The organism is Streptomyces sennicomposti (genome assembly GCF_019890635.1).
GTDB lineage: Bacteria > Actinomycetota > Actinomycetes > Streptomycetales > Streptomycetaceae > Streptomyces > Streptomyces sennicomposti.
On record NZ_JAIOAB010000058.1, the window covers coordinates 1 to 48,049 of the forward strand.

The 48,049-nt window shown below is 71.6% G+C and carries 44 protein-coding genes and 1 pseudogene; 26 read left to right on the forward strand and 19 right to left on the reverse strand.

Annotated features, from left to right (window positions below):
* Nucleotides 1-278: 278 nt before the first annotated feature.
* From K7787_RS25365 to K7787_RS25375, 3 genes are read right to left on the reverse strand one after another with little or no spacing between them, the layout of a single operon-like run.
* Nucleotides 279-1,091, reverse strand: a complete 813-nt coding sequence (locus tag K7787_RS25365) for an HAD family hydrolase (RefSeq protein ID WP_043260772.1) — start codon at nucleotides 1,089-1,091, stop codon at nucleotides 279-281.
* Nucleotides 1,091-3,532 (reverse strand): phosphoribosyltransferase, encoded by a 2,442-nt coding sequence (locus tag K7787_RS25370; RefSeq protein ID WP_169435865.1) that lies wholly within the window; start codon nucleotides 3,530-3,532, stop codon nucleotides 1,091-1,093. The genes K7787_RS25365 and K7787_RS25370 overlap by 1 nt, the downstream gene beginning before the upstream one ends.
* Before the next feature lie 55 nt (nucleotides 3,533-3,587).
* Nucleotides 3,588-4,754: an HpcH/HpaI aldolase/citrate lyase family protein gene (locus K7787_RS25375; protein ID WP_009188382.1), complete on the reverse strand. Its 1,167-nt coding sequence runs from the start codon at nucleotides 4,752-4,754 to the stop codon at nucleotides 3,588-3,590.
* A gap of 171 nt (nucleotides 4,755-4,925) precedes the next feature.
* Here K7787_RS25375 and K7787_RS25380 point away from each other — a divergent pair, with 171 nt between their 5' ends.
* A complete protein-coding gene (locus K7787_RS25380; protein WP_169435867.1) occupies nucleotides 4,926-5,771 on the forward strand; it encodes a TerD family protein in 846 nt (281 codons plus the stop codon).
* A 120-nt stretch (nucleotides 5,772-5,891) separates the two neighbouring features.
* Here the strand turns inward: K7787_RS25380 and K7787_RS25385 are convergent, their stop codons facing one another.
* From K7787_RS25385 to K7787_RS25410, 6 genes are all read right to left on the reverse strand, one after another.
* Entirely contained in the window at nucleotides 5,892-6,626 is a 735-nt protein-coding gene (locus tag K7787_RS25385) for a TerD family protein (protein WP_009188384.1), read from the reverse strand.
* A gap of 134 nt (nucleotides 6,627-6,760) precedes the next feature.
* A complete protein-coding gene (locus K7787_RS25390) occupies nucleotides 6,761-7,906 on the reverse strand; it encodes a DUF475 domain-containing protein (protein WP_019982189.1) in 1,146 nt (381 codons plus the stop codon).
* 76 nt (nucleotides 7,907-7,982) lie between these two features.
* The gene (locus tag K7787_RS25395) at nucleotides 7,983-8,561 is read right to left on the reverse strand and encodes a TerD family protein (RefSeq protein ID WP_009188386.1); all 579 of its coding nucleotides are present in this window, start codon (nucleotides 8,559-8,561) and stop codon (nucleotides 7,983-7,985) included.
* A gap of 154 nt (nucleotides 8,562-8,715) precedes the next feature.
* Nucleotides 8,716-9,291 carry a TerD family protein gene (locus tag K7787_RS25400; protein ID WP_009188387.1) on the reverse strand — a complete coding sequence of 192 codons (576 nt, stop codon included), beginning with the start codon at nucleotides 9,289-9,291 and terminating at the stop codon, nucleotides 8,716-8,718.
* A 127-nt stretch (nucleotides 9,292-9,418) separates the two neighbouring features.
* Nucleotides 9,419-9,877 (reverse strand): peroxiredoxin, encoded by a 459-nt coding sequence (locus tag K7787_RS25405; RefSeq protein WP_009188388.1) that lies wholly within the window; start codon nucleotides 9,875-9,877, stop codon nucleotides 9,419-9,421.
* A gap of 127 nt (nucleotides 9,878-10,004) precedes the next feature.
* Entirely contained in the window at nucleotides 10,005-10,442 is a 438-nt protein-coding gene (locus K7787_RS25410; RefSeq protein ID WP_019982191.1) for a DUF3052 domain-containing protein, read from the reverse strand.
* 386 nt (nucleotides 10,443-10,828) lie between these two features.
* Between K7787_RS25410 and aceE the strand changes: the two genes are divergently transcribed.
* Nucleotides 10,829-13,576 (forward strand): pyruvate dehydrogenase (acetyl-transferring), homodimeric type, encoded by a 2,748-nt coding sequence (gene aceE, locus K7787_RS25415; RefSeq protein WP_223003068.1) that lies wholly within the window; start codon nucleotides 10,829-10,831, stop codon nucleotides 13,574-13,576.
* Nucleotides 13,577-13,699: 123 nt separating this feature from the next.
* Here the strand turns inward: aceE and K7787_RS25420 are convergent, their stop codons facing one another.
* Both K7787_RS25420 and K7787_RS25425 read right to left on the reverse strand, forming a co-directional pair.
* Nucleotides 13,700-14,050, reverse strand: a complete 351-nt coding sequence (locus K7787_RS25420) for a small hydrophobic protein (RefSeq protein WP_078624883.1) — start codon at nucleotides 14,048-14,050, stop codon at nucleotides 13,700-13,702.
* Between the two features lie 288 nt (nucleotides 14,051-14,338).
* Nucleotides 14,339-15,958 (reverse strand): MFS transporter, encoded by a 1,620-nt coding sequence (locus K7787_RS25425; protein WP_164392404.1) that lies wholly within the window; start codon nucleotides 15,956-15,958, stop codon nucleotides 14,339-14,341.
* Between the two features lie 131 nt (nucleotides 15,959-16,089).
* Here K7787_RS25425 and K7787_RS25430 point away from each other — a divergent pair, with 131 nt between their 5' ends.
* The 3 genes from K7787_RS25430 to K7787_RS25440 all read left to right on the forward strand — a co-directional run bounded on the left by K7787_RS25430 (nucleotide 16,090) and on the right by K7787_RS25440 (nucleotide 19,181).
* A complete protein-coding gene (locus tag K7787_RS25430; RefSeq protein WP_223003069.1) occupies nucleotides 16,090-16,896 on the forward strand; it encodes a TetR/AcrR family transcriptional regulator in 807 nt (268 codons plus the stop codon).
* A 137-nt stretch (nucleotides 16,897-17,033) separates the two neighbouring features.
* Entirely contained in the window at nucleotides 17,034-18,251 is a 1,218-nt protein-coding gene (locus K7787_RS25435) for an alpha/beta hydrolase (RefSeq protein ID WP_164392407.1), read from the forward strand.
* A gap of 66 nt (nucleotides 18,252-18,317) precedes the next feature.
* Entirely contained in the window at nucleotides 18,318-19,181 is an 864-nt protein-coding gene (locus K7787_RS25440; RefSeq protein ID WP_223003070.1) for a DUF4429 domain-containing protein, read from the forward strand.
* A gap of 4 nt (nucleotides 19,182-19,185) precedes the next feature.
* Here the strand turns inward: K7787_RS25440 and K7787_RS25445 are convergent, their stop codons facing one another.
* A complete protein-coding gene (locus K7787_RS25445; protein WP_043261709.1) occupies nucleotides 19,186-19,683 on the reverse strand; it encodes a MerR family transcriptional regulator in 498 nt (165 codons plus the stop codon).
* Nucleotides 19,684-19,901: 218 nt separating this feature from the next.
* Here K7787_RS25445 and K7787_RS25450 point away from each other — a divergent pair, with 218 nt between their 5' ends.
* Complete coding sequence (locus K7787_RS25450; RefSeq protein ID WP_223003071.1) at nucleotides 19,902-20,372, forward strand: GNAT family N-acetyltransferase; 471 nt, start codon at nucleotides 19,902-19,904, stop codon at nucleotides 20,370-20,372.
* A gap of 18 nt (nucleotides 20,373-20,390) precedes the next feature.
* Nucleotides 20,391-21,218: a serine hydrolase domain-containing protein gene (locus K7787_RS25455; RefSeq protein WP_223003072.1), complete on the forward strand. Its 828-nt coding sequence runs from the start codon at nucleotides 20,391-20,393 to the stop codon at nucleotides 21,216-21,218.
* A 338-nt stretch (nucleotides 21,219-21,556) separates the two neighbouring features.
* Here K7787_RS25455 and K7787_RS25460 read toward each other — a convergent pair whose 3' ends face one another.
* On the reverse strand, nucleotides 21,557-22,213 hold the full coding sequence (locus K7787_RS25460; RefSeq protein WP_223003083.1) for a pirin family protein: 657 nt from the start codon (nucleotides 22,211-22,213) through the stop codon (nucleotides 21,557-21,559).
* Nucleotides 22,214-22,345: 132 nt separating this feature from the next.
* Between K7787_RS25460 and fasR the strand changes: the two genes are divergently transcribed.
* From fasR to K7787_RS25485, 5 genes are all read left to right on the forward strand, one after another.
* Complete coding sequence (gene fasR, locus K7787_RS25465; RefSeq protein ID WP_169435377.1) at nucleotides 22,346-23,551, forward strand: fatty acid biosynthesis transcriptional regulator FasR; 1,206 nt, start codon at nucleotides 22,346-22,348, stop codon at nucleotides 23,549-23,551.
* 89 nt (nucleotides 23,552-23,640) lie between these two features.
* Complete coding sequence (locus K7787_RS25470; protein WP_169435378.1) at nucleotides 23,641-24,558, forward strand: ACP S-malonyltransferase; 918 nt, start codon at nucleotides 23,641-23,643, stop codon at nucleotides 24,556-24,558.
* 22 nt (nucleotides 24,559-24,580) lie between these two features.
* Nucleotides 24,581-25,612 (forward strand): ketoacyl-ACP synthase III, encoded by a 1,032-nt coding sequence (locus K7787_RS25475; RefSeq protein ID WP_009188408.1) that lies wholly within the window; start codon nucleotides 24,581-24,583, stop codon nucleotides 25,610-25,612.
* A 78-nt stretch (nucleotides 25,613-25,690) separates the two neighbouring features.
* Complete coding sequence (locus K7787_RS25480; protein WP_003989952.1) at nucleotides 25,691-25,939, forward strand: acyl carrier protein; 249 nt, start codon at nucleotides 25,691-25,693, stop codon at nucleotides 25,937-25,939.
* An 87-nt stretch (nucleotides 25,940-26,026) separates the two neighbouring features.
* Complete coding sequence (locus tag K7787_RS25485; protein WP_223003073.1) at nucleotides 26,027-27,298, forward strand: beta-ketoacyl-[acyl-carrier-protein] synthase family protein; 1,272 nt, start codon at nucleotides 26,027-26,029, stop codon at nucleotides 27,296-27,298.
* 193 nt (nucleotides 27,299-27,491) lie between these two features.
* On the opposite strand, the gene K7787_RS25490 is transcribed toward K7787_RS25485, so the two are convergent.
* A complete protein-coding gene (locus tag K7787_RS25490; protein ID WP_009188410.1) occupies nucleotides 27,492-27,986 on the reverse strand; it encodes a DUF3145 domain-containing protein in 495 nt (164 codons plus the stop codon).
* Nucleotides 27,987-28,241: 255 nt separating this feature from the next.
* Here K7787_RS25490 and K7787_RS25495 point away from each other — a divergent pair, with 255 nt between their 5' ends.
* Together K7787_RS25495 and K7787_RS25500 are read left to right on the forward strand one after the other, a co-directional pair.
* A complete protein-coding gene (locus tag K7787_RS25495) occupies nucleotides 28,242-29,138 on the forward strand; it encodes an SGNH/GDSL hydrolase family protein (protein WP_019982208.1) in 897 nt (298 codons plus the stop codon).
* 22 nt (nucleotides 29,139-29,160) lie between these two features.
* Entirely contained in the window at nucleotides 29,161-30,138 is a 978-nt protein-coding gene (locus K7787_RS25500) for an aldose epimerase family protein (protein WP_223003084.1), read from the forward strand.
* A 338-nt stretch (nucleotides 30,139-30,476) separates the two neighbouring features.
* On the opposite strand, the gene K7787_RS25505 is transcribed toward K7787_RS25500, so the two are convergent.
* The 3 genes from K7787_RS25505 to K7787_RS25515 form a co-directional block, all read right to left on the reverse strand.
* On the reverse strand, nucleotides 30,477-31,328 hold the full coding sequence (locus K7787_RS25505) for an EI24 domain-containing protein (protein WP_223003074.1): 852 nt from the start codon (nucleotides 31,326-31,328) through the stop codon (nucleotides 30,477-30,479).
* 98 nt (nucleotides 31,329-31,426) lie between these two features.
* A complete protein-coding gene (locus K7787_RS25510) occupies nucleotides 31,427-31,846 on the reverse strand; it encodes an organic hydroperoxide resistance protein (RefSeq protein WP_009188413.1) in 420 nt (139 codons plus the stop codon).
* Between the two features lie 130 nt (nucleotides 31,847-31,976).
* The gene (locus K7787_RS25515) at nucleotides 31,977-32,999 is read right to left on the reverse strand and encodes an NADP-dependent oxidoreductase (protein WP_169435381.1); all 1,023 of its coding nucleotides are present in this window, start codon (nucleotides 32,997-32,999) and stop codon (nucleotides 31,977-31,979) included.
* 146 nt (nucleotides 33,000-33,145) lie between these two features.
* Between K7787_RS25515 and K7787_RS25520 the strand changes: the two genes are divergently transcribed.
* Nucleotides 33,146-33,580 (forward strand): MarR family winged helix-turn-helix transcriptional regulator, encoded by a 435-nt coding sequence (locus K7787_RS25520; RefSeq protein ID WP_223003075.1) that lies wholly within the window; start codon nucleotides 33,146-33,148, stop codon nucleotides 33,578-33,580.
* Nucleotides 33,581-33,859: 279 nt separating this feature from the next.
* On the opposite strand, the gene K7787_RS25525 is transcribed toward K7787_RS25520, so the two are convergent.
* Entirely contained in the window at nucleotides 33,860-34,759 is a 900-nt protein-coding gene (locus K7787_RS25525; protein WP_223003076.1) for an SCO2400 family protein, read from the reverse strand.
* 201 nt (nucleotides 34,760-34,960) lie between these two features.
* Here K7787_RS25525 and K7787_RS25530 point away from each other — a divergent pair, with 201 nt between their 5' ends.
* The 9 genes from K7787_RS25530 (at nucleotide 34,961) to K7787_RS25570 (ending at nucleotide 45,764) form a co-directional block, all read left to right on the forward strand.
* Nucleotides 34,961-36,124: a mandelate racemase/muconate lactonizing enzyme family protein gene (locus K7787_RS25530; protein ID WP_223003077.1), complete on the forward strand. Its 1,164-nt coding sequence runs from the start codon at nucleotides 34,961-34,963 to the stop codon at nucleotides 36,122-36,124.
* A 122-nt stretch (nucleotides 36,125-36,246) separates the two neighbouring features.
* Nucleotides 36,247-37,233 carry a zinc-dependent alcohol dehydrogenase gene (locus K7787_RS25535; RefSeq protein ID WP_223003085.1) on the forward strand — a complete coding sequence of 329 codons (987 nt, stop codon included), beginning with the start codon at nucleotides 36,247-36,249 and terminating at the stop codon, nucleotides 37,231-37,233.
* 182 nt (nucleotides 37,234-37,415) lie between these two features.
* Nucleotides 37,416-38,384: a hypothetical protein gene (locus K7787_RS25540; protein WP_223003078.1), complete on the forward strand. Its 969-nt coding sequence runs from the start codon at nucleotides 37,416-37,418 to the stop codon at nucleotides 38,382-38,384.
* Between the two features lie 228 nt (nucleotides 38,385-38,612).
* The gene (gene chvE / locus K7787_RS25545) at nucleotides 38,613-39,719 is read left to right on the forward strand and encodes a multiple monosaccharide ABC transporter substrate-binding protein (RefSeq protein WP_164388352.1); all 1,107 of its coding nucleotides are present in this window, start codon (nucleotides 38,613-38,615) and stop codon (nucleotides 39,717-39,719) included.
* A 42-nt stretch (nucleotides 39,720-39,761) separates the two neighbouring features.
* Nucleotides 39,762-41,321 (forward strand): multiple monosaccharide ABC transporter ATP-binding protein, encoded by a 1,560-nt coding sequence (mmsA, locus tag K7787_RS25550; protein ID WP_009188420.1) that lies wholly within the window; start codon nucleotides 39,762-39,764, stop codon nucleotides 41,319-41,321.
* On the forward strand, nucleotides 41,318-42,562 hold the full coding sequence (gene mmsB / locus K7787_RS25555; protein ID WP_169435318.1) for a multiple monosaccharide ABC transporter permease: 1,245 nt from the start codon (nucleotides 41,318-41,320) through the stop codon (nucleotides 42,560-42,562). Before mmsA ends, mmsB begins: the two co-directional genes overlap by 4 nt.
* Before the next feature lie 165 nt (nucleotides 42,563-42,727).
* Nucleotides 42,728-44,524 (forward strand): pyridoxal phosphate-dependent aminotransferase, encoded by a 1,797-nt coding sequence (locus tag K7787_RS25560; protein ID WP_223003079.1) that lies wholly within the window; start codon nucleotides 42,728-42,730, stop codon nucleotides 44,522-44,524.
* Between the two features lie 225 nt (nucleotides 44,525-44,749).
* A complete protein-coding gene (locus K7787_RS25565) occupies nucleotides 44,750-45,298 on the forward strand; it encodes a hypothetical protein (RefSeq protein WP_009188423.1) in 549 nt (182 codons plus the stop codon).
* Nucleotides 45,299-45,368: 70 nt separating this feature from the next.
* Nucleotides 45,369-45,764, forward strand: a complete 396-nt coding sequence (locus tag K7787_RS25570) for a hypothetical protein (protein ID WP_223003080.1) — start codon at nucleotides 45,369-45,371, stop codon at nucleotides 45,762-45,764.
* Between the two features lie 61 nt (nucleotides 45,765-45,825).
* On the opposite strand, the pseudogene K7787_RS25575 reads toward K7787_RS25570, so the two are convergent.
* Nucleotides 45,826-46,324: pseudogene (locus K7787_RS25575) on the reverse strand (ATP-binding protein).
* Between the two features lie 130 nt (nucleotides 46,325-46,454).
* On the opposite strand from K7787_RS25575, the gene K7787_RS25580 reads away from it, so the two are divergent.
* Together K7787_RS25580 and K7787_RS25585 are read left to right on the forward strand one after the other, a co-directional pair.
* Entirely contained in the window at nucleotides 46,455-47,306 is an 852-nt protein-coding gene (locus K7787_RS25580) for a helix-turn-helix domain-containing protein (RefSeq protein ID WP_223003081.1), read from the forward strand.
* Nucleotides 47,303-47,548: a DUF397 domain-containing protein gene (locus K7787_RS25585; protein ID WP_223003082.1), complete on the forward strand. Its 246-nt coding sequence runs from the start codon at nucleotides 47,303-47,305 to the stop codon at nucleotides 47,546-47,548. The genes K7787_RS25580 and K7787_RS25585 overlap by 4 nt, the downstream gene beginning before the upstream one ends.
* Nucleotides 47,549-48,049 lie beyond the last annotated feature (501 nt).

Here is a 48,049-nt window from a genome sequence, read left to right on the forward strand (position 1 = left end):
GCGCGACCGAGATCAGCTCCTTCCTCGCGGAACGCCAGCTGGAGCCACCACCGCCCCGCCCGACGGCAACGACACCCCCCCCCCCCCCCCCCCCCCCCCCCCCCCCCCCCCCCCCCCCCCCCCCCCCCCCCCCCCCCCCCCCCCCCCCCGCGCCCCCCCCCCCCCCCCCCCCACCGGGGCGACCGCCCCCTCACCGAGGACGAACGGCCGCCCCGCCGGGGTTCCCCACGGAGGCGATCACCTGATCCCCGCGGCCGTCCCGCCCAGGGCCCCGGCGCTCAGCGCGGGGCGCGGGCCGTGCGGAGGAACTCCCGGACGATCCGCTCCCCGGCCAGTACGCCCCGCTCTGGCAGGGCCGTGACACCGGGGGCCGTCCAGGCGGTCTCGGCGAGTTCGCCGTGGCCCGGGCGCCAGCCGCGGTCCACGGCGAGCAGCAGGTCCGCGTCCAGCAGCGAGTCCCCCGCGCCCAGCACCAGGTCCGCGCCGGTGCGGCGGGCCACCTCGCGCACGGCGGCGCTCTTGGTGAGCGGGGCCGGGACGGCGTAGATCTTGCGGCCCTGGAGCGAGACCGTCCAGCCGCGGGCCGCCGCCCACGCGGCCAGCTCCTTCACCCACTCCTCGGGCAGCAGTTCGCGCTCCACGACGAGATAGGCGAACAGGTCGTCGGCGACCCGCTGCTTGCGCGCCCACACCGGGTCGGCGCTGCGCAGCAGATGCTCGCGCACCTCGGCCAGCGGCGCGCACTCCCCCGCCAGCCGCTCGGTCACGCCCCGGTGCCAGTCGGCGTCCGAGACGCCGTCCACCAGCAGATGCCCGCCGTTGGCGCACACCGCGTACTTCGGCGGCGGGCCCGGCAGGTTGATGCGCAGGTACTGCTTGCGGGTGCGGGTCGTGGTGGGCACGAACACCGCCTCGTCGCCCAGGTCGCACAGCAACTGCGCCGCAGTCTCCGTCATGTACGACAGCGGACGGCTCTCGTGCACCTCCACGCACAGCAGCCTCGGCGCCCGGGCGTCCGGCATGGTCAGCGCGAGGGCGGCGGCCGAGTAGATGAGCGTACGGTCGAGGTCGCTGGCCACCAGCACCGGCATCACGCACCCACCGCCCGGCCGTCGGCGCCGGTCGCCCCGCGCGTGTAGCGGGGGTGGATGAGCCCCACGCAGGTGTACGCCAGGCCGTCCACCTCCTCCACGGGCACCCCTCTCTGCTCGGCGAGCAGGCGCACGTGGTCCAGGTCGGCGCCCGCCCCGGTGCGCGCGAGGATCTTCCACGGCACCCGGCGCAGCAGCACCCGCGTGGTCTCGCCGACGCCGGGCTTGACCAGGTTCACGTCGTGGATGCCGTACTCCTCGCTGATCCGCTCCACGGCCGCCCAGCCCGCCCAGGTCGGGGCGCGGTCGGCGGACAGCAGCTCCTTGGCGGCGGTGTCGACGGCGTCCGCGACCTCCGGGAAGCGGGCGGCGACGGCGTCCAGGAAGGCGTTCGAGACGTCGGCGCCGGCCAGCTCGCGGTAGAACTTCGCGCCGTGGTAGTCGTCCGGGCCGACCAGGTCGGCGCGCAGCACGGTGCGCGAGACCAGCCCGGAGACGGTGGAGTTGAGGCAGGCGGAGGGTATGAGGAAGTCCTCCCGGGTGCCGTACGTCCGCACGCACGCGCCCGGGTCGGCCAGCACCGCGATCTCCGCGTCGAAGCCCCGGGCGCCGCCCTTCGCCTCGAACTCCTCGATGGCCTCGGCGAGTTCGCGGGTGATGGCGCCCTTGCCGGTCCAGCCGTCCACGAAGACCACGTCGGCGGGGTCGTGGTGGGCGGCCAGCCAGCGCAGCGCGTTGGCGTCGATGCCCCGCCCGCGCACGATGGAGACGGCGTAGTGCGGCAGTTCGAGGCCGTGCCGGAAGGCGGCCCAGCGGCGCATCAGCACGCCCACGGGGGTGCCGGCGCGGGCCAGCGAGACCAGCACCGGCCGCGGGGACCGCTCGGCGAGGACGAGTTCGGTGACCGCGCCGACGGCCCGGGCGATCCGGGCGGCGGAGGTCTCGAGGGCGGCGTGGAACAGCTCCTGGTAGCGCGCGCTCGGCTGGTACTCCACCGGCAGCGACTCGGCGTAGTGCGCGCCGCCGCTCTGGATCGCCTCCTCGCGCTCCTCCGTGGGCGCCTCCAGCGTCACGTCCGAGAGGTCTTGGAGCAGCCAGCCGACCTCCTCGGGCGCGTACGAGGAGAAGGCGGGGCCGCGCAGGGGCTCGGGCAGCATGACGGGACGCTCCAGGGTGCGGGCGGGTACGTGGGAGGGCACGACCGCGAGCAGGACGTGCGGGCTGTGCGCGGCGAGGCGGGCGAGCAGGCCCTCGGGCGCGTGCAGGGCGGGCGTGTCGGCGGCCGAGTCGACGACGGCGACGACCGCGTCGAAGCCGGCGCCGGCGACGTTGTAGGCGTAGCGCTCGCCGGGGCCGTCGGCCGGGTCGTCGTGCGCGGGGAAGACCAGCCGGGTGCGGATGGCGTAGCCGGGGTCGTCCACGGCGAGGACCGGCGAGCGGGTGGTGGTGGAGTAGCGCACCTCGGCGTCGGTGGCCGCCTCCAGCGCGTGCGCCAGCCTGAGCGGCGCGTACATCAGCTCCTCGCAGCCGAGCACCAGGACCCGGCGGGCGCCGGCGGGCAGCGCCCCGGCGAGGCGGCCGGCCAGGGCGGGCAGCGCGCGCTCCAGCCGCTGCCGGTGGGCGGGCGTGAAGCCGTGCCGGCCGCCGTCGGGCAGGCCCGCCGGCCAGTCGAGGGCGACGCGCGCGATCCGGCCCGCCGCGCCGGTCTGCGGGGCGGGGGGCTGTTCGTGGCGGGCGACCAGTTCCCGGCCCCGGCGCAGAACGTCCTCGGGGAGGCGGACCGTGCCCGAGGCGGTGGCGACCAGGTCGATACGGGCGCCGATCCGCTCGGCGAAGTCGGTGAGGCGGGCCGTGTCGGCCGGGGAGCGCATGTCGACCAGGGCGACCACCACGTACCGCTCACGGGGGTGGCGGGCGTGCAGGTCGCGGATGGTGTTGAGGACGGTGTTGCCGGTGGAGAACTCGTCGTCCACGAGGACCAGCGGGCCGTCCCCCGCCAGCAGCGCCGGGTCCTCGGGCAGCAGCAGATGGGAGGTGGCGTGCGAGTGGGACTCCTCGAAGCCGCCCGCCGGGGCGACGCCGGGGACCGGGCGGCGCGTGGAGTGCAGGTAGGGGGCCGTGCCCAGGCCGTCGGCGACCGAGTGGCCGAGGCCCGTGGCGGTCTCCGCGTAGCCGAGGACGACCGCCCGGGCGGCCTCCCGCTCGCCCAGCAGTTCCCGCACCCGGCGGCCCAGGTCGAGCCCGTGGCCGTAGACCACCGCCGGGGACTGCGGTACGTGCTTGCCGAGGACGTGGGAGACGAGCAGGTGGGCCCGCTTGGGGTTGCGGCGCAGCGCCAGCCCGAGCAGGCCGGTCAGCTCCGCGCCGCCCACGAGTTCGACGCCGAGCCGCTCGGCGACCCAGGCGCCGGACCAGACCCCGTCGTTCACTGCCTTGTTCATGCGTTCCTTGTGGTCGGTGGGCACGGTGCGCGGCGGGGCCGGGCACGGTGCGGGATCAGCCGGGTATGCCGGCGGCGAGCAGGTCCACGAAGCCGACGTCCTCCCTGGCGACGCCGAACACCTCGGCGCGCAGCAGGGTCCGCTCCGCCCAGGCGCGGTGCGGCTTCACCTCGTTCATCTTGTTCGTGTACGCCGACCTCATGACGCCCCCGCCGCCGCGCTCGGGCCGCAGGATGTCCGCCGCGTCGCTGTACTCCTCGTGGCTGACCACGGACAGCGCGTGCACCGGAAGGACGTGGGAGGGGTGGATGCAGGTCTTGCCCAGCAGCCCGTTCGCCTGGTCCAGGGAGATCTCCCGCAGCAGCCCGTCCATCGCGTGTTCGATGAGTCTCTCGCGCAGCTCGACCGCCTGCACCTCAAGGAAGGGACTCTGCCGCAACTGCGGCTTGAACATGCGCTCCGGTGCCCGGAAGTACTCCCATACCGGCCCGGTGACCGTGAACCCGGTGCCGTCGGCGCGGCCCAGCATGTTCACCACGTCGGCGATCACGGAGGCGACGACCTGGACGTCGTAGGCCGTCATGTCGGGGGCCCGGCGCAGTCCGTAGGAGGAGCAGAAGTCGGTGACGCCGAGGCGCAGCGCGAGGACCCGGTCGCGGTACTTGTCGACCGCGCGGAAGATGCCCTCCAGCGTCTCCACCCGCGACTCCCGGTACAGCAGCTCGGGCGACTCCAGCACCGGCATGGCGAACAGGCGCCGCCCGCCGGCGCTCTCGGCGCTCTCCAGGGCCTCCAGGAACGGCAGGCCGCGCTCGCCGGTGAACTTGGGCAGCACGAAGCCGGACAGCAGCCGCACGGCCGGGCCCAGGCGGCGCACCAGGTCGGGGATCTGGCCGGGGGTGCGGACGCGGATGAACAGCAGCGGCAGGTCGGCGCCGGGGCGGGCGGCCAGGTCGGCGAAGTGGCGGACGAGGTTCTCCTCGCCGTGCTCCACATCCGCGTCGTCGATGGAGTCCTCCAGGCACAGCACCATCGAGATCACGCCGTGGGCGGCCTGTTTGAGGATGTCGTCGGCCAGGCGCGGCCGGGTGGCCGGGCTGTAGAGCGTGGCGCCCAGGGCCGCGGCGAGCAGCCGGGCCTCGGAGTCGGCCGTGAACGCGCAGGGCTCCTGGTGGAAGAGGCGCTGCCGCACCTCAGGAGCGAGGTGCCCGAAATGCCGCATATAGCTCCCCCGTAGTGACCGAAAGTGAGAAAAGGTGGCCGGTAATAGTACGTACGAATCCCCGGTTCAGTTCCCATCGGGCGTGAATTTCTGGTAACGGGGGCGCACATCGAGATGTCCGCTGCGCTACCCGCATTGTCGTGAGCGCGACCGAGCAGGCAGGATGACCGTATGACGCACGCGATGACGAAAGGGTCGAACATCCCGCTGGACGCCACCACGGTACGGGCGGTGGTGCGGTGGACTCCGGGGCAGGGGGCGCCGGACGTCGACGCCTCGGCCCTGCTCCTCGGGCCGGCCGGTCGTGTGCGCTCCGACGAGGACTTCGTCTTCTACAACCAGCCCCGGCATCCCTCCGGGAAGGTGTGGCGGCTGGGGAAGCGGCGGGGTGCGGACGGGCTGACGGACACGGTCCAGGCCGATCTCGCCGGGGTCGAGGCCGCGGTGGGGCGGATTCTGCTGGTCGCCTCGGCGGACGGGGTCACGTTCGACCAGGTGCGGGGGCTGAGCGTCCGGGTGTACGACGCGGCCGTGCCGGACGGGGAGCCGCTGGCGGTCTTCGACATCAAGCCCGAGACGGGGCGGGAGACCGCGCTGATCTGCGGCGAGCTGTACCGGCGCGGTGAGGGCTGGAAGTTCCGGGCGCTGGGCGAGGGGTATTCCAACGGGCTGAAGGGGCTGGCCACGGACTTCGGGATATCCGTGGACGAGTCGGAGGAGGCCGGGGAGGACGAGGGGGCGGCTGCCCCTGCCTCCGCCTCGGCCGCCGCGGCTGCTTCCGCTGTCGCCCAGCCGCTGCCTCCGGAGGCGCCCACGTACGGGTATCCGCAGGCCGTGGGGGCCACGGCGGGGGCCGCGGCCACGGCCGCGGTGCCGGCCACCGCGGGGGCCGGGCCCGCGTACGGGTATCCGCAGTCGGGGTACGGGTATCCGCCCGCGGCGGCGGCCTCGCCCGCGGTGGCGCCCGACCCTGATTTCCGGCTGCCGCCGCAGGGGCCTCAGTTCATCGGGCGGTAACCGGCACCCCGGGGTGCCGCTCGGGGCGGGGACGCCGGACCGCGCCGGCGGGGCGCCGCTGCGCCCACCCGTGCCGCCCTGCGGCACGATGGCCCGCAGCCGCGGAGGGCGTCGGGGCGCTCAGCGGTCCGCGTGTTTGTAGCCTCTGCCCCATTGGAGGCCCCAGCCGTAGAGGCGGTCCAGTTCGGACTGGAAGCCGTAGACGAACTTGACCTCGCGGCGCACCACCAGCTCCCCCTTGACGTTCTCGATCAGGACGACCGCGCAGGAGCGGGCCTGCGGCTGGCGTTCGTCGAGGCCGATCTCGATGCGGGGGCCGTTGCTCGGGTAGAGCGTGACGACCGCGTGGGTGCGGTCGAAGGCCGGCGTCTGGTCGTAGATGTAGACGAAGACCAGCAGCCGTTTGAAGTCGTCCCGGTGGTCGAGGTTGACGTAGATCGTCTCGCCGGAGCCCGAGCCGAACCGGTCGTCGCCGCTCAGCTTGATGTACGGCGGCGCGTTCACGTCGCCGAGGAAGCCGCCCAGCGGCTGCACCACGCCCTTGGTGCCGTCGGCCAGCTCGTACATGCAGCCGAGGTCGAGGTCGACGTTGACCATGGACTGGCTGTGCCCCATGACCTCCGGCGGCTTGAGCGCCCGCAGCGGATGGCGCAGCAGGCTCTCGCGGGTGGAGCCGCCGAAGTCGGAGGTGCGCATCCGCCAGGTCAGGTTGATGCGCAGGTTGCCGGTGGCCGCGCCCTGCTTGGTCAGCGACACCTGGTGGTGCCGTTTGGTCAGTTCGATCGCGTTGGACGCGGCGTTGCCCGAGTCGAACTCGGCCGCGCGTCCGCCCAGCAGACCGTCCAGGAAACCCATCGTCCTCCCCCACCTTCGTCACGCTCGCCGCCCCGCGCACATGCCTGCGGGGCGGCCGAAGGACGCGGTCCGCACCGCTCGCCGTCGTCCTCGCCGGCCGCCCCGCTCGAAGCGTTCCCCCGCGGGGTGGTCCGTCACACCCGCGTATGGGCCTCGGTGTGCTCGCCCGCGCCCGCGGCGCCCTCCTCGGCCGCCAGCGCCCGGTTGCGGCGCACGGAGGACCAGAAGGACCAGGCGATGAGGACGACGCCGACCAGCCCGGTGATCACCTCGTTGATCTGGTACTGGATGGTGACCATGAGGATCACGGCCAGCGCGCCGATGGCGTAGTGGGCGCCGTGCTCCAGGTAGACGTAGTCGTCGAGGGTGCCCTGGCGGACCAGGTAGACGGTCAGCGACCGGACGTACATGGCGCCGATGCCGAGGCCGAGGGCCATCATCACGATGTCGTTGGTGATGGCGAAGGCGCCGATCACGCCGTCGAAGGAGAACGACGCGTCCAGGACCTCCAGGTAGAGGAACATGAAGAACGCGGCCTGGCCGGCCAGCACGATCGCCGGCTTCTGCTTGCCGCTGCGGGCGGCGGCCTCCTCCTCCTCGTGCTCGCGCTCCTCCTCGTCTTCGAGGCGGTCCTCGAAGAACCCGGACAGTCCGCCGACGACCATGTACGTGATCAGACCGGCGATGCCGGCGATCAGGACCGTCTGCGCCTTGTCGACGTGGCCGCCGCCGTGCTGGTGGGCGTGGGTGGCGAAGGTGAAGGAGGTGATCAGCAGGACGATCAGGGCGATGCAGACCGACAGCATGTCGACCTTGCCGAGCTTGGCCAGCGGCCGCTCGATCCAGCGCAGCCACTGGATGTCCCGGTCCTCGAAGATGAAGTCGAGGAAGATCATCAGCAGGAACATGCCGCCGAAGGCGGCGATCGCCGGATGGGCGTCGGTCACCAGTTGCTGGTAGCGGTCCTTGTCGCTGAAGGCCAGGTGGACGGCCTCGATGGGGCCCATCTTCGCGGTGATGGCGACGATGACGACGGGGAAGACCAGCCGCATGCCGAAGACCGCGATGAGCACGCCGACCGTGAGGAAGATCTTCTGCCAGAAGGCGTTCATCTTCTTCAGGATCCCGGCGTTGACCACCGCGTTGTCGAACGACAGCGAGATCTCCAGGACGGCGAGGATCGCCACCACGCCGAAGGCGGTCCATCCCCCGTAGAACACCGCGGCGATCAAGCCGAGCACGGTGATCGCGAACGACCAGCCGAAGGTTTTCAGAAGCACTGGCTACCCAATCCGTATGTGTACGGGTTCCCCCGTCGCCTGCGTACGGGTCTCCCCCGTCGCCGTACCCGGCTTTTTACGAAACGTTGACTCCGAAGTCTAGAGCGATACCGCGAAGTCCGGACGCGTACCCCTGTCCCACGGCACGGAACTTCCATTCGCCCTGGTAGCGGTAGAGCTCGCCGAAGATCATGGCCGTTTCGGTGGAGGCGTCCTCACTGAGGTCGTAGCGGGCGAGTTCCTGGCCGTCGGCCTGGTTGACGACGCGGATGAAGGCGTTGGAGACCTGGCCGAAGGTCTGGCCGCGCTCGTCGGCCATGTGGATCGAGACCGGGAAGACGATCTTCTCGCACTGCGGCGGCACCTTGCCGAGGTCCACCAGGATCGACTCGTCGTCGCCCTCGCCCTCACCGGTGAGGTTGTCGCCGGTGTGCTCGACCGAGCCGTCCGGGCTCTTGAGCTGGTTGTAGAAGACGAACCACTCGTCGCCCATGACCCGGTTGCCGGCGGAGCACAGCAGCGCGCTGGCGTCGAGGTCGAAGGGTGCTCCGGTGGTGGAGCGCGCGTCCCAGCCCAGACCGATCATCACGTTGGTCAGATTGGGTGCGGCCTTGGACAGGGAGACGTTGCCCCCCTTGGCGAGTGTGACGCCCATGATGCTGGTCCTCCCCGGGGATGGTGCTTCTCTGGGTGTCCTGCGCGTCCGGCGCCGCGCGGAAACGCGCGGCGCCGGACGGTCAGGCGTTCAGTCGCTCGGGAGTTCCCGCGAGCGCTGCCGCGGGCGTCCCCGAACGGGATGGGGCTGCGGCTCAGACGTTGACGCCGAAGTCCTGCGCGATGCCGCGCAGGCCCGAGGCGTAGCCCTGGCCGATGGCGCGGAACTTCCACTCCGCGCCGTGCCGGTACAGCTCGCCGAAGACCATCGCCGTCTCGGTGGAGGCGTCCTCGGACAGGTCGTAGCGGGCGATCTCCGCGCCGCCGGCCTGGTTGACCACGCGGATGTAGGCGTTGCGCACCTGGCCGAAGGACTGCTGGCGGTTCTCGGCGTCGTAGATCGAGACCGGGAAGACGATCTTCTCCACGTCGGCCGGGACCGCGGCGAGGTTGACCTTGATGACCTCGTCGTCGCCCTCGCCCTCACCGGTGAGGTTGTCGCCGGTGTGCTCGACCGAGCCGTCGGGGCTCTTGAGGTTGTTGAAGAAGACGAAGTTCTGGTCGCTGCCGACCTTGCCCGCCGCGTTCAGCAGGAGCGCGCTGGCGTCCAGGTCGAAGTCGGTGCCGGTGGTCGTGCGGGCGTCCCAGCCCAGGCCGACGAGGACCGCGGTCAGGCCCGGCGCCTCCTTCGTCAGCGATACGTTGCCGCCCTTGCTGAGGCTGACTCCCACGAGTCCTCCATTGGTGTCCGGGGGCGGGGAGCCCCGTCGTGCATCGGATATGGGATCAACGTCTCGATCCTAGTGACGGGTTCCCGCCCCCGGCAGGCGGTGCGGCCGAACGCGTCGGCGGGCCCGGTCAGAGGGTGTCGAGGGCCTTCACGTACTCGTTCAGGTCACGGGCGTCGGGCAGGCCGTTGACGACCGTCCAGCGCACCACGCCGTCCTTGTCGACGATGAAGGTGCCGCGCACCGCGCAGCCCTTGTCCTCGTCGAAGACGCCGTAGTCGCGCGAGGTGGCGCCGTGCGGCCAGAAGTCGCTGAGCAGCGGGTACTCCAGGCCCTCCTGCTCGGCGAAGACGCGCAGGGTGTGGATGGAGTCGTTGGAGACGGCGAGCAGCTGGGTGTCGTCGTTGACGAACTTCGGCAGGTTGTCGCGCAGGGCGCACAGCTCGCCGGTGCACACGCCGGTGAAGGCGAACGGGTAGAAGAGCAGCACGACGTTCTTCTCGCCGCGGAAGTCGGACAGCCGTACGGTGCGGCCGTGGTTGTCCTTCAGCTCGAAATCGGGCGCCTTGTCGCCGACCTGGATCGCCATCGTCCTGCTTCCCTCCGGTGGGGCTGTTCGGGTGGGACCACCCTACGCAGCGATCACCACGGGGTCGGCGGGCGGGCCGACGAATCGGCCCGCCCGCCGGGCTGCGGACGCCACTGGCGCCCGGCGACTACTTCTTGGACTTGGCCGCCTTCGGCGTGAGCAGCCTGGTGCCGTTCCAGTCCTTGCCCACGCTGACGCTCTTGGTCTGCGACAGACCGGCGGTGGTCGCCGCGTCTCCGATGTCGCTGGGCTCGACGTATCCGTCCCGGCCGGTCTTCGGCGTCAGGAGCAGGATCACTCCGCCCTCGTCGAGGAAGCTCAGCGTGTCGACCAGCGCGTCCGTCAGGTCGCCGTCCTCGTCGCGGAACCACAGCACCACGGCGTCGGCAACGTCGTCGTAGTCCTCGTCGACGAGCTCACTGCCGATGACTTCCTCGATGGACTCGCGGAGCTCCTGGTCGACGTCGTCGTCGTAGCCGATCTCCTGGACCACCTGTCCGGGCTGGAAACCCAGCCTGCCGGCCGGGTTGGTCCGCTCCTCCGCGTGGTCCGCGGTCGCGCTCACGGGTTGCCTCCTGATGGTGTTGCGATTGGGTCTTCGGCCTCGCGCGTGCGCGAAGCGTTGGCCGTAGTCCACACGGGCGGACCGGATCGCGCAAGTACCCGGCGGTTCGGACCGCCGAAACGGTGACGTTCCCGACTGTGTCGCCGCAACTCCTGACACCGTATCCCGGCCCTCGGTGACGTACACCACACCATTGTGTCCGTTTCGCCCGGTCGGCAACCCCGTCGGGGAGGGCCGATGGTCCCGAGTGCGTCCTTCTGTCCCCCGGCAGAGATGACTTTGCCCTGCGCGAGGTACACGATGGGGAATGGTCCAGGCACAGGATGACAACCCGACAACCCGAGCACAAACCCAGAAATGTCGCCCTCTGACAGGTAAGGAACAGCGTGGCTTCCGGATCCGATCGAAACCCGATCATCATTGGCGGCCTTCCGAGTCAGGTTCCTGACTTCGATCCCGAGGAGACCCAGGAGTGGCTCGACTCGCTCGACGCCGCCGTCGACGAGCGCGGCCGGGAACGGGCCCGCTACCTCATGCTCCGGCTGATCGAGCGCGCCCGGGAGAAGCGCGTGGCCGTCCCGGAGATGCGCTCCACGGACTACGTCAACACCATCCCCACCAAGAGCGAGCCGTTCTTCCCGGGCAACGAGGAGATCGAGCGCAAGATCCTCAACGCCACCCGCTGGAACGCCGCGGTGATGGTCTCCCGCGCCCAGCGCCCCGGCATCGGCGTCGGCGGCCACATCGCCACCTTCGCCTCCTCCGCCTCGCTCTACGACGTCGGCTTCAACCACTTCTTCCGCGGCAAGGACGACGGCCGCGGCGGCGACCAGGTCTTCTTCCAGGGGCACGCCTCGCCGGGCATCTACGCGCGCGCGTACCTGCTGGACCGGCTCACCGAACGGCACCTGGACGGCTTCCGCCAGGAGAAGTCGAAGGCGCCCTACGGCCTGTCCAGCTACCCGCACCCGCGCTCCATGCCGGACTTCTGGGAGTTCCCCACCGTCTCCATGGGCCTCGGCCCGATCGGGGCGATCTACCAGGCCCGGATGAACCGCTACATGCAGGCGCGCGGGATCGCCGACACCTCCGACTCGCACGTGTGGGCGTTCCTCGGCGACGGCGAGATGGACGAGCCAGAGTCGCTCGGCCAGCTGTCCATCGCCGCCCGTGAGGGCCTGGACAACCTGACCTTCGTGGTCAACTGCAACCTCCAGCGCCTGGACGGCCCGGTGCGCGGCAACGGCAAGATCATCCAGGAGCTGGAGTCGGTCTTCCGGGGCGCCGGCTGGAACGTGATCAAGCTGATCTGGGACCGCACCTGGGACCCGCTGCTGGCGCAGGACCGCGACGGCATCCTCGTCAACAAGATGAACACGACCCCGGACGGCCAGTTCCAGACCTACGCCACGGAGTCGGGCGCCTACATCCGCGACCACTTCTTCGGCGACGACCAGCGGCTGCGCGCCATGGTCGAGAACATGACCGACGACCAGATCCTGCACCTGGGCCGCGGCGGCCACGACCACCGCAAGATCTACGCGGCCTTCAAGGCGGCCAAGGAGCACAAGGGCCAGCCCACCGTCATCCTGGCCAAGACGATCAAGGGCTGGACGCTGGGCCCCAACTTCGAGGGCCGCAACGCCACGCACCAGATGAAGAAGCTGACGGTCGACGACCTCAAGCGCTTCCGGGACCGGCTGCACCTGCCGATCTCCGACCGGGAGCTGGAGTCCGGCGCGCCACCGTACTACCACCCGGGCCGCGACACCGACGAGATCCAGTACATGCACGACATGCGCAAGCAGCTCGGCGGGTACGTCCCGACCCGCGTCGTGCGCGCCAAGCCGCTGGCGCTGCCGGACGACAAGACGTACGCGTCCGTGAAGAAGGGTTCCGGTCAGCAGGCCATCGCCACCACCATGGCGTTCGTACGGCTGCTGAAGGACCTCATGCGGGACAAGGAGCTGGGGCGCCGGTTCGTCCTGATCGCGCCGGACGAGTACCGCACCTTCGGCATGGACTCGTTCTTCCCGAGTGCGAAGATCTACAACCCGCTCGGACAGCAGTACGAGTCGGTGGACCGCGATCTGCTGCTCGCGTACAAGGAGTCGCCGACCGGGCAGATGCTGCACGACGGCATCTCGGAGGCGGGCTGCACGGCCTCCGCGATCGCGGCGGGCTCGGCCTACGCCACCCACGGCGAGCCGCTGATCCCGGTCTACGTCTTCTACTCGATGTTCGGTTTCCAGCGCACCGGCGACCAGTTCTGGCAGATGGCCGACCAGCTGGCGCGCGGTTTCGTCCTGGGCGCGACCGCCGGCCGTACGACCCTGACCGGTGAGGGGCTCCAGCACGCCGACGGCCACTCGCAGCTGCTGGCCTCCACCAACCCGGGGTGCGTGGCCTACGACCCGGCGTACGCCTACGAGATCGCGCACATCGTGCAGGACGGCCTGCGCCGGATGTACGGCGCCGACGAGCAGCATCCGCACGGCGAGGACGTCTTCTACTACCTCACCGTCTACAACGAGCCGATCCAGCAGCCGGCCGAGCCGGCGGACGTGGACGTGGAGGGCATCCTCAAGGGCGTCCACCGGATCTCCGCCGGCACGGCGGGGCAGATCCCGGCGCAGATCATGGCGTCGGGCGTGGCGGTGCCGTGGGCCCTGGAGGCGCAGCGGATGCTCGCCGCGGACTGGAACGTCAAGGCCGACGTGTGGTCGGCGACGTCCTGGAACGAGCTGCGGCGCGAGGCCGTGGCGTGCGAGGAGCACAACCTGCTGCACCCGGAGGAGGAGCAGCGGGTGCCGTGGGTGACGCGGAAGCTGAGCGGGGCCGAGGGGCCGTTCGTGGCCGTCTCCGACTGGATGCGCTCGGTGCCGGACCAGATCGCGCGCTGGGTGCCGGGGACGTACCAGTCGCTGGGGGCGGACGGCTTCGGCTTCGCCGACACCCGCGGGGCGGCCCGGCGGTTCTTCCACATCGACGCCCCGTCGATCGTGGTGGGCGTGCTGACCGAGCTGGCGCGCGAGGGCAAGGTGGACCGCTCGGTGCTCAAGCAGGCGATCGACCGCTACCGGCTGCTGGACGTGTCGGCGGCCGATCCGGGCGCGGCGGGCGGGGACGCGTAGTCCTCACAGGTCCCGGGGCGGCCCGCCCCGGGCCCCCGGGCAGGGTCCGGAGCCCCGGACACGGCATCGGGCCCCCGCCTCGTCAAGAGGCGGGGGCCCGGTCCCGTTCTTCGGGCGCCCGGGTCACAGCATGCCGTTGCCCCAGGTCGCCGCTCCGGCCAGTGCGATGACGGCCAGGAGCGTGTCGATGGCGCCCAGGACGAGGGCGATCAGGGCCGGCACCGAGCGGTTGGCCCCCGCCCAGCTGCGGCCCATCGCCAGCCAGCCGCAGACGACCGCCACCGGGCCCAGGACGATGCCCAGCACGAAGAATCCGGCGATCGCGCAGATGGTTCCGATGATTCCGAGCGTCGCGCTGTCCGGCCCTCCCCCAAGCTCTCGGCTTCGCTCGACCAGGGGGGACCCCCATCGTGACCACGTCCGGCTACGTGACCGGGGGTGTGCGCGCGTTCCGTGTCCGAAGCCCGCCATCATCAACTCCTCGAACCCCGGGTCGAGTTGGCGTTCTTGGGGTTCGAGGTGCGGGTACCCCGGTTCCGTGTGTCAATCCTCCGTGTGTCAATCCCCTTTTCCGCCGCCCGGCGCGCTGCCCCCTCTCACAGCGCGCCGCGGCGGACCCTCCCCGTCCCGTGCCCTGCGCAGGACCTGACCCACTGTCACCTGCGGCCCGGGTCCGGGGCGAGCGGACCCGGGCAGCATCACCCTGATGGGCGAACCGGACAGGGGCGTACGGAACGGCGCACGCGACGCGGTGCGAGGCCGTCAGATGTGGCCCACGCCCGCGCCCGCCTCCGCGTTCACCCCGCGCTTGGTGAGCAGGGCGACCAGGACGGCCACGGCCGCGACGCCGGCGGCGACCAGCGAGGCGAGGCTCATGCCGGAGATGAACGTCTCGTGGGCGACACCCGCGATCTTCGCGGCGACCGGCTCCGGGGTGCCCTGGGCCACCGGCGGGACGCCGACCCGGACCGCCTCGGAGGCCTGGTGCAGTTGCTCCGGCGTCAGCTTGGGCAGTCCCGCGTCCGCCCAGTTGCCGGCCAGGTCGTTGTCGACCTTGGAGGCCATGACGGCGCCCAGCACCGCGGTGCCGAGGCTGCCGCCGATCTGCATGGCGGCCTGCTGGAGACCGCCGGCCACGCCGGACAGCTCCATCGGCGCGTTGCCGACGATGACCTCGGTGGCGCCGACCATGACGGGCGCGAGGCCCAGGCCGAGCAGGGCGAACCAGAGGGACATCACACCGCTGCCGGTGTCCGTCTCCAGGGTGGAGATGCCGTACATGGCCACAGCGGTGCACGCCATGCCGCCCGCGAGCGGGATGCGCGGACCGACCTTGGTGATCATCGCGCCGGCCAGGGGCGAGCCGACGATCATCATGCCGGTGAGCGGCAGCAGGTGCAGACCGGCGTCGACCGGGCTCATGCCGTGCACGTTCTGGAGGTAGAAGGTGACGAAGAACAGGCCGCCCATGAAGGCGATCGCCATGAGGACCATCAGGACGACACCCGCCGACAGCGGCACCGAGCGGAACATCGCCAGCGGGAGCAGCGGCTCCTTGACCCTGGTCTCCCAGAAGGAGAACGCGGCGAAGCCCACGGCGGACGCCCCGATGAACAGCCAGGTCTTGCCGTCGCCCCAGCCCCACTCCGGGGCCTTGATGAGCGCCCAGACGAGGCAGAACATCGACCCCGACAGCAGGACGATGCCGCCGATGTCGAAGGAGCGCGGCGCGTTCTCGGCCCGGTGGTCGAGCAGGATCACCAGGCCGAGGATCAGGGCGAGGGCGCCGACCGGCACGTTGATGAAGAACACCGACTGCCAGTTGACGTGCTCGACGAGGACGCCGCCGAGGATCGGGCCGCCGGCGGTGGAGGCGCCGATGACCATGCCCCAGATGCCGATGGCCATGTTCAGCTTCTCGGCCGGGAAGGTGGCCCGCAGCAGACCGAGCGCGGCCGGCATCAGCAGCGCGCCGAACAGGCCCTGGAAGACACGGAAGGCGACGACGACACCGATGCTGCCGGACAGGCCGATGGCGCCCGAGGCGGCGGCGAAGCCGGTCACCCCGATCAGGAAGGTCTGCCGGTGCCCGAAGCGGTCGCCGAGCTTGCCCGCGGTGATCAGCGAGACGGCGAGGGCCAGGAAGTAGGCATTGGTGATCCACTGGACGTCGGCGAGGCTGGCGTGGAGGTCGTCCTGGATGGCCGGGTTGGCGATGGCCACGATGGTGCCGTCCAGGGCCACCATCATGACCCCTACGGCGACGGTGATCAGGGTGAACCAGGGGTGGCCGCGCAGGCCCCCGGCCGCCGCGGGGTGCGACGGGTCCCCGGACGCACCGCCCCCCTTCCCCGTTGCGTCGATGGTGGTCTGACTAGTCATACAGTGAGGCTAGTGTCAGTCGCTGACAAGTGACAAACCGATTCACGAGTCGGTAACTGACACGTCACCCTCCTATAGGCTGAACTGGGGAAACAGTTGGTCTGAGGGCCGCGGGAAGCACGGAGAAGTACATGGAGACGGCGGGGACCGCCGAGGCGGCGCCACAGCCGGCGCCGCGGCCGGGACTGCGCGAGCGCAAGAAGCGGCGCACCCGCGACGCACTGCTGCGGGCCTCGCTCGAACTGTTCACCACCAAGGGGTACGAGCAGACGACGGTCGACGACATCGCCGAGGCCGTCGACGTCTCGCAGCGCACCTTCTTCCGCCACTTCCCCGGCAAGGAGGAGGCCGCCTTCGCGGTGCAGGACACGGTGGAGGCGCACTTCGTCCAGGCGCTGCGCGCCCGCCCGCGACACGAGACCCCGCTGGAGGCGCTGCGCCGGGCGGTGCTCGACAGCTGGGACACGATCAGCGACGCCGTCGAGAGCGTGGTGCCCGTCGAGCTGTATCTGCGGATGTTCTGGGTGATCGAGTCCACCCCCGCGCTGCTGGCCGCGTATCTGCGCCGTTCGGTGGAGACGGAGGAGGAGATCGCCCGGCTGCTCGCCGCGCGCGAGGGACTGGACGTGGACGCCGATCCGCGCCCGCGTCTGGCGGTGGCGGTCTTCGGCGGCGTGATGCGGGTGACGGGCCGTCAGTGGAGCACGGGCGAGGACTTCAGCCTGGCCGCGATACGCGCGCTCACCGCCGCCCATCTGGACCAGATCGGCCCGGCCCTGGCGGGCAACTGGCGTACGGACGACGGGGTGGACGCGAACCCGTGCGCGGACCCGTGCGCGGACCCGGACCCGGACGCGGACCCGGGAGCGGATCCGGACGCGGACCCGTGCGCGGACCCGGACGCCGGCGAGGGCGCCACCCCGGGCGCGGACGTCTGAGCGAAGCCTCGAACTGCCGTACGGACAGGCGATCTTGAACGGGCGTGCGAACTGAGATTCCGGTCACGCGACTTGAAACGTGATCCGTGTCACTCGGTTAACGCGAGACCGTCCCGTTCTCCTAGTGTGTCCTCCCAGTGACTTCCTTCGACGCCTCCCCACCGCTCAACGTCTGGCGCGCCCTGCTCGCGCTGGCCGTCGTCTTCGTGATGCTGACGACCACCGGCTGGACCGCCTCGCGCGGCCACCGCGGGTCCACCGCCCTCCAGGCCTCCCTGGCCGCCTGGCAGCACGGCAGCCTGCACGGCCACCGGCTGCCGGACCCCGACGCGGCCCCCGGCCGGATCGCCCGCTTCTTCGCCTCGCTCGGCGCGCACGACCGCGATCTGCTCGCCCACCGCTACCCGCTCGCCGTCGGCAACATGAACGGCGCGCCCGTCCCGCTGCGCTACGAGGCCAACCGCATCGCGCTCGGCCAGGCCCGCGCGGCCGAGCTGAAGCGCACCCACGACAGCCGGCTCACCCCCGCCGGCCAGCAGGACGCCGGGCGCCGCGAGCACCACTTCGCCGCGCTCATGGGCAAGGACCGCCAGATCCTCGCCTTCGACCCCGAGGGCTCCGGCCGCGTCGCCGAGGTCTTCGGCGACCTGACCCGGGCGCAGCGGGTCTCCGTCGTCGTCCCCGGCGTCGACACCGACCTGTTCACCTTCCGCAAGACCTACCGCCCCTACACGGCGGCGTACGGCATGGCGAAGTCGCTGTGGACCGCCGAGCGGACCGCGAGCCCCGGCACCCGCACCGCCGTCATCGCCTGGGCCGACTACACCGCACCCAGCGGCATCGGCGTGGACGCGGCCACCGCGATGCGCGCCGAGGACGGCGCCGTACGGCTGAACGGACTGCTGCGCGGGCTGCCCGGCGCCGCCCCCGTCGCCCTGTTCTGCCACAGCTACGGCTCGGTGGTGTGCGGCCTCGCGGCACACTCGCTGCCCGGCCGGGTCTTCGACATCGCGGTCGCGGCCAGCCCCGGCATGCACGCGCAGACCGTCGCCCGGCTCGGCACCTCCGCACGGGTGTGGGCCATGCGCAACGCCACCGACTGGATCCGCGACGTGCCCTATCTGGAGCTGGGCGGATTCGGCCACGGCGCCGACCCGGTCTCCCGGGCCTTCGGGGCGCGGGTGCTGTCCGCCGACGGCGCCAAGGGGCACGCCGGCTACTTCGACCCGGGCACCGACAGCCTCACCAACTTCGCCGAGATCGGCGTCGGCGCGTACGGCTCGGTGCGGTGCGCCCATGACAACGACGGGTGCCGGGCGGGTTTGCCCGGCACGACGACGGCCGGACGCGCGTAGAGACAGCAGGAAGTGCGGTCCGCGCGGGGAGGGACGCAGAAGCTGGTGCCGCCTACGATGAGCCGCATGGGTGACGTACTGACCGGATTTCATGCTGCCTGGGAGTTCGAGTCCGATTCCGTGCTCATCCGATACGAACGGGGGATACGGACACCGAAGCTCTTCCAGGCGCTCGGCGAGCGCCGGATCCCGCTGGCCGCGCTGGCCGGCGTGACGCTGACTCCCGGCCGCCGCGGGACCGTGGTCCTGCGCGCCGACCCGCGCCCCGGCGCCGACCCGCTGATGGAGGCGGCCGACGGGCAGCTGAAGGAGGGCTGCGACCCCTACCGGCTGGTGCTGCCCGCCGAGCGGGCGACCCTCGCCGAGTACTACGCCGACGAGCTGCGCGGGCGCCTCACCGAGACCGGCCCGGCCGACCGCCATCTGGTGGCCGCGCCCGAGCCGCCGCTCCGGTTCAAGGCCTACGACGGCAAGGCGTCCTTCGACGGCACGACGGTGCGCTTCCGCTGGTCGTGGACGGGCGCGTCCTCGGAGAAGTGGAAGGCCGGCGACCAGAGCTTCCCGGTCGGCGACCTCGGCGGGGTGGAGTGGCGCTCGCCCGAGGTCTTCGAGGGGCATCTGCGGCTGCTGCCGCGCGAGGCGGGCACGGCGTCGGGCGCCGCCGCGCCGCCGCAGCCGGACCAGGACCCCGCCGCGGTGGTGTTCGGGCTCGGCTACGGTCCGGTCCACGAGTCGCTGCCGTTCGCCGCCGCCGTGCTGGCCGCGGTGCGGGCCGCCGCGCCCGCCCCCGTGGCCGCGGTCGCCGCCGCCCGCCGCGACCCGGCCGTCGTCGCCGAGCGCATCCGGCACCTCGGGGAACTGCACCGGGCGGGACTGGTCACGGACGACGAGTTCTCCGTGAAGAAGGCCGAACTGCTCGCGGAGCTGTGACCGGTCAGCGCGTCCTGTCCGGCTCCCCCTCGGGACGCCGCCCGGCGTCCGCGTAGAAACCGATCTTGAAGTCCAGCACCGCGAGGGTGTCCTGCAGCTGGGCCATCCGCTCCAGCACGTCCCGGCGGGTCGCCGCCAGCAGCTCGAAGCGCTCGCCGTAGGTCTCCTCGCCGCCGCGCACCAGCTCCGCGTACCGCACCATGCCGGCGACCGGCATGCCGGTCAGCCGCAGCTTGCCGACGAGGTCGAGCCACTCCAGGTCGCGGTTGGTGTAGCGGCGCTGACCGGTGTGCGAACGGTCCACATGCGGCATCAGGCCGATCCGCTCGTACCAGCGCAGCGTGTGCGCCGTCAGCCCGGTGAAGGCGACCACCTCGCTGATCGTGTAGCGGTCCTGCCCGTCGGGGCGCGGGGGCCGCCGGGGATCGGCGGAGCAGACGTCGGGGCGGGCGGAGTCGTCCGCGGTCTCGATGGCCACGGCCGTGTTCTGCGTCACCGTCATGACCTCCACGCTAGAACCTTCGAGTGCACTCCAAGCAAGCGCGGGGTGTGCTCGAAGCAAGCGCGGGTGCGCTCCGGGCGAGCGCGGGTGCGCTCCGGGCGAGCGCCAGTGCGCTTCGAGCGAGCGCGGGTGCGGCACTTCAGGCGGGTGCGGGCCGGGGGACGTCCGCCGGAAAAACGACAGGACGCGGCCGGGCCGTGCTGGCTAGCGTGCGGGGCATGAGTCCCGTACGCCGTGCCGAGCCCGCCGACGCCCCCGAAGTGCTGCGTCTGCGCCAGGTGATGATCGACTCGATGGCCGGGGCGGACAGCTCCACCGACTGGCACGCCGACTCGCTGCCCGTGCTGCGGGCGCGGCTGGCCGAGCCGGACGGCGGCTTCGCCGCGTTCGTCGTGGACCACCCGGAGCGGCCCGGGGAACTGGCCGCGCTGGTGGCGGGCACGCTGGAGTACCGCATCGGCCGGGCCGGCAACCCGCTCGGCACGGTCGGCTACGTCTTCAGCGTCGCCACCGACCCCGGCGCCCGCCGCCGGGGGTACGCGCGGGCGTGCATGGACCGGCTGCTGGAGTGGTTCCGCGAGCGGGGCGCCGACCGGGTGCAGCTCACCACCTCCGCCGAGGCCGCGTCGCTGTACGCCTCCCTGGGGTTCCGGCCCAAGCCCGACCCGTTGCTGGAGCTGTGGCTGTGAGCGCTTAGGCTCGACGTCATGTCGTTGAAGAGCCTGGCGTCGATCGAGAACTGGCCGGTTTCCACCGCCGCGGCGGGCGTGGTGCGCGCCGACGGCACGGTCGCCGGCGTCCACGGCCCGACCGGTCACCGCTTCCCGCTGGCCTCGGTCACCAAGCCGCTGGCCGCCTACGCTGTGCTGGTGGCGTACGAGGAGGGCGCGATCGAGCTGGACGAGCCGGCCGGCCCGCCCGGCGCGACCGTCCGCCATCTGCTCGCCCACACCTCGGGCCTGGCCTTCGACGAACATCGGGTGACGGCCCCGCCCGGCGAGCGGCGGCTGTACTCCAACGCCGGTTTCGAACAGCTCGGCGACCATGTGGCGAAGGCGACGGACATCCCGTTCCCGGAGTATCTGCGCCAGGCGGTCCTGGAACCGCTGGGCATGACGGCGACGACGCTGGACGGCTCCCCCGCCAAGGACGGCGTCTCCACCGTGGACGACCTGCTCCGCTTCGCCGCCGAACTCCAGGCGCCGCGGCTGCTGGACGTGCGCACGGTCGCCGAGGCGATGACGGTGCAGTACCCGGGCACCAAGGGCGTCCTGCCGGGCTACGGCCACCAGAACCCCAACGACTGGGGCCTCGGCTTCGAGATCCGCGACGGCAAGTCCCCGCACTGGACGGGCGCTTCGTCCTCGCCGCGCACCTTCGGCCACTTCGGCCAGTCCGGCACGTTCCTGTGGACCGACCCCGACGCGGGCGCGTCCTGCGTGGCCCTGACCGACCGCCCCTTCGGCCCCTGGGCGATCGAGGTGTGGCCGGCTTTCACGGACGGGGTGTTGGCGGAACTGCGCGGGACCGCCTGACCGGCGGGCGGCCCGGACCACCCGAACGGAGAGAGCCCGTCGGCACCGATCCCGACGGGCTTGCCGGTCTGCGTTCCTGCTCAGGGAGCCATTCGATCTCCCACTGGGAGGACTCCACGAACGACTCGAGTTCCCCCCTGTCCGCCACCCAGTAGTCACCCCCGTCCGTCGGCTCGGCCAGGTCGTCCACCAGGTAGATGTAGTACCCGCCGGTGACCTCGGAATCATCGTGGAGCTTCACGAAGTACCCCTCGTAGCACCCCGCCAGAATGCGCCCGTACCGCTCCATCTCGGCCTTCGTCGTCACGGCGTCACGGCTCCGGGCGGGCCGGGTTCGCTCATCGTGCGTCCATCTCCCACACCAGCAGCTCCGCGTCCGTCACGGCCTCCGCCTGCAGGGGGCCGGCGTCGGTGATCCGCGCCGCGTCGCCCGGGGACAACTCCTCGCCGGACAGGCGCACTTCGCCGCGTACGACATGGACGTACAGGTGCGCGGCGGACGGCAGCGGTGTGCGCTCCCCGGCCGCCGGGCGCCGTACGTGGAGGGTCGCGGCGGCCTCCGGGACGGCGTACGGGGTCGGGTCGGGCAGGGCGCGTACGGCCGTGTAGCGGGGCTCGCCGCCGGGCTCCAGCGGGGTCAGCCACATCTGGACGAAGACGAGCGGGACGTCGCCGTCGTTGCGCTCCACGTGGCGCACGCCCGCCGCCGCGCTCAGATGCTGCACGTCGCCGGGGCGGACCACGCTCTCGTGGCCCGTGGAGTCGCGGTGGGTCAGCTCGCCCTCGACGACCCAGGTGACGATCTCGGTGTGGCTGTGCGGATGCTCGGCGAACCCGGCGCCGGGGGCCAGCCGCTCCTCGTTGCAGGCGATCAGCGCGCCGAAGCGGAGGTTGTCCGGGTCGTAGTGCGGGCCGAAGGAGAAGGCGTGCCGGGTGCTGATCCCGGCCGCCTCCTCGCCGCCCTCGTAGCGCTGTGCCGCGCGCCGCACGTCCATGGTCACGGGGACACCGTAGCCCCGGCCCCCGGGGCCCCGGGAGGCCGGCCGGGAGCAGGTCGGCGGGGTGCGGAGCGTTCGGTTCGGACCCGGCGGCACGTACGTGCGTCCGGATAAGGCAGTCTTGTCCCCGTGCCCGAACCCGAATCCCGCGACGCCGAAGCCGCCCCGCGCCCCGCCCATCCGCACACCGCGACCCTGAGACGACTGGAGAAGTCCTCCGGGTCGCTGGCCGCGCAGGCCATCGCGCGGATGGACGAGACGCTGCCGTGGTACCGGGCCATGCCCCCGGAGAACCGTTCCTGGATCGGGCTGGTGGCCCAGGCGGGCATCGCGGCCTTCACCGAGTGGTTCCGCCGCCCCGACGCGCCCCAGGCCATCTCCACCGATGTGTTCGGCACCGCGCCGCGCGAGCTGACCCGGGCGATCACGCTGCGCCAGACCGTGGAGATGGTGCGCACCACCATCGAGGTCATGGAGTCCGCCATCGACGAGGTGGCGGCCCCCGGCGACGAGTCCGTGCTGCGCGAGGCGCTGCTCGTGTACGCGCGGGAGATCGCCTTCGCCACCGCCCAGGTCTACGCCCAGGCCGCCGAGGCACGCGGTGCCTGGGACGCCCGCCTGGAGTCGCTGGTCGTCAACGCCGTCCTGTCGGGCGAGGCGGACGAGGGCGCCGTGTCGCGGGCCGCCGCCCTCGGCTGGAACTCGCCCGAGCACGTCTGCGTGGTGCTCGGGACCGCGCCCGACGGGGACTCGGAGCTGACCGTGGAGGCCATCCGGCGGGCCGCCCGGCACGCCAAGCTCCAGGTGCTCACCGGTGTGCTCGGCAACCGCCTCGTGGTGATCGCCGGCGGCGACGACAATCCGCTCGCGGTGGCGAAGTCGCTGATCGGGCCGTATGCGGCGGGGCCGGTGGTGGCCGGGCCGATCGTGCCGGACCTGCTCGCCGCGACCCGGTCCGCGCAGGCCGCCGCGGCCGGGCTGAAGGCGTGTTCCGCCTGGCAGGACGCCCCGCGCCCGGTGCTGGCGGACGATCTGCTGCCGGAGCGCGCCATCGCGGGCGATCCGGGCGCCCGCGAGCAGCTGGTAGAGGAGATCTACAGACCGCTGGAGGAGGCCGGGTCCGCGCTCCTGGAGACGCTGAGTGTCTATCTGGAGCAGGCGAGCAGCCTGGAAGGGGCGGCCCGCATGCTCTTCGTTCACCCGAACACCGTGCGCTACCGGCTCCGACGTGTGACTGACGTCACCGGATGGTCGCCCTCCGATGTACGATCCGCGTTCACGCTGAGGATCGCGCTGATCCTGGGGCGGCTGGCCGATGGAGATCCCCAGGCCTGACGTTTTGTCGGGGGTCCACAAAACCCCTCCGTGTTCTTCGTCCCTGTCCCCACGGGCGGCCGTGGCCGTCCCCAAGAGAGAGTGTGAGAGTGCTCGTACTCGTCGCTCCCGGCCAGGGCGCCCAGGCGCCCGGCTTCCTGACCCCCTGGCTCGAACTGCCCGGGGCCGCCGACCGTGTGGCCGCCTGGTCGGACGCCATCGGACTCGACCTCGTCCACTACGGGACGCAGGCCGACGCGGACGCGATCCGCGACACCGCGGTGGCCCAGCCGCTGCTGGTGGCCGCCGGGATCCTGTCGGCCGCGGCACTCGGTGACATCGCGCCCGACGCCGTCGCGGGCCACAGCGTCGGCGAGATCACCGCCGCCGCCTTCGCCGGGGTGCTGAACGACACCGCCGCGCTCACCCTGGTGCGCAAGCGCGGCCTGGCGATGGCCGAGGCCGCCGCCGTCACCGAGACGGGCATGTCGGCGCTGCTCGGCGGCGACCCGGAGGTCTCCGTGGCGCACCTGGAGAAGCTGGGGCTGACCCCGGCCAACGTCAACGGCGCGGGCCAGATCGTGGCCGCCGGCACCATGGCGCAGCTGGCGGCGCTCGCCGAGGACAAGCCCGAGGGCGTGCGCAAGGTCGTGCCGCTGAAGGTGGCCGGCGCCTTCCACACCCACCACATGGCGCCCGCCGTCGAGAAGCTGGCCGAGGCCGCCAAGGCGCTCTCGCCCTCCGACCCGAAGGTCGCCTACGTCTCCAACAAGGACGGCCGGTCCGTCACCAGCGGCGCCGAGGTCGTCGAGCGGCTGGTCGGCCAGGTCGCCAACCCGGTCCGCTGGGACCTGTGCATGGAGACGTTCAAGGAACTCGGCGTCACCGCCCTGATCGAGGTCTGCCCCGGCGGCACGCTCACCGGCCTGGCCAAGCGGGCCCTGCCGGGCGTGCGGACGCTGGCGCTGAAGACCCCCGACGACCTCGGCGCGGCCCGCGACCTCGTCGCCGAGCACGCGAACGCCTGACGCCCTAAGGAGCCGATCGAACATGGCGAAGATCAAGCCCAGCAAGGGCGCCCCGTACGCCCGCATCCTCGGGGTGGGCGGCTACCGGCCCACGCGCGTGGTGCCCAACGAGGTGATCCTCGAGAAGATCGACTCGTCCGACGAGTGGATCCGTTCGCGCTCCGGCATCGAGACCCGGCACTGGGCGTCGCCGGAGGAGACCGTCGCGGCCATGTCCGTCGAGGCGTCCGGCAAGGCCATCGCGGACGCCGGGATCGAGGCCGCGCAGATCGGCGCGGTGGTCGTCTCGACCGTCTCGCACTTCAGCCAGACCCCGGCCATCGCCACCGAGATCGCCGACCGGCTCGGCACCGACAAGGCCGCCGCCTTCGACATCTCGGCGGGCTGCGCCGGCTTCGGCTACGGCCTGACCCTGGCCAAGGGCATGGTGGTCGAGGGCTCCGCCGAGTACGTGCTGGTCATCGGCGTGGAGCGGCTGAGCGACCTCACCGACCTGGAGGACCGGGCGACCGCCTTCCTGTTCGGCGACGGCGCCGGCGCGGTCGTCGTCGGCCCCTCCACGGAGCCGGCCATCGGCCCGACCGTGTGGGGCTCGGAGGGCGACAAGGCGCAGACGATCAAGCAGACCTTCTCCTGGGACCGCTTCCGGAGCGGCGCCGTGTCCGAGCTGCCCGTGGACAGCGAGGGCAACATCAAGTTCCCTGCGATCACGCAGGAGGGCCAGGCGGTGTTCCGCTGGGCCGTGTTCGAGATGGCGAAGGTCGCCCAGCAGGCGCTGGACGCGGCCGGGATCACCCCGGACGACCTGGACGTCTTCATCCCGCACCAGGCCAATGTGCGGATCATCGACTCGATGGTGAAGACGCTGAAACTGCCGGAGCACGTCACGGTCGCCCGCGACATCCGCACCACCGGCAACACCTCGGCCGCCTCGATTCCGCTCGCGATGGAGCGGCTTCTGGCGACCGGCGAGGCGAAGAGCGGCGACACCGCGCTCGTCATCGGCTTCGGGGCGGGTCTCGTCTACGCCGCGACGGTCGTTACCCTCCCCTAGGCACTCCGTGCCGGATCACGCGTCCGGTGCGGGCAGCACTTGCCACATCCTCTGGAACATCTACGAAGGAGCGCCGACATGGCCGCCACTCAGGAAGAGATCGTCGCCGGTCTCGCCGAGATCGTGAACGAGATCGCCGGGATCCCCGTCGAGGACGTCCAGCTGGACAAGTCCTTCACCGATGACCTGGACGTCGACTCGCTGTCCATGGTCGAGGTCGTCGTCGCCGCCGAGGAGCGCTTCGACGTCAAGATCCCCGACGAGGACGTCAAGAACCTCAAGACGGTCGGCGACGCGACCGACTACATCCTCAAGCACCAGGGCTGATCCACCGATCACCGCCTTGGGCTGACTGCCCCGCCACCCGGCGGTGGCGCCGTTTGAATCCTCGCATCCGTTGGAGAAAGAATTCCCGTGAGCTCGACCAATCGCACCGTGGTCGTCACCGGTATCGGCGCAACCACACCGCTGGGTGGCGACGCAGCCTCCACCTGGGAGGGTCTGGTCGCCGGCAGGTCCGGCGTCAAGCCGCTGACCCAGGAGTGGGCGGCCGAGCAGGCCGTCCGTATCGCGGCCCCGGCCGCCGTGGAGCCGACCGAGACCATCCCCCGGCCGCAGGCCCGCCGGCTGGACCGGTCGGCGCAGTTCGCGCTGGTCGCCGCCCAGGAGGCGTGGCAGGACGCCGGCTTCACCGGCAAGGCCGGCGAGGACAGCTCCGTCGCCCCCGACCGGCTCGGCGCGGTCATCGCCTCCGGCATCGGCGGCGTGACCACGCTCCTGGACCAGTACGACGTGCTGAAGGAGAAGGGCGTACGCCGTGTCTCCCCGCACACCGTGCCCATGCTGATGCCGAACGGCCCCTCGGCCAACGTGGGCCTCCTCGTGAACGCCCGGGCGGGCGTGCACACCCCGGTCTCCGCCTGCGCGTCGGGCGCCGAGGCCATCGGCTACGCCATCGAGATGATCCGCACCGGCCGCGCCGACGTGGTCGTCGCCGGCGGCACCGAGGCGGCGATCCACCCGCTGCCGATCGCCGCGTTCGGCAACATGATGGCGATGTCCAAGAACAACGAGAACCCCGAGGGCGCCTCGCGCCCCTACGACGTCGCCCGGGACGGCTTCGTCCTCGGCGAGGGCGCCGGCGTCCTCGTCCTGGAGTCCGCCGAGCACGCCGCCGCGCGCGGCGCCCGCGTCTACGCGGAGGCGGTCGGCCAGGGCGTCTCCGCCGACAGCCACGACATCGTGCAGCCCGAGCCCGAGGGCCGCGGCATCTCGCACGCCCTGCACAACCTGCTGGACCGCACCGACCTGGACCCGGCCGAGATCGTGCACGTCAACGCGCACGCCACCTCGACGCCGGCCGGTGACATCGCCGAGCTGAAGGCGCTGCGGAAGGTCTTCGGCGACCACGCGGACCACATGGCGGTCTCCGCGACCAAGTCGATGACCGGTCACCTGCTGGGCGGCGCGGGCGGTGTGGAGTCGGTGGCGACGGTGCTGGCGCTGTACAACCGGGTGGCGCCGCCGACCATCAACGTCGAGAACCTCGACCCCGAGGCGGAGGCGAACGCGGACGTGGTCCGCGGGGAGGCCCGGCAGTTGCCCGCCGAGGGGCGGATCGCCGCGTTGAACGACTCGTTCGGGTTCGGCGGGCACAACGTGGTGCTGGCCTTCCGCACCGTCTGAGCCGCGGTACGTCGCGGTACGTCGCGGTACGTCGCGGTACTGAACGGCGCCGGCCCGGACCCCCCGTGGGGTTCGGGCCGGCGCCGTTCTTCGTTCGTCGTCGGCCGGGTGCGGGCCGTAGTGGGTCGCTCGCGGAGTCCGGCGCGCGACGAATCGGAGTCCGGCGCGCGCCGAATCCCTTTCAGAATCCCTTTCAGACCACCTGGTGGAGCCAGCGGACCGGGGCGCCTTCGCCCGCGTAGCGGAAGGGTTCCAGTTCGTCGTCCCAGGGCTTGCCGAGGAGCTTGGCGATCTCCGCCTCCAGGTCCGTCTCGCCGGCCCGGGAGCGGGTGAGGGCGGCGCGCAGACGGTCCTCGGGGATGAGGATGTCGCCGTGGATGCCGGTGACGGCGTGGAAGATGCCGAGGTCGGGAGTGCAGCTGTAGCGCTCGCCCTCGGCGGTGGCGCACGGCTCGGCGGTGACCTCGAAGCGCAGCAGGTGCCAGCCGCGCAGCGCGGAGGCGAGCTTGGAGGCGGCGCCGGCCTGGCCCTGCCAGGAGAACTCCGAGCGCCAGGTGCCGGGCGCGGCGGGCTGGCGGATCCAGTCCAGGCTGACGCGCGTGCCGAGCACCCCGGCGACGGCCCACTCGACGTGCGGGCACAGCGCGCGCGGCGCGGAGTGCACGTACAGAACTCCACGTGTCGTCACCGGGACCTCCGGGCAGAGCGGGTCAGGGGCGGGCGGGCGGCAGTGGCGCGACGGCCACGTTGAGGGCGAGGCTACCGTGCGACGGGGCAAGGAGTGTGACGTACCGTCGGTCCCGGTGCCAGGAAACCCCCGGCATTCACCCATGGGGACGCTTGTACGGGTGTGCGCCGTCACATCGGAGGGGGTGGGGAACCCTCGCGCGTTCTCATGGAGGGGACCGGCTGCACCGTAGGACGACCGAGGGGAACACCAGGGATGCGGAAGCGAAGCCACCGTCTGCGGGCCGCGCACGCCGTCGTGGCGGTGACGGCCGTGCTGGCCGCCGCGGGCTGCGACACCGTCGGTCGGGGCACCTCCGGCGACACGGGAGCGCGGGCGGGGCGGCCGTCCGCGTCGCCGACGCCCGAGTGGGACACCTCCCCGGACTCGGTCGCGGCGGTGGGCGACTCCATCACGCGCGGGTTCGACGCGTGCGCGGTGCTGACGGACTGTCCGGAGGTGTCCTGGGCGACGGGCAGCGACGCCGCGGTCAACAGCCTGGCCGTGCGGCTGCTCGGAGTGGCCGGCGCGTCGCAGCACAGCTGGAACCACGCGGTGACCGGGGCCCGGATGCGGGATCTGAAGGCGCAGATGGACAAGGCGGTGGTGCACCGGCCGGAGCTGGTGGCGGTGATGGTCGGCGCCAACGACGCGTGCCGGGCCTCGACGGCCGAGATGACGTCGGTGGCCGACTTCCGCACCCAGTTCCAGGACGCGATGAACACCCTGCGCCAGACGCTGCCGAAGACCCAGGTGTACGTCTCCAGCGTGCCGAACCTGAAGCGGCTGTGGTCGGAGGGACGGACCAATCCGCTGGGCAAGCAGATCTGGAAGCTGGGCATCTGCCCGTCGATGCTGGGCGACGCGGACGCGCTGGACGGGGCGGCGACGGCGCGGCGCGAGACGGTGCAGGCGCGGGTGGTGGCGTACAACAAGGTGCTGGCGGACGTGTGCGCGAAGGACCGCCGCTGCCGGTTCGACCACGACGCGGTTTTCGACTACCGCTTCGGCACCCAGCAGCTCAGTCACTGGGACTGGTTCCACCCGAGCCGCAACGGCCAGGCGCGGCTCGCGGAGATCGCCTACCGCACCGTCACGGCGAAAACGCCGTGACCTTAGGGTGCTGCGCATGAGCATGAGCGAAATCTTCGGCCGGCTTTCCGACGGGAGTCCGGTGCACCGCTGGACGCTGGAGCGGGCCGGGGTGCGGGTGCGGGTGCTGACGTACGGCGGGATCGTGCAGTCGGTTCAGGTCCCGGACCGCGGCGGGCGTCCGGCGGACGTGGTGCTGGGCTTCCCGGACCTCGCGGGGTACGTCACCCACCCGGAGCCGTTCCTCGGCGCGCTGGTCGGCCGGTACGCCAACCGGATCGGCGGCGCCCGGTTCCCGCTGGACGGCCGGACGTACGCGCTCGCGCCCAACGACGGGCCCAACTCGCTGCACGGCGGCGCGAACGGCTTCGACAAGCGGGTGTGGAAGGCGACGGAGGTCGCGCACGGGGTGCGCCTGGCCCGCGTCTCCCCGCACGGCGAGGAGGGCTTCCCGGGGCGGCTGGAGGTCTCGGCGACGTACACGCTGGACGCGTCGGGCGCGCTGCGCATCGCCTACGAGGCGGTCACGGACGCGCCGACGGTGGTCAACCTGACCAACCACGCGTACTGGAACCTCGGCGGCGCGGACTGCGGCCCGGCCGGCGGCCACGAACTGCGGCTCGCCGCTTCCCGCTACACCCCGGTGGACGAGCGCCTGATCCCGACCGGCGAACCGGCCGAGGTCGCCGGCACCCGCTTCGACTTCCGCGAGCGGCGCACGGTGGGCACGGGCTACGACCACAACTTCGTCCTGGACAAGGGCGTTTCGGCCGCCGCCGAGGAGATCGCCGAACTGCACGACCCGGTCTCCGGTCGCGTCCTGACGGTGGCCACCACCGAGCCGGGCGTCCAGCTCTACACCGCCGACCACCTCACGGCCCCGTTCGCCCCGAACGCCGGAATCGCCCTGGAGACCCAGCACTTCCCCGACTCCCCCAACCAACCGTCCTTCCCGAGCACGGAGTTGCGCCCGGGCGAGGTCTACCGGTCGGAGACGGTGTACGGGTTCTCGGCGCGGTAGCGGCCAGGGGCGGCGGGCGCGGCGGGCGGCGCCCGGCGTCCCTGACGCGGGCAGTCGCCGAGAGGCCCGGGACGAGGGCCCCCGGCCCCGGGCCGGTCACGGTACACGCCACGAGCCCCGGTCCAGGGGTCAGGTTCCCGGACCGGGGCTGCTCGCGGGAGGAACTCGTCCCTGGGCCGACGGTAATCGCCGGGACGCCGCGGTGTCCGGGGATCGGCCGCACGGCCGCAATCTCGTACGAACCCTTCACAATCAGACCGGCGCCGCGGCGACCGTGCGGGGGCGGTCGCCGTCGCCGGCGGTGCGGGCGTTCGTCGGTGTGCTGCGGGAGGCGGCGGTCAGCGTGCTGGGCGCCGGGTCCCGCTGACCGGGCCGGCCGCGTCGTCGTCCGCGCCTTCCGGGGTGTCCGGGGTGTCCGGGGTGTCCGCCGGGTCCGGCTCGGCCGTCTCCTCGGCGAGCAGGTCGCGGGCGAGGAGGGTGGCGCCGGCGACCGCGCCCGGCATCAGGAACACGGCGACGAACGGGATGAGGAAGGCCAGTCCCAGCGGGGTGCCGAAGCCCCAGACCAGGGTCTTGCGGGAGCGCAGCAGGGCGAGGCGGGCGCGCAGGTCGACGTCCCGGCGCTGGAGGGCGACGGCGGCCAGTTCCTCGGTGAGGAAGAAGCCGGTGACGAAGAAGCCGATCACCGGGATCACGGTCTGGCCGACGACCGGCAGGAAGCCCAGCGCGAAGAGCAGGACGCCCCACAGCGCGGCCCGCACGACGACGCGGAGGCTGTCGCGGGCGGAGATCCACAGGTCGCGCCAGAGCGGCAGGCCGGACTCGGGCGCGGTGCCGTCCGGGGAGACGTCCCGGTCGACCTGTTCGGAGAGGCTCTCGTAGAAGGGCTGGCCGATCAGCAGGGTGACCGCGGTGAAGGTGACCACGGCCAGCAGCAGGCCGAGGGCGAACAGGACGGCGGTGAGGAAGCCGCGGAAGAGGCCGAGCCAGGGACTCGGCCAGCCGTCGGCGAAGGGGGTGGCCCAGGCGACGGCGTCCTCGCCCCACAGGGCGAGCGCGGTGAGCGCGGCGGCGTACAGGACGAGGGTGATCAGGCCCGGCAGCAGGCCGAAGCCGTACGCCCGCCGGTGCCGGGCCACCCAGCGCTGGCCCTTCAGCAGATATCCGAACCCCACCCCGAGATCACGCATGGGGCCACTGTAGCGAGGGCGCGCGGGACGCGGACGGCGCGGGACGGAGGCCGCATCCCACGTCCAGGGATGCGGCCTCCGTCCGGGAAACGACCGGCTCAGGCCAGCGTCACGGTGATGTCGCCGCGGGTCGCCTTCGAGTACGGGCACACCTGGTGGGCCTTCTCGACCAGGCTCCGGGCGGTGGCGGCGTCGACGTTCGGGATGTCGGCCGAGATCTCGACGATGATGCCGAAGCCGTCCTCGTTCTGGCCGATGCCGACCTTCGCGGTGACGGTCGAGCCGGTGATGTCGGCGCCCTCCTGGCGGGCGACGACGCCGAGGGCGCCCTGGAAGCAGGCGCTGTACCCGGCGGCGAACAGCTGCTCGGGGTTGGTGCCGGCGCCGCTGCCGCCCATCTCCTTGGGCGGGTTGACGACGACGTCGAGCTTGCCGTCGTCGGTGGCGACGCGGCCGTCGCGGCCGCCCTCGGCGGTGGCGACCGCGGTGTACTTCACGTCGGACTGCTGGATGGCCATCGGTTTGCGTTCCTCCTCGTACCGCCGTGACTCGCGCCCACGATCACAACGGTTTCGGAATGAAGTTACCGCATGCCGGAAGGTGCGGGAAGGCGCGTCCGGCACCCGGCGGGACTTGCGCGGGGGTCCCTCAGAGCTTGACGATCATCTTCCCGGTGTTGTCGCCGCGCAGGACGCCGAGGAAGGCCTCCAGGGTGTTCTCGACGCCCTCGACGACCGTCTCGCGGTACTTCAGCTCGCCCGAGCGCACCCACGGGCCGACCTCCCGCACGAACTGCGGCTGGAGGTCGTAGTGGTCGCCGACGAGGAAGCCCTCGATCCGGCCGCGGGTCTGGATCAGCCGGGCGAGGTTCTTCGGGCCGGGCGCGGGCTCGGTGTTGTTGTAGACGGAGATGGCGCCGCAGATCGCGATCCGGCCATGCAGGTTGAGCGAGCCGATCGCGGCCTCCAGGTGGTCGCCGCCGACGTTGTCGAAGTAGACGTCGATGCCGTCGGGCGCGGCGGCGCGCAGCTGTTCGGAGACCGGGCCGTTCTTGTAGTTGAAGGCCGCGTCGAAGCCGTACTCGTCCGTCAGCAGCTTCACCTTCTCGTCGGAACCGGCGGAGCCGATCACGCGCGAGGCGCCCTTGAGCCTGGCGAGCTGCCCGACCTGGCTGCCGACCGCGCCGGCCGCGCCGGACACGAAGACGATGTCGCCCTCCTTGAAGGAGGCGGTGCGCAGCAGGCCCGCGTACGCGGTCAGGCCGGTCATGCCGAGCACGCCGAGGTACGTCGACAGGGGCGCGGCCTCGGGGTCCACCTTGACGGCCTGCGCGGCGTCCACGGCGGCGTACTCGCGCCAGCCGCCGTAGTGCAGGACGTGGTCGCCGACGGCGATGTTCTCGGCGTTCGAGACGACGACCTCGCCGACGGCGCCGCCCTGCATGGGCCGGTCCAGCTCGTAGGGGGCGGCGTAGGACTTGGCGGCGGACATCCGGCCGCGCATGTACGGGTCGACGGAGAGGTACTCGTTGCGGACGAGGATCTGGCCCTCGCCCGGCTGCGGCAGCTCGGCCTCCACGAGGGCGAAGTCCTCGGGCTTCGGCCACCCGACCGGGCGGCTGAGCAGGTGCCATTCACGGCTGACGGGGGGAAGGGTGGGGGTGTCGGACACGGGGGCGCCTCTCGTCGGTCGGTGCGGGGACGTGTCGTGCGGGTGGGGTGGGGACCCGCCGCCGAAACACGGTTTTAGTTCAGCATATGAAACAACCATGCTCCTGAATATTTCAGCATGTCAAGCAAACGGGTACCCTGGACGCCATGGCCACTCCCCCGAACGCCCGTCGCCCCGATCCCGTGACCATGGAGGTCGTCGAGCTGATCGGTGACGTCGTGGCCCGGTTCTACGAGGACTACGAGGAGGCGGCCGGCGAGCACGCGCTGACCGGTGCGCAGGCGCGGCTGCTGAGCCTGCTGTCGCTGGAGCCGCTGCCGATGCGGAAGCTGGCGCTGAAGCTGAAGTGCGAGCCGTCGAACGTGACGGGGATCGTGGACCGGCTGGAGGTGCGCGGTCTGGTCGAGCGGCGGCCCGATCCGGCCGACCGGCGGGTGAAGCTGGCGGCGGCCACGGAGGAGGGGCGGCGGGTCGCCCGCGAACTCCGGGAGGGGCTGCGGTTCGCCCGCGAGCCGCTCGCGGGGCTGACGGATGAGGAGCGGGTGGCGTTGCGGGGGTTGTTGCGGCGGATGCTGGGGTGACCTCCGGCCGGGTGGGGGTGAGCGGGGGTGACCGTCGCTTTTTTGGTGCGGGTGAGTGGGGGTTGAGCGCGTAGTTCCCCGCGCCCCTGAGGAGGTGGGGGTCGCCGTCGACTTTTTGGTGCCGGTGAGTGGGGGTTGAGCGCGCAGTTCCCCGCGCCCCTTAGGGGGTGGGGGTGACCGTCGATTTTTTGGTGCGGATGAGTGGGGGCTGGGCGCGCAGTTCCCCGCGCCCCTTAGGGGGTGGCCCTGGCCGGAGGTGTTGGGGGGCGGCTTGACGGGCTAGGCGCACCACCACAGGAAGCGGTCGCAGGTGTGGGTCGGGGTGGGCTTCGGGGGTGTGGTCGTCGGGGGTGGGGCCGAGGTCGCGGGGGGCGTCGGCCGCTGGGCCGGTGGGGTCGGGGACGCCTCGCCGCCCGGGCCCGGCGCCGTGCCCGAGCCCGCGTCCCGGGCCGTCCCCGTCCCCCCGTCGCCGCCCGGCGACGCCGACGGCGAACTCGCCGGGGTGCCCGACCCGCTCGGCGTCGGGGTCCCGTCCGTCGCCGAGGCGGACGGCGACGCGGAGGCCGACGACGAGGCGGAGGCGGGCCGCGCGCTCGCGGCGCCGCCGGAGGTGTTGTCCAGCGGGCTCGCCGTCGACGGCGTACCGGATCGCGTCGCACCGCCGTCCGCCGTGTCCGCGCCGGCCGCCGCCGGGCCGGGGTCGGCGAAGCCGGGCAGGCCCGGCGCGTCCACGCCCAGTTCGGCCAGGCTCAGACCGCCCGCCGCCAGGACGAACCCGGCGGTGATCAGCAGCGTCCGGCGGCGCCGTCGGCGATGGTGCGCGGCCTTGCGGTCGCGCCGGCTCGCGGCCGTGGCGGATTCCGGCACACCTCGGTCCACCGCCGTGGATTCCCGTTCCGGCACACCTCGGTCCACCGCCGCGGGTTCCGGTTCCGCCGCGCCCCGGCCCCGCGACGCGCGTCCGCGGCCGCGCCCCTGGGCCCGCCGCCGTTCCGCCCGGCCCGGCGCGGGGGCGCTGTCCTCGTCGCCACCGCCCACCGGAAGCGGGTCCAACTCCTCGTCAAATACAGGGAGTTCGGGCTCGACCGAGACCACCGGCAGCGCTTCGGCCGGCGTGCCGCACCCCGGGCAGAGGAGGGCGCCGTTGAGGTGCCGTCGGCACGGGTGGCAGTAGTTCATGACGCGGGAAGACTAGATTCCGCACCGCCCGCGTTCCTAGGGGCCGCTGTGAAGGTTCCGTGGGGGATCGAAAGAGCTATCGAAAGGTTTGCCGAAACCGTTATCTGTCGCCCCCATTGACACCCCGCTCACCCCGTCCTTACTGTCACGCCAGCATTTCGAACGTGTGCCGAAATATCGAACAGCTGAGAGGCAACCGCCGTGCACATCACCGGAATCAGCACACACGTGGTCGGGACGCCCTGGCGCAATCTGACCTACGTCCAGGTGCACACCGACGAGGGCATCACGGGCGTCGGCGAGACCCGGATGCTCGGTCACACCGACGCGCTGATCGGCTATCTGCGGGAGGCCGAGACCAACCACGTCCTCGGCTCCGACCCGTTCGCCGCCGAGGACCTGGTCCGCCGGATGAAGTACGGCGACTACGGCCGCGCGGGCGAGATCGTGATGTCCGGCATCGCGGTCGTGGAGATGGCCTGCTGGGACATCAAGGGCAAGGCGCTCGGCGTCCCGGTCTGGCAACTGCTCGGCGGCAGGGTCACCGACAGGGTGAAGGCGTACGCCAACGGCTGGTACACCACCGAGCGCACCCCGGAGGCGTACCACAAGGCGGCGCAGGGCGTGATGGAGCGCGGCTACCGGGCCCTGAAGATCGACCCGTTCGGCACCGGCCACTTCGAACTCGACCACGAGCAGACCCTGTACGCCGTCTCGCTGATCGAGGCGGTGCGCGACGCCATCGGCCCGGACGCCGAGCTGATGCTGGAGATGCACGGCCGTTTCTCCCCCGCGACCGCCGTCCGGCTGGCCAAGGAGATGGCCCCGTTCCGGCCGGCCTGGCTGGAGGAGCCGTGCCCGCCGGAGAACCTGAAGGCGCTGGAGAAGGTCGCCGCCAAGGTGGACCTCCCGGTGGCCACCGGCGAACGCGTCCACGACCGGATCGAGTTCCGCGAGCTGTTCGAGAGCCAGGCCGTCGACATCGTCCAGCCCGACGTCGGCCACATCGGCGGCATCTGGGAGACCCGCAAGCTCGCCGCCACCGCCGAGACCCACTACACACTGGTGGCCCCGCACAACGTCGGCGGCTCCGTGCTGACCGCCGCCTCCCTCCAAGTCGGCTTCACCACGCCCAACTTCAAGATCCTTGAGCACTTCAACGACTTCGCGGACGCGGAGATCAAGAAGGTGGTCAAGGGGGCGCCGCAGGTCGATCCGGCCGACGGCTGCTTCCACCTGAGCGACGCGCCGGGCCTCGGCGTGGAGCTGGACACCGACGCGGCGGCCGAATTCCCGCAGCAGCAGGCCCGGTTCGACCTGTGGGCGGAGGGCTGGGAGACCCGCCGCCCGAAGGACACGAAGTGACCGCCCCGGGCGAAGGGCACGAGGCGACCGCCCCGAGTGACGGGCACGAGGCGACCTCCCCGAGTGACGCGCATGAGGCAACCGCCCCGGCCGCAGGGCGCACCGCCCCCGTCGAGGTCGTCGTGGAGGCGCCCGGCACACACCGCCTCGCCCCGCACACCCCCCGCGACCCCGGCCCCGGCGAGGCCCTGGTCGCCGTGCACGCCGTGGGCGTCTGCGGCAGCGACCGCGAGGTGTACCAGGGCAACCGGCCCGAGGGATACGTCCGTTACCCGCTCACGCCGGGCCACGAGTGGTCCGGCACGGTACGGGCGGTCGGCCCCGGAGTGCACGGGGACCTGGTGGGCCGCAAGGTGGTCGGCGAGGGCTTCCGCAACTGCCAGGTGTGCGACCACTGCCACGCGGGCGAGACGACGCTGTGCGGCGCGGGCTACGAGGAGACCGGCTTCACACAGCCCGGCGCGATGGCCCCCACCCTCACCCTCCCGGCCCGGCTGCTGCACGTCCTGCCCGACGCCGCCGACCTCACCGCGGCCGCGCTGCTGGAGCCGGCCGCCTGTGTGGCCGCCGCCGCGCTGAAGGCGGGCGCGCGGCCGGGCGAGCGGGTCGCGGTGGTCGGCACGGGGACGCTCGGCCTGCTCGCCGTGCGGTTCCTCAGGGCCGTCTCCCCGGCCGAGCTGCTGGTCGTCGGCGCCCGCGACGACCGGGCGGCGCTCGCCCGCCGGTTCGGCGCGACCGCCTTCCGCACCAAGGACGAGGAGTTGCCCGGCGGCTTCGACGTGGTGGTGGAGGCGGCCGGGTCCGCCGACTCGGCCCGCACCGCCGCCGCGCTGTGCCGGCGCGGCGGCCGGCTGGTGCTGACCGGCCTCCCGGCGGCGGGCGCGGCGGGCCTCGACCCGACCGATCTGGTGGTACGGCAACTGGAGGTGCACACCGTCTTCGGCGCGCCGCCGTCCGCGTGGGCGCACGCGGTGCGGATGTTCGCGGCCGGACTGCTCGACCCGCTGCCACTGGTCACCCATGAACTCCCGCTCGCCGACTTCGCGCACGCCATCGACCTGGTCGGCGGCGGCGACCCGAAGGCTGGCAAGGTCCTCCTCCGCCCCTGACCCACCCGCCCCGCCGCCCCCTTCGTACGCCGGTCACGGCGTGACCCGGCGACGCCGTGACCGGCGTACTCCCATGCCTTCCGCACCCCGGCAAGCCTTTTCAGACCCCGAGCCACGAACCACGTTCGACATGTCGAACATATCGAACAGCACCGTCCGGCTCGTCGACCGAAGGACAGCTTGTGACCGACGCTTCCGCCCCGGCAGCCCGCAGGCCCGGTGAGCAGGCGCTCACCGCGCTCGGCCTGGCGGCCCCCGCCCTCGACCCCGCCGACGCCTCGCCGCACTCCTTCCCCGGCGGCGGCCGCTGGCGCACCGAGATCCCCTCGTGCGAGGGGCCGGAGGCGCTGGCGGTGGTCCTGAAGGAGTCCTCGCGGCTCGATGTGCCGATCCACCGGATCAGCCAGGGCAGCGGGGTGTGGATGCTGACCGACGCCGAGATCACCGAGATGGTGGAGGCGACCGGCGAACGCGGCATCGAACTGTGCCTGTTCACCGGGCCGCGCGGCACCTGGGACACCGGCGCCTCGGTGCGCACCGATTCGCGCGGGGCGGGGCTGCGCGCCCGGGGCCACGACGCGGTCGCCGGCTGCGTCGAAGACGCCGTACGGGCGACGGAGCTGGGTGTGAAGTGCCTGCTGGTCGCGGACGAGGGCGTGCTGTGGACGCTGCACCGGGCGCGCACGGCGGGCCTCCTCCCGGCCGACACCACGCTCAAGGTGTCCGCGCTGATCGGCCCGGTCAACCCGGCCTCCTACGCCGTGTACGAGCACCTGGGCGCGGACTCCCTCAACGTCCCCAGCGACCTGACGCTCCCTCACCTCACCGAGATCCGGCGGGTGTCGGCGGCGCCGATGGACATGTACATCGAGGCCCCGGACGACCTGGGCGGCTATGTGCGGATGTACGAGGTGGCCGAGCTGATCCGGCGCGGCGCGCCGCTGTACCTGAAGTTCGGGCTGTCCAGGGCGCCCGGCATCTACCCGTACGGCCATCAGCTGCGCGAGGTGACCCTGGCGTCGGCCCGGGAGCGGGTGCGGCGCGGCCGGCTCGCCCTGGATCTGCTCCAACGGCACGGCGTGGACGGCGAGATGGCGCCCCTGGGCTCCCGGCTGCCGGGCGCGCTGCGCCGCTTCGACACACCGGCATAACGTTCCGGAAACTGCGCTTCACAGAAGACGACACAGCCGCGCACAATCCCACACAACCATTCTCGGTCCCCCACTGCGCCCCCTCAGAGCCGTACCTCGGCACCACCCCCGGCACCACCCCGGCACCACCTCGGCAGCACCTCCCGAGCGATCCAGCAGCGCCCGGCACCGGACCCACCCCGGCCACCACCGGACCGACCCGCACCCACCACCCCAAGGATGACCACCATGCGCAACCGCAGAGCCGCAGTCGCCGCCATGGCCACCGCCGCCTCCCTCGCCCTGACCCTCACCGCCTGCGGGCAGAGCGGCTCGGGCGGCTCCAAGGAGGACAAGGGCGACTCCAAGGGCGGCACGATCGGCATCGCGATGCCGACCAAGTCCTCCGAGCGCTGGATCTCCGACGGCAAGAACGTCGTCAAGGACCTGGAGGCCAAGGGCTACAAGACCAAGCTCGTCTACGGCGAGGACGACCCGGACACCCAGGTCTCCCAGATCGAGAACCTGATCACCCAGGGCGTCAAGGGCCTGATCATCGCGGCCATCGACAACAAGTCGCTGAACAACGTGCTCCAGGAGGCCGCGGACGCCGACATCCCGGTCATCTCCTACGACCGCCTGATCCTCGGCACCGAGAACGTCGACTACTACGCCTCCTTCGACAACGAGAAGGTCGGCGAGCTACAGGCCGGCTACATCGTCGACAAGCTGGGACTGAAGGACGGCAAGGGCCCCTTCAACATCGAGCTGTTCGCCGGCTCCAACGACGACAACAACACGAAGTACTTCTTCAACGGCGCGATGACCGTGCTGAAGCCGTACATCGACGGCAAGAAGCTGGTCGTGCGCTCCGGGCAGACCGCGCTCAACCAGGTCACCACGCTGCGCTGGGACGGCGCCACCGCGCAGAAGCGCATGGACGACATCCTGACCTCCTCCTACAAGAACCAGCGCGTCGACGCGGTCCTCTCCCCCTACGACGGCATCTCCATCGGCGTGCTGTCCGCGCTCAAGTCCGACGGCTACGGCTCCGGCAGCAAGGCGCTGCCGGTCATCACCGGCCAGGACGCCGAGCTGGCCTCGGTGAAGTCGATCATCGCCGGGCAGCAGACGCAGACCGTCTACAAGGACCTGCGCAAGCTCGCCGACGTCGCCTCGACCATGGTCGACGACGTGCTGAAGGGCAAGAAGCCCGAGGTCAACGACACAAAGTCGTACGACAACGGCACCAAGGTCGTGCCCGCCTACCTGCTCCAGCCGGTCAGCGTCGACAAGTCCAACTACGAAGAGGTCCTGGTCAAGGGCGGCTACTACACCGACGCCCAGCTCAAGTAGCAGCCCGCTCCCACCGACCGCACACGACTGGAAGGCACGACCATGGCGGGACCCGTCCTGGAAATGCGCTCGATCGTCAAGACCTTTCCCGGTGTCAAGGCACTGTCGGACGTCAACCTGAGTGTCCGTCAGGGCGAGGTCCACGCCGTCTGCGGGGAGAACGGCGCCGGCAAGTCCACGCTGATGAAGGTGCTCTCCGGGGTTCATCCGCACGGCAGTTACGACGGCGAGATCCTCTTCGAGGGCGAGCCGTGCCGCTTCAAGGACATCCGGGCCAGCGAGCAGCACGGCATCGTCATCATCCACCAGGAACTGGCGCTGGTGCCGTTCCTGTCCATCGCCGAAAACATCTTCCTCGGCAACGAGCACGCCACCCGCGGGTTCATCAACTGGCACGACACGCTCAGGCACGCCGCCGAACTGCTGCGCCGGGTCGGCCTGGACGAGCACCCGGAGACCCGGGTCGCGGACATCGGCGTCGGCAAGCAGCAGTTGGTGGAGATCGCCAAGGCGCTGTCGAAGTCGGTGAAGCTGCTCATCCTGGACGAGCCGACGGCGGCCCTGAACGACGAGGACAGCGACAAACTCCTCGATCTCATCCTGGAGTTGAAGAAGCAGGGCATCACCTCGATCATCATCTCGCACAAGCTCAACGAGATCCGCAAGGTCGCCGACTCGGTGACGATCCTGCGCGACGGCCGCACCATCGAGACCCTCGACGTGAAGGCGGCCGGCACCACCGAGGAGCGGATCATCGCGGGCATGGTCGGCCGCGACCTCGACCACCGCTTCCCCGAACGCACCCCGCACCACGCCGAGGAGGGCGCGGCCCCGGCGCTGGAGATCCGCGACTGGACCGTGTTCCACCCCATCGACCAGCAGCGCAAGGTCGTGGACGGCGTGTCGCTCCAGGTGCGGCGCGGGGAGATCGTCGGCATCGCCGGCCTGATGGGCGCGGGCCGCACCGAACTCGCGATGAACGTCTTCGGCCGCTCCTACGGCCGGTACGCGGCGGGCACGGTCCTCAAGGACGGGACCGAGATCCGCACCAGGACCGTCGCGGAGGCGGTCGGGCACGGCATCGCGTACGTCACCGAGGACCGCAAGCACTACGGCCTCAACCTCATCGACACCATCAACCGGAACATCACGCTGACCGCGCTGCGCAAGGTCGCCCGGCGCGGCGTGGTGGACGAGCACGAGGAGCGGCAGGTCTCCGAGGGCTTCCGCAGGTCCATGAACATCAAGGCGCCGACGGTGTTCGAGCCGGTGGGCAAGCTGTCCGGCGGCAACCAGCAAAAAGTCGTCCTCAGCAAGTGGATCTTCGCGGGTCCCGATGTGCTGATCCTGGACGAGCCCACGCGGGGCATCGACGTGGGCGCCAAGTACGAGATCTACACGGTCATCGACCAACTGGCCGCCGAGGGCAAGGCGGTCGTCTTCATCTCCTCCGAACTGCCCGAGCTGCTCGGCATGTGCGACCGCATCTACACCATGTCCGCCGGGCGGCTGACCGGTGAGGTGCCGCGGGCCGAGGCCACGCAGGAGGAGCTGATGCGCCGGATGACGAAGGACACCCAGGATGAAGAGGTAACCCGATGAGCACGGATGTGAGCGCCAAGACCCCGGCCCCCGCGCCGCCGGGCGGCAGCGGAGGGGGCGGCGGCGACGGCCTGCTGGGGCTGGTGCTGGGCGGACTGCGCCGCAACATGCGCCAGTACGGCATGCTGATCGCGCTCGGTCTGATCGTCGTCCTCTTCGAGATATGGACCGGCGGCGACCTGCTGCTGCCGCGCAACGTCTCCAACCTGGTCCTGCAGAACAGCTACATCCTGATCCTCGCGATCGGCATGATGCTGGTGATCATCGCCGGCCACATCGACCTGTCGGTGGGCTCGCTCACCGCGTTCGTCGGCGCCTTCGCGGCCGTGCTCACCGTGCAGCACGGGCTGTCCTGGCCGATCGCGCTGGTGCTGTGCCTGCTGGTGGGCGCGGCGGCCGGGTCCGTGCAGGGCTTCCTGATCGCGTATCTCGGGATACCGTCGTTCATCGTCACCCTCGCCGGGATGCTGCTGTTCCGGGGCCTGACGGAGATCCTGCTCAAGGGGCAGACCCTCGGCCCGTTCCCGGACGGCCTGCAGAAGATGGGCAACGGCTTCCTGCCCGAGACCGGCCCGGACACCAACTACCACAACCTCACCCTGCTCCTCGGCATCGTCCTGATCGCGGCCGTGGTGTGGCAGGAGGTGCGGGCCCGGCGCCGGCAGCGGGAGTTCACGCTCGACGTGGTGCCGGTGAAGCTGTTCGCGCTGAAGCTGGTCGCCCTGGTCGCCGCGATCCTCGTCCTCACCCTGCTGCTGGCCAGCTACAAGGGCGCGCCGATCATCCTGATCATCCTGGCCGCGCTGGTGGTCGGCTACGGCTACGTCATGCGCAACGCCGTCTTCGGCCGGCACATCTACGCGATCGGCGGCAACCTGCCGGCCGCGAAGCTGTCGGGGGTGAAGGACAAGCGGGTCACCTTCCAGGTGTTCCTGAACATGGGCGTCCTCGCCGCCCTGGCCGGCCTGGTGGTCGCCGCCCGCCTCAACGCGGCCTCGCCGAAGGCCGGCGTGAACTTCGAACTGGAGGCGATCGCCTCCTCGTTCATCGGCGGCGCCTCCATGAGCGGCGGCGTCGGCACCGTCCTCGGCGCGATCATCGGCGGTCTCGTCCTCGGCGTGCTCAACAACGGCATGAACCTCCTCAGCGTCGGCACCGACTGGCAGCAGGTCATCAAGGGCCTGGCCCTGCTGGTGGCGGTCGGCTTCGACGTGTGGAACAAGCGCAAGTCCGGTTCGTAGGCCGGCTCGGGCGGCCCCGCCGAAGCGCGGAGCCCTTCCCCAGCGCACGCGTCCGACGCGTGAAGGGACCCGTCCCCAGGGGCCGTTGAACACCGCGGCCCTCCCCTCCGTATCTGTGGTCGGCCCGTGCTCCCCCGCACGGGCCACCCACAGACGGAGGTTCCTTTGGCCGGCAACGTCACCTCGCTCTTCCGCGGCACGGCGGCGCACAGCCCGTCGATGGCGGCGCTGACGCGGGAGAGCGGCGACGGCGCGAGCGGCCCGGTGGACTTCTGCATCCCGTGCAACCCGTACTTCCCCACGCCCGCCATGTTCGACGAACTGGCGGCCGGGCTGCGCGAGATCATCACGTACTACCCGAGCGACGCCGGCGCCATCACCGGCGAACTGTGCGACCTGCTCCAACTGCCGCCGCAGTGCGTGGCGATGGGCAACGGCTCCACCGAACTGATCACCTGGCTCGACCACCTGCTGGTCCGCGAGTCCCTCGCCGTCCCCGTCCCCACCTTCGGCCGCTGGACCGACCAGCCCATGGAGACCGGCAAACGGGTCGACATGTTCCCGCTCCAGGAGGCCGGCGGCTTCGCCCTCGACCTCACCCGCTACGCCGAGTTCATCCGCCGGCGCGGCACCAGGGCGGCGGTGATCTGCAACCCCAACAACCCCGACGGCGGCTTCCTGCCGAAGCGGGAGGTGGTGGAGTTCCTGGACGCCATGGCCGACCTGGACCTGATCGTGGTCGACGAGTCCTTCCTGGAGTTCGCCGACGCGGAGACCGACCCGAGCGTCGTCCAGGAGGCGATGCTGCGGCCCAACGTGGTCGTCCTGCGCAGCCTCGGCAAGAACTTCGGCCTGCACGGCATCCGCTTCGGCTACCTCGTCGCCAACCCGTCCCTGGCGGGGCGCGTCCGCGCGATGCTGCCCAAGTGGAACCTCAACTCCTTCGCCGAGCACGTGGTGTTCATGCTGCGGGAGCACGGCGCGGAGTACCGGCAGAGCATCGAGCTGGTGCGCCGCGACCGCACGGCGATGGCCGCGCACCTCGCCGCGCTGCCCGGCCTCACGGTCTACCCCTCTCAGGGCAACTTCCTCTTCGTCCGCCTCCCCGTGGGCGCGGAGGGCACGGTGGTCCGCGACCGCCTGCTGACCGAGCACCGCATCCTGGTCCGCGAGTGCGGCAACAAGATCGGCTCCTCCAGCCGCTTCATGCGCCTCGTGGTCCGCCCGGAGGTGGACGTACGGCGCCTGGTGCCCGCGCTGCAAGGTGTGCTGTACGAGGCGGGACCGGCCGCGACCGCCGACTCCCGCCCACCGACGGCCGCGACGGCCTACAGCTCGGGCACAGCAGCGGTGGACCGCCTGGTGAGCCAGACGAACGGAGCGGGGGTACGGCTGGCGCAGGGGGTGGGGTCGGGGTTGGGCGCGGGTTCGGGGGTGGGTGCGGGCTCGGGTTCGGAGGTGGGTGCGGGTTCGGGGTTGGGTGCGAGTAGGGGTGCGGGGGCGGGTGCCCCTCCGGCGGCTCCTCCGGTGGCGGCTCCTCCGGCGCCGACGCCGGGACCGATGCCGGTGGCGCCTGCGCCTGCGCCGGTGTCACCCGCGCAGGCACCGGCGGCACCGGGACCGATGGCGCCGGTGCCGGTGCCGGCCCCGATGGCGCCCGCGCCGACGCCTTACGTCCCGGCGCCCGCCGCCGCGACGGCACCGCCCTACCCGCCGGCGCCGGTACCGCCCCCACCTCCGGTACCGGCGCCCACCCCCTTCCCCGCCCCGGCCCTGCAACCGGTCCCGCAGACGGGCCTGCCGGGCATGCCCATGCCCGCCCCCTCCCCCTACGGCCGAGGCATGCCGGCCGCAGGCGGCCTGACAGCGGCCCAGGTAAGAGGCCGCACCCAGCCGGAACCCTCCATCCCCCCGCCGACGACCTGGCCGGCGGCGGGCGGGATGTACGGTCAGACCGGCTGAACTCCGCAATGCCCCCGCCTCGGGTTCAAGTTCGGTAAGAACTTTCCCGTTATCCTTTGCATAACAGTGAACTTGCATTAAGGAAGCCCACAAACGGCCACCGTCATGTGACTCGCGCCACCCTTAAGTGGATTGCAGGCTCTTGTACCCCGTCGGTAGATTTCCCCTTGTCGATCACTGACCAGACGACACATTCGGGGAGAAAAATTGAAAATCGCACGACGAGTGACGAGCATCGGCCTGGCCATGCTCGCCATGGTGTCGATATCCGCCTCCGCTTCGGCGGCCGAGCAGGGCGACAACACTTCTCGGCAGCCGCTGCGTACGGTTGAAGTCACCGTGAACGAGTACACCGAGACCAAGACGGTCGTTGACGGAAAAGTGACGGAGTCCAAGGACTCGGCCATACCGTCGGCCACCCACTTCTTCAGCCCTCAGGCACCCGACTATCGGGGCGACTCGGCCTACGGCCACTTCACCGGGCAGGTGCACTACTACGACCCCCACATGACGTTCGCATGGAGCCTCAAGCTCCACCCGTCTGTGGCCGCATCGGCGACTGGCGTCATGACGGAGCGCGCTACGGCGACTCGGAACGGCCGCACTTTCGGCTACGCTGACAGTCACCCCGCCCTGGCCGCGAACTACTTGGTGCACTCATCGTTCCGGGTGGACACCAGTCACTACAAGCTCACGGTCGACGAGCACTTCCGCAGCGGTCGCAGCACGAAGTACATCACGACCGTCTTCGACTTCATCGTGACGCTTATTTGACCTCATGCGAGTGCCCCCCTTCCCACCGGAACGGGGGGCGCCCACACCAGTCACCAAAAGGGATGTACGCATGGCTAACCTGAAGGAGCTTTCCGAGCGCGTATTTCGTGACCTGTCAGTGGGTATTTCTGCAGTGCCATCCATTACGTTCTCTGCGGCGGACAGGGAAGGCTACGTCGAGATTCTCCTTCAGGACGAATCAGGGATGGGCGTAGGTTTCCTCGTGGATCCCTCGGCGTCCGAGGCGGAAGTCCTCTACGAGATGGCCTATCGGATCCCTGATGCCTACGTCGAGTTCTATGCCGTCGGACTCCCTGTAGTGCCGGGTACTGAGCGGCCGGCCACTCCGGAGATCGTGTCTAGCACGGTCGTCTGGAAAGACCCGGCCGAGAAGGGCACCTGGTCATGCCCGGTGGGGCAGTACGGGCGCGCCTGGGAGCGCCGGCACGAGGAAGAGCGCCGCTGAAATCGACGGCTTCCCTCCGGCGCGCAGGCAGTCGCCGATGGAGACACCGCGGTCCGGCGACTCACGGTGCCGTACCGTCCGCGGCCTCCAGAGGTGCGGGGCTGCGGTGGCCGGGTGGGAGGTCGATCTCCGCGCGGACGGTTTTGCCGGGGGGACGGCGACCGGTCCAGCACCTCCCAGCGGGAGGCCAGCGCGTCGACCAGCAGCAGTCCCCGCCCGTGCTCGGCGAGGTCCTGCGGCGACCGTACGTCGCGGGGCCCCGGCGGCAGCGGGCCGCTGCGGGCGTCGGTCACCTCGATACGGACGCTGCCCGTCACGAGCGACAGACGCAGCTCGAAGTCCCGTCCCGGCACGCGCCCGTGCGTCACCGCGTTCGCGGCCAGTTCGGCGACGACCAGGCCCACGGCGTCGGAAGCGTCGACCCCGTGCGGGATGCCCCAGGTCTCCAGTTGGCGCAGCGCCAGCCGCCGGGCGAGGCGGGCGCCTCGCGGAGTGGCGCTGAGCCGCTGAGCGAACACACGTACGGTGACGGGGCGTTGGGGAGTGGATGGTGCGGTCATGCGCCCAATGTGGCGGCGCGAAAGGCCACTTCACCAGCACCTGACCGCGTACGCTGCGGGAGCGTACGCGGTGACGGACTGGACAGTACCGGTGACCCACCGTGAGCATGGGGGCGGGAGGTGACCGACAGTGGTCGATGGTGCGACGGGTGCGGGCGCGGGGAGCGAGCCGCAGTCCTCCGACAGCTTGCGGACGTTCGGAGCGGTGGTGCAAGCCCTGCGGGAGCACGCGGGGTTGAGCCGCGCGGAGTTCGCCACGCTGGTCCGGTACTCGAAACACACGGTGGCGTCGATCGAACTCGGCCGCCGCATGCCGGACCCGGTCTTCGTGGAGCGGGCGGAGCTGGCTACGGGGAACACGGGGGCGTTGCGGAAGGCGGCGGCCTATCTGGTGCGGGAGCCGGGCCTGGCGGCGTGGTTCCGCCAGTGGGCTCGGCTGGAGCAGACGGCGATCAGCCTGTACACGTACGAGTGCCGCGTCATGCCGGGCCTGTTGCAGACGGAGGCGTACATGCGGGCGGTGTCGCTGAGCGTGCCGCCGCTTCCGGGCGAGGAGGAGCTGAACGAGCGGATCACCGCGCGGCTGAATCGGCAGGTACTGCTGTCGCCTCAGCGGCAACGGCCGTGCGCTTTCAACTTCATCATCGAGCAGGCCGTGCTGGAGCGCCGCACGGGCGGTGACGAGGTCACGCGAGAGCTGCTGGACCACCTCCTCGACGTGATCGACCGGCACTGGAACGTCGAAATCCAGATCATGCCGCTCAAGCAGCCGGTGCACGCGGGTTTGGATGGGCCGATCCAAGTTCTGGAAACGCCCGACAACCGTTGGTACGCCTATTCCGAGGGACAGAAGAACGGCCGCCTCATCTCCGACGCGAAGGAGATCAGCGTCCTCCACCAGCGGTATGCAAAACTTCGCTCGCAGGCTCTCACCCCCGAGTACTCCAGGGGCCTGCTGGAGCGATTGCGAGGAGAGGTATGAGCGGCGCGTCGGACCTGGCCTGGTTCAAGAGCAGTTACAGCGGCTCGCAGGGCGACAACTGCATCGAAGTCGCCCTCACCTGGCGCAAGTCCACCTACAGCAGCGGCAGTGAAGGCGACTGCGTCGAGGTCGCCACCTGCCCCACCACCATCCACATCCGTGACTCGAAGGACAGGCAGGGGCCGCAGTTCACGGTCACCCCGGCCGCGTGGACGGAGTTCGTCTCGTACGTCGGCGAGTGAGCAAGTGGCCGTAGGGCCGCCCGCTTCCTGACGAGTGTCGTGCTTCCACGGGCCGCGTCAAGGGCGCTGCGCGTCGGCTACGCCGATGGCCCTCCGGGCCACCCTTGACCCGGCCCGCTCCAGCACGGGAAGGAAGCGAGCGGGCGGCCGGGGGAGGAGCGGGGTGCCCAGGTGAGTTCCCCCGCGGGTCCCTCACGTCCGCACCCGGAGGAGGGGGCGCGCTCGCGCCCCGGCGGCACGCCGGGTCGGCTAAGCGACTGACGGATGGATGGGGTGCGGGCACAGGCCGCAGCAGCGGAGTGGCGGCACGCCGGGTCGGCATAGCGACATCCGGCCGGTGGCGGTTCGGGCGCAAGCCGCACCAGTGGGGCAGGGGCACGCCGGGTCGGCATAGCGGCTGCCGGGTGGGTGGGCGGTGACGGGTGGCGGGTGGTGGCGAGGGGCGGGGGGGGGGGGGGGGGGGGGGGGTGGGGGGGGGGGGGGGGGGGGGGGGGGGGGGGG

Coding starts and splice junctions, on each gene's coding strand:
- K7787_RS25365 (WP_043260772.1), bottom strand. CDS start 1,091: ATGCCGGTGCTGGTGGCCAGCGACCTCGACCGTACGCTCATCTACTCG.
- K7787_RS25370 (WP_169435865.1), bottom strand. CDS start 3,532: ATGAACAAGGCAGTGAACGACGGGGTCTGGTCCGGCGCCTGGGTCGCC.
- K7787_RS25375 (WP_009188382.1), bottom strand. CDS start 4,754: ATGCGGCATTTCGGGCACCTCGCTCCTGAGGTGCGGCAGCGCCTCTTC.
- K7787_RS25380 (WP_169435867.1), top strand. CDS start 4,926: ATGACGCACGCGATGACGAAAGGGTCGAACATCCCGCTGGACGCCACC.
- K7787_RS25385 (WP_009188384.1), bottom strand. CDS start 6,626: ATGGGTTTCCTGGACGGTCTGCTGGGCGGACGCGCGGCCGAGTTCGAC.
- K7787_RS25395 (WP_009188386.1), bottom strand. CDS start 8,561: ATGGGCGTCACACTCGCCAAGGGGGGCAACGTCTCCCTGTCCAAGGCC.
- K7787_RS25405 (WP_009188388.1), bottom strand. CDS start 9,877: ATGGCGATCCAGGTCGGCGACAAGGCGCCCGATTTCGAGCTGAAGGAC.
- K7787_RS25420 (WP_078624883.1), bottom strand. CDS start 14,050: ATGATGGCGGGCTTCGGACACGGAACGCGCGCACACCCCCGGTCACGT.
- K7787_RS25425 (WP_164392404.1), bottom strand. CDS start 15,958: ATGACTAGTCAGACCACCATCGACGCAACGGGGAAGGGGGGCGGTGCG.
- K7787_RS25430 (WP_223003069.1), top strand. CDS start 16,090: ATGGAGACGGCGGGGACCGCCGAGGCGGCGCCACAGCCGGCGCCGCGG.
- K7787_RS25440 (WP_223003070.1), top strand. CDS start 18,318: ATGGGTGACGTACTGACCGGATTTCATGCTGCCTGGGAGTTCGAGTCC.
- K7787_RS25445 (WP_043261709.1), bottom strand. CDS start 19,683: ATGACGGTGACGCAGAACACGGCCGTGGCCATCGAGACCGCGGACGAC.
- K7787_RS25450 (WP_223003071.1), top strand. CDS start 19,902: ATGAGTCCCGTACGCCGTGCCGAGCCCGCCGACGCCCCCGAAGTGCTG.
- K7787_RS25455 (WP_223003072.1), top strand. CDS start 20,391: ATGTCGTTGAAGAGCCTGGCGTCGATCGAGAACTGGCCGGTTTCCACC.
- K7787_RS25460 (WP_223003083.1), bottom strand. CDS start 22,213: ATGGACGTGCGGCGCGCGGCACAGCGCTACGAGGGCGGCGAGGAGGCG.
- K7787_RS25475 (WP_009188408.1), top strand. CDS start 24,581: ATGGCGAAGATCAAGCCCAGCAAGGGCGCCCCGTACGCCCGCATCCTC.
- K7787_RS25480 (WP_003989952.1), top strand. CDS start 25,691: ATGGCCGCCACTCAGGAAGAGATCGTCGCCGGTCTCGCCGAGATCGTG.
- K7787_RS25495 (WP_019982208.1), top strand. CDS start 28,242: ATGCGGAAGCGAAGCCACCGTCTGCGGGCCGCGCACGCCGTCGTGGCG.
- K7787_RS25500 (WP_223003084.1), top strand. CDS start 29,161: ATGAGCGAAATCTTCGGCCGGCTTTCCGACGGGAGTCCGGTGCACCGC.
- K7787_RS25505 (WP_223003074.1), bottom strand. CDS start 31,328: ATGCGTGATCTCGGGGTGGGGTTCGGATATCTGCTGAAGGGCCAGCGC.
- K7787_RS25510 (WP_009188413.1), bottom strand. CDS start 31,846: ATGGCCATCCAGCAGTCCGACGTGAAGTACACCGCGGTCGCCACCGCC.
- K7787_RS25520 (WP_223003075.1), top strand. CDS start 33,146: ATGGCCACTCCCCCGAACGCCCGTCGCCCCGATCCCGTGACCATGGAG.
- K7787_RS25525 (WP_223003076.1), bottom strand. CDS start 34,759: ATGAACTACTGCCACCCGTGCCGACGGCACCTCAACGGCGCCCTCCTC.
- chvE (WP_164388352.1), top strand. CDS start 38,613: ATGCGCAACCGCAGAGCCGCAGTCGCCGCCATGGCCACCGCCGCCTCC.
- mmsA (WP_009188420.1), top strand. CDS start 39,762: ATGGCGGGACCCGTCCTGGAAATGCGCTCGATCGTCAAGACCTTTCCC.
- mmsB (WP_169435318.1), top strand. CDS start 41,318: ATGAGCACGGATGTGAGCGCCAAGACCCCGGCCCCCGCGCCGCCGGGC.
- K7787_RS25570 (WP_223003080.1), top strand. CDS start 45,369: ATGGCTAACCTGAAGGAGCTTTCCGAGCGCGTATTTCGTGACCTGTCA.
- K7787_RS25585 (WP_223003082.1), top strand. CDS start 47,303: ATGAGCGGCGCGTCGGACCTGGCCTGGTTCAAGAGCAGTTACAGCGGC.